The sequence below is a fragment of the Aquincola sp. J276 genome, from assembly GCF_024700035.1.
GTDB classification, from domain to species: domain Bacteria; phylum Pseudomonadota; class Gammaproteobacteria; order Burkholderiales; family Burkholderiaceae_C; genus Aquincola; species Aquincola tertiaricarbonis.
In genome coordinates this window covers 3,717,362-3,773,264 of the sequence record NZ_JAJONC010000001.1, presented here as the reverse complement: position 1 = coordinate 3,773,264, position 55,903 = coordinate 3,717,362, and the positions used below count along the sequence as shown (strand labels likewise).

At 66.8% G+C, this 55,903-nt stretch carries 55 protein-coding genes and 4 pseudogenes (2 of these 59 cut by a window edge); 21 read left to right on the top strand and 38 right to left on the bottom strand.

The genetic code is table 11. The annotated features are described in order from the left end of the window. The 16 genes from LRS14_RS17605 to LRS14_RS17530 all read right to left on the bottom strand — a co-directional run. Positions 1-49, bottom strand: partial view of a DUF4845 domain-containing protein gene (locus tag LRS14_RS17605; protein ID WP_046114663.1) — the 5' end (the start) only. It extends 320 nt beyond the left edge of the window; the window shows 49 of its 369 coding nt (coding positions 1-49); its start codon is at positions 47-49; its stop codon lies beyond the left edge, outside the window. Positions 50-51: 2 nt separating this feature from the next. Next, positions 52-1,017 (bottom strand): signal peptidase I, encoded by a 966-nt coding sequence (lepB, locus tag LRS14_RS17600; RefSeq protein WP_046114664.1) that lies wholly within the window; start codon positions 1,015-1,017, stop codon positions 52-54. Further along, positions 1,017-2,825 (bottom strand): translation elongation factor 4, encoded by a 1,809-nt coding sequence (gene lepA, locus LRS14_RS17595; RefSeq protein ID WP_046114665.1) that lies wholly within the window; start codon positions 2,823-2,825, stop codon positions 1,017-1,019. Before lepA ends, lepB begins: the two co-directional genes overlap by 1 nt. Positions 2,826-3,301: 476 nt before the next feature. After that, positions 3,302-4,759 carry a DegQ family serine endoprotease gene (locus LRS14_RS17590; RefSeq protein WP_404977564.1) on the bottom strand — a complete coding sequence of 486 codons (1,458 nt, stop codon included), beginning with the start codon at positions 4,757-4,759 and terminating at the stop codon, positions 3,302-3,304. Continuing rightward, positions 4,644-5,810, bottom strand: coding sequence for a MucB/RseB C-terminal domain-containing protein (locus tag LRS14_RS17585; protein WP_257800343.1), 1,167 nt, complete (start codon positions 5,808-5,810; stop codon positions 4,644-4,646). The genes LRS14_RS17590 and LRS14_RS17585 overlap by 116 nt, the downstream gene beginning before the upstream one ends. 2 nt (positions 5,811-5,812) lie before the next feature. After that, on the bottom strand, positions 5,813-6,508 hold the full coding sequence (locus tag LRS14_RS17580) for a sigma-E factor negative regulatory protein (protein ID WP_257800342.1): 696 nt from the start codon (positions 6,506-6,508) through the stop codon (positions 5,813-5,815). A gap of 33 nt (positions 6,509-6,541) precedes the next feature. Continuing rightward, complete coding sequence (gene rpoE / locus LRS14_RS17575) at positions 6,542-7,153, bottom strand: RNA polymerase sigma factor RpoE (protein ID WP_046114667.1); 612 nt, start codon at positions 7,151-7,153, stop codon at positions 6,542-6,544. Positions 7,154-7,170: 17 nt separating this feature from the next. After that, entirely contained in the window at positions 7,171-7,614 is a 444-nt protein-coding gene (locus LRS14_RS17570; protein WP_257800341.1) for a hypothetical protein, read from the bottom strand. Positions 7,615-7,643: 29 nt separating this feature from the next. After that, positions 7,644-8,888 carry a beta-ketoacyl-ACP synthase II gene (fabF, locus tag LRS14_RS17565; protein ID WP_257800340.1) on the bottom strand — a complete coding sequence of 415 codons (1,245 nt, stop codon included), beginning with the start codon at positions 8,886-8,888 and terminating at the stop codon, positions 7,644-7,646. A gap of 10 nt (positions 8,889-8,898) precedes the next feature. Continuing rightward, entirely contained in the window at positions 8,899-9,138 is a 240-nt protein-coding gene (gene acpP, locus LRS14_RS17560) for an acyl carrier protein (protein ID WP_046114670.1), read from the bottom strand. A gap of 95 nt (positions 9,139-9,233) precedes the next feature. Further along, positions 9,234-9,974, bottom strand: coding sequence for a 3-oxoacyl-ACP reductase FabG (fabG, locus tag LRS14_RS17555; RefSeq protein WP_257800339.1), 741 nt, complete (start codon positions 9,972-9,974; stop codon positions 9,234-9,236). Continuing rightward, entirely contained in the window at positions 9,971-10,909 is a 939-nt protein-coding gene (fabD, locus tag LRS14_RS17550; RefSeq protein WP_046114672.1) for an ACP S-malonyltransferase, read from the bottom strand. The genes fabG and fabD overlap by 4 nt, the downstream gene beginning before the upstream one ends. 32 nt (positions 10,910-10,941) lie before the next feature. Then, positions 10,942-11,931, bottom strand: a complete 990-nt coding sequence (locus LRS14_RS17545) for a beta-ketoacyl-ACP synthase III (RefSeq protein ID WP_046114673.1) — start codon at positions 11,929-11,931, stop codon at positions 10,942-10,944. Continuing rightward, positions 11,928-13,028: a phosphate acyltransferase PlsX gene (gene plsX, locus LRS14_RS17540; protein WP_257800338.1), complete on the bottom strand. Its 1,101-nt coding sequence runs from the start codon at positions 13,026-13,028 to the stop codon at positions 11,928-11,930. The genes LRS14_RS17545 and plsX overlap by 4 nt, the downstream gene beginning before the upstream one ends. Positions 13,029-13,164: 136 nt before the next feature. Further along, positions 13,165-13,347, bottom strand: a complete 183-nt coding sequence (gene rpmF, locus LRS14_RS17535) for a 50S ribosomal protein L32 (protein WP_046114675.1) — start codon at positions 13,345-13,347, stop codon at positions 13,165-13,167. 80 nt (positions 13,348-13,427) lie between these two features. Then, entirely contained in the window at positions 13,428-13,991 is a 564-nt protein-coding gene (locus LRS14_RS17530; protein ID WP_257800337.1) for a DUF177 domain-containing protein, read from the bottom strand. Between the two features lie 38 nt (positions 13,992-14,029). On the opposite strand from LRS14_RS17530, the gene LRS14_RS17525 reads away from it, so the two are divergent. Beyond that, complete coding sequence (locus tag LRS14_RS17525; RefSeq protein ID WP_257800336.1) at positions 14,030-14,626, top strand: nucleoside triphosphate pyrophosphatase; 597 nt, start codon at positions 14,030-14,032, stop codon at positions 14,624-14,626. Then, a pseudogene (locus tag LRS14_RS17520) lies at positions 14,623-15,386 on the top strand (SAM-dependent methyltransferase). The gene LRS14_RS17525 and the pseudogene LRS14_RS17520 overlap by 4 nt, the downstream one beginning before the upstream one ends. Positions 15,387-15,407: 21 nt before the next feature. Here LRS14_RS17520 and LRS14_RS17515 read toward each other — a convergent pair. Both LRS14_RS17515 and LRS14_RS17510 read right to left on the bottom strand, forming a co-directional pair. Then, complete coding sequence (locus tag LRS14_RS17515; RefSeq protein ID WP_046114679.1) at positions 15,408-16,868, bottom strand: DEAD/DEAH box helicase; 1,461 nt, start codon at positions 16,866-16,868, stop codon at positions 15,408-15,410. Between the two features lie 37 nt (positions 16,869-16,905). Further along, entirely contained in the window at positions 16,906-17,997 is a 1,092-nt protein-coding gene (locus LRS14_RS17510; protein WP_046114680.1) for a glycosyltransferase, read from the bottom strand. Between the two features lie 167 nt (positions 17,998-18,164). On the opposite strand from LRS14_RS17510, the gene LRS14_RS17505 reads away from it, so the two are divergent. The 19 genes and pseudogenes from LRS14_RS17505 to LRS14_RS17415 all read left to right on the top strand — a co-directional run bounded on the left by LRS14_RS17505 (position 18,165) and on the right by LRS14_RS17415 (position 37,702). Continuing rightward, positions 18,165-20,174, top strand: coding sequence for an SLBB domain-containing protein (locus LRS14_RS17505; protein WP_310740842.1), 2,010 nt, complete (start codon positions 18,165-18,167; stop codon positions 20,172-20,174). Beyond that, the gene (locus tag LRS14_RS17500) at positions 20,174-21,358 is read left to right on the top strand and encodes a Wzz/FepE/Etk N-terminal domain-containing protein (protein ID WP_257800335.1); all 1,185 of its coding nucleotides are present in this window, start codon (positions 20,174-20,176) and stop codon (positions 21,356-21,358) included. Before LRS14_RS17505 ends, LRS14_RS17500 begins: the two co-directional genes overlap by 1 nt. A 9-nt stretch (positions 21,359-21,367) precedes the next feature. Continuing rightward, positions 21,368-22,360 (top strand): FAD-binding oxidoreductase, encoded by a 993-nt coding sequence (locus LRS14_RS17495; RefSeq protein WP_257800334.1) that lies wholly within the window; start codon positions 21,368-21,370, stop codon positions 22,358-22,360. Between the two features lie 24 nt (positions 22,361-22,384). Further along, positions 22,385-23,158, top strand: coding sequence for a glucose-1-phosphate cytidylyltransferase (gene rfbF / locus LRS14_RS17490; protein WP_257800333.1), 774 nt, complete (start codon positions 22,385-22,387; stop codon positions 23,156-23,158). Between the two features lie 5 nt (positions 23,159-23,163). Continuing rightward, positions 23,164-24,240, top strand: a complete 1,077-nt coding sequence (gene rfbG / locus LRS14_RS17485) for a CDP-glucose 4,6-dehydratase (RefSeq protein ID WP_257800332.1) — start codon at positions 23,164-23,166, stop codon at positions 24,238-24,240. Then, positions 24,237-25,589 (top strand): lipopolysaccharide biosynthesis protein RfbH, encoded by a 1,353-nt coding sequence (rfbH, locus tag LRS14_RS17480; RefSeq protein ID WP_257800331.1) that lies wholly within the window; start codon positions 24,237-24,239, stop codon positions 25,587-25,589. Before rfbG ends, rfbH begins: the two co-directional genes overlap by 4 nt. Further along, entirely contained in the window at positions 25,589-26,443 is an 855-nt protein-coding gene (locus tag LRS14_RS17475; RefSeq protein ID WP_257800330.1) for a transketolase, read from the top strand. The genes rfbH and LRS14_RS17475 overlap by 1 nt, the downstream gene beginning before the upstream one ends. Continuing rightward, entirely contained in the window at positions 26,440-27,384 is a 945-nt protein-coding gene (locus tag LRS14_RS17470; protein WP_257800329.1) for a transketolase C-terminal domain-containing protein, read from the top strand. Before LRS14_RS17475 ends, LRS14_RS17470 begins: the two co-directional genes overlap by 4 nt. Beyond that, positions 27,381-28,463 carry an NAD(P)-dependent oxidoreductase gene (locus LRS14_RS17465; protein WP_257800328.1) on the top strand — a complete coding sequence of 361 codons (1,083 nt, stop codon included), beginning with the start codon at positions 27,381-27,383 and terminating at the stop codon, positions 28,461-28,463. Before LRS14_RS17470 ends, LRS14_RS17465 begins: the two co-directional genes overlap by 4 nt. After that, positions 28,460-29,827: a hypothetical protein gene (locus LRS14_RS17460; protein WP_257800327.1), complete on the top strand. Its 1,368-nt coding sequence runs from the start codon at positions 28,460-28,462 to the stop codon at positions 29,825-29,827. Before LRS14_RS17465 ends, LRS14_RS17460 begins: the two co-directional genes overlap by 4 nt. Continuing rightward, the gene (locus tag LRS14_RS17455; RefSeq protein ID WP_257800326.1) at positions 29,824-30,834 is read left to right on the top strand and encodes a glycosyltransferase family 2 protein; all 1,011 of its coding nucleotides are present in this window, start codon (positions 29,824-29,826) and stop codon (positions 30,832-30,834) included. The genes LRS14_RS17460 and LRS14_RS17455 overlap by 4 nt, the downstream gene beginning before the upstream one ends. Continuing rightward, positions 30,831-31,966 (top strand): annotated as a pseudogene (wecB, locus tag LRS14_RS17450) (non-hydrolyzing UDP-N-acetylglucosamine 2-epimerase). Before LRS14_RS17455 ends, wecB begins: the two are co-directional and overlap by 4 nt. Next, the gene (locus LRS14_RS17445) at positions 31,963-33,021 is read left to right on the top strand and encodes a glycosyltransferase (protein WP_257800325.1); all 1,059 of its coding nucleotides are present in this window, start codon (positions 31,963-31,965) and stop codon (positions 33,019-33,021) included. The pseudogene wecB and the gene LRS14_RS17445 overlap by 4 nt, the downstream one beginning before the upstream one ends. 31 nt (positions 33,022-33,052) lie before the next feature. After that, positions 33,053-33,865: a hypothetical protein gene (locus LRS14_RS17440; RefSeq protein WP_257800324.1), complete on the top strand. Its 813-nt coding sequence runs from the start codon at positions 33,053-33,055 to the stop codon at positions 33,863-33,865. 15 nt (positions 33,866-33,880) lie between these two features. Continuing rightward, positions 33,881-35,326: an O-antigen polymerase gene (locus LRS14_RS17435; protein ID WP_257800323.1), complete on the top strand. Its 1,446-nt coding sequence runs from the start codon at positions 33,881-33,883 to the stop codon at positions 35,324-35,326. A gap of 40 nt (positions 35,327-35,366) precedes the next feature. Continuing rightward, positions 35,367-36,302, top strand: coding sequence for a glycosyltransferase family 1 protein (locus tag LRS14_RS17430; RefSeq protein ID WP_257800322.1), 936 nt, complete (start codon positions 35,367-35,369; stop codon positions 36,300-36,302). Between the two features lie 17 nt (positions 36,303-36,319). Next, positions 36,320-36,475 carry a hypothetical protein gene (locus LRS14_RS17425; RefSeq protein ID WP_257800321.1) on the top strand — a complete coding sequence of 52 codons (156 nt, stop codon included), beginning with the start codon at positions 36,320-36,322 and terminating at the stop codon, positions 36,473-36,475. Between the two features lie 59 nt (positions 36,476-36,534). Beyond that, entirely contained in the window at positions 36,535-36,810 is a 276-nt protein-coding gene (locus LRS14_RS17420) for a hypothetical protein (protein ID WP_257800320.1), read from the top strand. Then, complete coding sequence (locus LRS14_RS17415; protein WP_257800319.1) at positions 36,770-37,702, top strand: glycosyltransferase family 4 protein; 933 nt, start codon at positions 36,770-36,772, stop codon at positions 37,700-37,702. Before LRS14_RS17420 ends, LRS14_RS17415 begins: the two co-directional genes overlap by 41 nt. Before the next feature lie 26 nt (positions 37,703-37,728). On the opposite strand, the gene LRS14_RS17410 is transcribed toward LRS14_RS17415, so the two are convergent. The 20 genes and pseudogenes from LRS14_RS17410 to rfbD form a co-directional block, all read right to left on the bottom strand. Then, positions 37,729-39,156, bottom strand: a complete 1,428-nt coding sequence (locus LRS14_RS17410) for a hypothetical protein (RefSeq protein WP_257800318.1) — start codon at positions 39,154-39,156, stop codon at positions 37,729-37,731. Beyond that, positions 39,153-40,046, bottom strand: a complete 894-nt coding sequence (locus LRS14_RS17405; RefSeq protein ID WP_257800317.1) for a hypothetical protein — start codon at positions 40,044-40,046, stop codon at positions 39,153-39,155. Before LRS14_RS17405 ends, LRS14_RS17410 begins: the two co-directional genes overlap by 4 nt. Continuing rightward, positions 40,043-40,600: pseudogene (locus LRS14_RS17400) on the bottom strand (polysaccharide biosynthesis protein); the annotation flags it as partial. The gene LRS14_RS17405 and the pseudogene LRS14_RS17400, both read right to left, overlap by 4 nt. 37 nt (positions 40,601-40,637) lie before the next feature. After that, positions 40,638-40,784, bottom strand: a pseudogene (locus LRS14_RS30715) (polysaccharide biosynthesis protein); the annotation flags it as partial. 80 nt (positions 40,785-40,864) lie between these two features. Then, complete coding sequence (locus LRS14_RS17395) at positions 40,865-41,854, bottom strand: GDP-L-fucose synthase (RefSeq protein WP_257800316.1); 990 nt, start codon at positions 41,852-41,854, stop codon at positions 40,865-40,867. Between the two features lie 8 nt (positions 41,855-41,862). After that, entirely contained in the window at positions 41,863-42,990 is a 1,128-nt protein-coding gene (gene gmd, locus LRS14_RS17390) for a GDP-mannose 4,6-dehydratase (protein ID WP_257800315.1), read from the bottom strand. A gap of 132 nt (positions 42,991-43,122) precedes the next feature. Further along, complete coding sequence (locus LRS14_RS17385) at positions 43,123-44,901, bottom strand: nucleoside-diphosphate sugar epimerase/dehydratase (protein ID WP_257800314.1); 1,779 nt, start codon at positions 44,899-44,901, stop codon at positions 43,123-43,125. A gap of 23 nt (positions 44,902-44,924) precedes the next feature. After that, positions 44,925-45,518 carry a sugar transferase gene (locus tag LRS14_RS17380; RefSeq protein ID WP_257800313.1) on the bottom strand — a complete coding sequence of 198 codons (594 nt, stop codon included), beginning with the start codon at positions 45,516-45,518 and terminating at the stop codon, positions 44,925-44,927. An 8-nt stretch (positions 45,519-45,526) separates the two neighbouring features. Further along, the gene (locus tag LRS14_RS17375; RefSeq protein ID WP_257800312.1) at positions 45,527-46,699 is read right to left on the bottom strand and encodes a DegT/DnrJ/EryC1/StrS aminotransferase family protein; all 1,173 of its coding nucleotides are present in this window, start codon (positions 46,697-46,699) and stop codon (positions 45,527-45,529) included. Next, positions 46,696-47,448: a class I SAM-dependent methyltransferase gene (locus tag LRS14_RS17370; protein ID WP_257800311.1), complete on the bottom strand. Its 753-nt coding sequence runs from the start codon at positions 47,446-47,448 to the stop codon at positions 46,696-46,698. Before LRS14_RS17370 ends, LRS14_RS17375 begins: the two co-directional genes overlap by 4 nt. Further along, positions 47,438-48,709 carry a glycosyltransferase family 4 protein gene (locus LRS14_RS17365; RefSeq protein ID WP_257800310.1) on the bottom strand — a complete coding sequence of 424 codons (1,272 nt, stop codon included), beginning with the start codon at positions 48,707-48,709 and terminating at the stop codon, positions 47,438-47,440. The genes LRS14_RS17370 and LRS14_RS17365 overlap by 11 nt, the downstream gene beginning before the upstream one ends. After that, positions 48,706-49,806, bottom strand: coding sequence for a glycosyltransferase (locus LRS14_RS17360; protein WP_257800309.1), 1,101 nt, complete (start codon positions 49,804-49,806; stop codon positions 48,706-48,708). Before LRS14_RS17360 ends, LRS14_RS17365 begins: the two co-directional genes overlap by 4 nt. Then, positions 49,803-50,384, bottom strand: coding sequence for an acyltransferase (locus LRS14_RS17355; RefSeq protein ID WP_257800308.1), 582 nt, complete (start codon positions 50,382-50,384; stop codon positions 49,803-49,805). The genes LRS14_RS17360 and LRS14_RS17355 overlap by 4 nt, the downstream gene beginning before the upstream one ends. Next, positions 50,381-51,607, bottom strand: a complete 1,227-nt coding sequence (locus LRS14_RS17350; protein ID WP_257800307.1) for a lipopolysaccharide biosynthesis protein — start codon at positions 51,605-51,607, stop codon at positions 50,381-50,383. Before LRS14_RS17350 ends, LRS14_RS17355 begins: the two co-directional genes overlap by 4 nt. Continuing rightward, entirely contained in the window at positions 51,604-52,713 is a 1,110-nt protein-coding gene (locus LRS14_RS17345; RefSeq protein WP_257800306.1) for a DegT/DnrJ/EryC1/StrS aminotransferase family protein, read from the bottom strand. Before LRS14_RS17345 ends, LRS14_RS17350 begins: the two co-directional genes overlap by 4 nt. Before the next feature lie 7 nt (positions 52,714-52,720). Then, on the bottom strand, positions 52,721-53,296 hold the full coding sequence (locus LRS14_RS17340) for an acyltransferase (RefSeq protein WP_257800305.1): 576 nt from the start codon (positions 53,294-53,296) through the stop codon (positions 52,721-52,723). 11 nt (positions 53,297-53,307) lie between these two features. Beyond that, positions 53,308-54,381, bottom strand: coding sequence for a Gfo/Idh/MocA family protein (locus LRS14_RS17335; RefSeq protein ID WP_257800304.1), 1,074 nt, complete (start codon positions 54,379-54,381; stop codon positions 53,308-53,310). Continuing rightward, positions 54,381-54,950: a dTDP-4-dehydrorhamnose 3,5-epimerase gene (rfbC, locus tag LRS14_RS17330; RefSeq protein WP_046114703.1), complete on the bottom strand. Its 570-nt coding sequence runs from the start codon at positions 54,948-54,950 to the stop codon at positions 54,381-54,383. The genes LRS14_RS17335 and rfbC overlap by 1 nt, the downstream gene beginning before the upstream one ends. Before the next feature lie 4 nt (positions 54,951-54,954). Continuing rightward, positions 54,955-55,845 (bottom strand): glucose-1-phosphate thymidylyltransferase RfbA, encoded by an 891-nt coding sequence (gene rfbA, locus LRS14_RS17325; RefSeq protein ID WP_257800303.1) that lies wholly within the window; start codon positions 55,843-55,845, stop codon positions 54,955-54,957. Positions 55,846-55,867: 22 nt separating this feature from the next. After that, positions 55,868-55,903, bottom strand: the 3' portion of a protein-coding gene (gene rfbD, locus LRS14_RS17320; RefSeq protein ID WP_257800301.1) for a dTDP-4-dehydrorhamnose reductase. It continues 858 nt past the right edge of the window; 36 of the gene's 894 nt are visible here — the last part of the coding sequence; its start codon lies beyond the right edge, outside the window; it ends in the stop codon at positions 55,868-55,870.

Below are 55,903 nucleotides of genomic sequence, written 5' to 3'. Positions count from 1 at the left end.
TCAGCGTGATGCCACGCTGGCCTGCACGGTGAGGGGTGGTGGTCGGCATGGTCAGTGGAACGCGCCGATGCGGCCCAGGTTCCCGAAGTTCATCCATACGAAGAAGGCGCGGCCGACGATGTTCTCGTCCGGCACGAAGCCCCAGTAGCGCGAGTCCTGCGAGTTGTCGCGGTTGTCGCCCATCATGAAGTAGTGGCCGGCGGGCACCTTGCAGGTGACGCCTTCGGCGGTGTAGCTGCACTGGTCGCTGTAGGGAAACGAGTGCGAGCCCGGGATGAACGCCGGCCGGTCCTTGTCGTTCAGCACCTGGTGCTCCACCTCGCCCAGCTTCTCGGAGAAGTGCTGCGCATAGCGGCGGCTGTCCTCGTCGTAGAAGTCGGGCAGCGGCGTCAGCGGCACCGGCTGGCCGTTGATCGTCAGCCGCTTGTTGATGTAGGCCACCTCGTCACCCGGCACGCCCACCACGCGCTTGATGTAGTCCACGCGGGTGTCCACCGGGTAGCGGAACACCACCACGTCGCCACGCTGCGGGTCGTTGATCGGCACGATCTTCTTGTTGATGACCGGCAGCCGGATGCCATAGTGAAACTTGTTCACCAGGATCAGGTCGCCCACCAGCAGCGTCGGGATCATCGAGCCCGAGGGGATCTTGAACGGCTCGAAGAGGAACGAGCGCAGCAGGAACACCGCCAGGATCACCGGGAACAGGCCGGCGGTCCAGTCGAGCCACCACGGCTGCATCAGCAGCTTGCGGCGGGCTTCGGAGACGTCGCCGTCCACCTTGTCGATGCCCATGCGCTTGAGCTCGGCGCGGCGGGTGGCGTCCTGCTCGGTCAGCGCGGCAGCGGCGGCCGCCCGCGCCGGCTGGAAGCGCAGGCGCTCGGCCAGCCAGTAGCCCAGCGTCACCACCGTCAGCACGAACAGCAGCAGCGCGAAGTTGCCGACCCAGAACCCAAGGAACCAGCCCCCGAGGTAGATCGCGAGCAAGCCGTACAACAAACCGGTCAGAGGTCCCATCAATCGTCCACTTGTAGGATGGCCAGAAACGCTTCCTGCGGCACCTCGACGGAGCCGATCTGCTTCATGCGCTTCTTGCCGGCCTTTTGTTTTTCGAGCAGCTTGCGCTTGCGGGAGATGTCCCCGCCATAACATTTTGCCAGCACGTTTTTGCGCAGCGCCTTGATGTTCTCGCGCGCGATGATGTTGGCGCCGATGGCCGCCTGGATCGCCACGTCGTACATCTGCCGCGGGATCTGCTCGCGCATCTTGGCGGCCACCGCACGGCCACGGTACTGGCTCTGCGCACGGTGCACGATGATGGACAGCGCATCCACCCGGTCGCCGTTGATCAGCAGGTCGACCTTCACCACGTCGGAGGCGCGGTACTCCTTGAACTCGTAGTCCATGGAGGCGTAGCCGCGCGACACGCTCTTCAGCTTGTCGAAGAAGTCCAGCACGATCTCCGCCAGGGGCAACTCATAGGTCAGCATCACCTGGCGGCCGTGGTAGGCCATGTTGAGCTGCACGCCGCGCTTCTGGTTGGCCAGCGTCATCACCGGGCCCACGTAGTCCTGCGGCATGTACAGGTGCACGGTGACGATGGGCTCGCGGATCTCCTGGATGCGGCCCGGGTCCGGCATCTTGGAGGGGTTCTCGACCTCGATGACCGAGCCGTCGCCCAGCTCCACCTGATAAATCACGCTGGGCGCGGTGGTGATCAGGTCCTGGTCGAACTCACGCTCCAGCCGCTCCTGCACGATTTCCATGTGCAGCAGCCCCAGGAAGCCGCAGCGGAAGCCGAAGCCCAGCGCCTGGCTCACCTCGGGCTCGTAGCGCAGCGAGGAATCGTTGAGCTTGAGCTTCTCCAGCGCGTCGCGCAGCTGGTCGTATTCGCTGGCCTCGGTCGGGTACAGGCCGGCGAACACCTGCGGCTGGATCTCCTTGAAGCCGGGCAGCGCCTCGCTGGCCGGGCCGGCGTTGTTCGGCAACTTCTTTTCCAGCGTGATGGTGTCGCCCACCTTCGCCGCCTGCAGCTCCTTGATGCCGCAGATGATGAAGCCCACCTCGCCGGCGTTCAGCGCCTCGCGCGGCAGCGACTTGGGCGTGAAGACGCCGATCTGCTCGATGTTGTAGACGGCGTTGGTGGCCATCATGCGGATGCGGTCGCCGCGGCGCAGCACGCCGTCCACCACGCGGGCCAGCATCACGACGCCCACGTAGTTGTCGAACCAGGCATCGATGATCATCGCGCGCGGTGCGGCCGTCGGGTTGCCGCGCGGCGCGGGCATGCGGGCGATCACCGCCTCGATGATGTCCTCGACGCCTTCGCCGGTCTTGGCCGAGCAGGGGATGGCGTCGGTGGCATCGATGCCGATGACGTCCTCGATCTCTTCCTTGGCGCGCTCCGGATCGGCCTGCGGCAGGTCCATCTTGTTGAGCACCGGCACCACTTCAACGCCCAGGTCGAGCGCGGTGTAGCAATTGGCCACCGTCTGCGCCTCGACACCCTGCGATGCATCGACCACCAGCAATGCACCTTCGCAGGCGGACAGCGAGCGGCTCACTTCGTACGAGAAGTCGACGTGGCCCGGCGTGTCGATCAGGTTCAGGTTGTAGACCTGCCCATTGCGCGCCTTGTATTGCAAAGCGGCGGTCTGCGCCTTGATGGTGATGCCGCGCTCACGCTCGATGTCCATCGAGTCGAGCACCTGCGCTTCCATCTCGCGGTCGCTCAGCCCCCCACAGCGCTGGATGATGCGATCGGCCAACGTGCTCTTGCCGTGGTCGATGTGGGCAATGATGGAGAAGTTCCGGATGTGGTCCATGGACACAAAGTTGGCGGCTGCTGGTCACGGCAAAGGCCTGCCATGCGGGCGCCGGGCGCCGAGCCGCACATAAAAAAAGGCACGTCCAAAGAGGAGACGCGCCTTCCAACAAAACGTATGGCAACTGCTTGTTGGGCCTTCATTGTAGCCAAAAGGACTTGGCTGGAAACCGCGCCGTTGCTGGATTTCTTCGTTGCACGTCGCCAACAGCGCAATTCCATTCACAGGTTATCCACAGATGGCTGTGGATGTGCTGGGGACAGTTTTCAGGGCAGTGACTCGTGCGCCGAACAGCCCACAAAGGGCGCCAACAACGCGGCATTGTAGCTTCCACGCAGAGCAATCCGGACCGGCGCAGCCATGGAAGTTAGCGAGTGCAAACTGAGCCTGCCTGTAACAGGGTAGAAGGTCGGGACGCCGGCCGCCGTGCGTCCCGCATCCCGAAAAGCCCCGCCGCGCAAGTCGGTTGCCGCAGCCTATTTGCTCGGCCGGATCACGGCGTAGTTCGTCCATTCGCCCCGGCGCACCAGCACGCTGATGGCCTTGGCACGATCCAGCTTGGCGACGGCGGCGTTGAACTGCTTGGCGTCCACCACCTCCACGTTGTCCACGGAGAGGATCACGTCGCCCTCGCGCAGGCCAGCGCGGGCCGCGGCGCCCTCCGCCAGTTCCACCCGCACGCCGCCGCGCACTTTCAGCTCCTTGCGCTGCGCCTCCGACAGATCGGCCACCGTCAGGCCGATGGCCGTCTTGGGCGCGGACGCCGGCGATTCCGCCTTGCTCACGCGGCGGACCTGGTCGGGCTCCAGCTCGGCCACCGTCACCACCAGGTCGCGCGTGGCGCCGCGGCGGAACACCTGCAGCGACGCCTTGGCGCCTGGCTTGGTATTGCCGATGATGCGCGGCAGGTCGCCCGACTTGTCGACGGCCCGCCCGTCCACCTTGGTGATGATGTCGCCCGCCTCTATCCCGGCCTTCTGCGCCGGGCCACCGTCTTCCACGCCCTGCACCAAGGCACCCGCAGGGCGGCCCAGGCCGATGGATTCGGCCACGTCCTTGGTTACCGGCGCGATGGTCACGCCGATGCGTCCCCGCACCACGCGGCCGGTGGCACGCAGCTGGTCAGACACGCGGATGGCCTCGTCGATCGGGATGGCGAACGAAATGCCGGCGAACATGCCCGAGCGGCTGTAGATCTGGGAGTTGATGCCCACCACCTCGCCGCGCAGGTTGAGCAACGGACCGCCCGAGTTGCCCGGGTTGATGGCCACGTCGGTCTGGATCAGCGGCAGGTAGTCGCCGGTGTCGCGCTGCTTGGCACTGACGATGCCGGCGGTGACGGTGTTCTCCAGCCCGAACGGCGAGCCGATGGCGATCACCCATTCGCCCACCCGCAGCCTGTTGGCATCGCCCACCTTCACGAAGGGAAAGCCGCTGCCGTCGATCTTCACCACGGCCACGTCGGTGCGCTTGTCGGCGCCGATGATCTTGGCCTTGAACTCGCGCTGGTCGGTCAGCGTGACGATCACCTCGTCGGCGCCCTCGACCACGTGGGCATTGGTCATCACATAGCCGTCGTTGCTCAGGATGAAGCCCGAGCCCACGCCGCGCTGCTGCGGTGCCGGTTCTTCCTCGGTGCCCGGCGGACCGTTGCGGCGCGGGGTGTTGGGCATCGGGATGCCGAAGCGGCGGAAGAACTCGCGCATCTGCTCGTCCATCTCGCCGCCGCCGCCGGGGGCGGTGCGCACCCGCTCGGTGGTGCGGATGTTCACCACCGTCGGGCTCATGCGTTCGGCCAGCTCGGTGAAGTCCGGCAGTTCACGCGCGGATTGCGCCTGCCCCGCCAACGGCATGCCGGCCAGCGACAGGGCGCACAGGCCCGCGGCCACCATCGAGCGCCACGCCGGCGCCCGGACTGCAATGTTCAATCCCATCGAAACTCCCGGTTCTTGATTGGCGGAGCGACCGCTCAGCGGCGCTCCAGGGCCTTGCCGAACTTCTTGAGCGTGGCCAGCGGCACGTCCCCATCGCGGTCACCCACCAGTCGCCGTGGCGCTGCATCAGCGTGTGGGTGGCTCCGATGGAGGTCTCGACCGCCTGGCGGTGCCGCTGGGCACTGTAAGGCTCGATGAACACCGACACATGCGTGAGGCCGTCGGAATACACGGCCTGCAGCATCTCGGCCCCGTTGCTGGCCGAATCGACCGCGCCCGCGCTGTCCAGGGAGCGCTTGATGCAGCGGATCTGGCGAAAGCCCTTGACCGGACTGGTCAGCGTCCAGCCCTCGGCCTCCAGCCGTGCCGGCGTGAGCACCGGCTTGAGCACGCGGTAGCCGTCGAGCTTCTTCATGGCCTTGAGCACCGCCTCCGGCTGCGGGCGCACGCCGATGGTCACGTCCGTGAAGGCGGCGCTCTCCAGCACACGATCCTCCGGCCCAATGACGTCGGTGCGCAACAGCAGGCCGGTGGCCTTGTCCGCCCACAGGCGTTGGGCGAAGCGCTCATGGTCCTTCGGGCGCAGCAGCAGCACCAGGGCATCGTGGCCCGCCACGCGGTCCTCGCCCTCGGTGATGAGCTCGTAGCGGTCGAAGATCTGCTCTTCGCTCGTCTTGAGCAGCGACGGGAACGGCGCCAGCGGATCACGCTGCTCGATCGCGGCCAGGCGGCTGCCGGGCCACATCGTCTGCACCACCTCGTTATGGCGCAAGACCTGGCGGCGCTCGCCGTCCAGGCCGTCGATCCGCTCATAGGTGTGCGCGCCGTCACCATAGTGGACGATGCGCGAGCTGCTCACTGCGCCGCCGGCCGTCACCACCATGGTGCCCTGGTAGTTGCGCTGGCTGGCGGCGGCATGGATGCGCGAGAGCCAGGCGCGTGCATCCACGGCCGGGGCCGGCGCCGCCTGGGAGGCGGACCACACGGGGCCGACCGAAACGGTCAGCAGGGCAAGGACGGCGTGAACGACTCGACGGCGAACCACGGACACGCTCAGCGATCAGGCGCCGCCGGAGCCGCGCTGCGCACCGATACCACCGGCATCGCCAGCACCGAGCCGCCGTACTGCTTGTGCGCGGCGAGGTATTGGTCGAGACGCGCGTCGCGGATCAGCTTGCCGTTGGCCACCGGCACGGCCACCGGCGCCGGCGACGCCGCCACCAGCGGCTGCGACACCGTGCTCACCGGCTGGATGCCCGGCGTGCCGACGCCCGGCACCGCGGTGCCGCCGGCAATGACGCTGGAAGACGGACTCACCGGCACCTCGGCCACGCGGGTCACCACCAGCACGCCGGCCACGGCCATGAAGCCCGCGGCGACGGCCGAGGGGGCGGCCCAGGCGCGGCGCCACAGGCTGCGGCGGCCGACCGAGGCGCCATTGGCGACGCGGCGCGGCGCTTCCTGCCGGGGGGCGGACGGCGGCGCCGGCTGCGGGGCCAGCACCACCGGCTCCGACGCCAGGCGGCTGCGCAACGAGGCCAGGAAAGCCTCGTCGCGCAGCGGCCGGTGCGCCAGGTCGTCCGATCGCAGCACGTCACCTATCAGGTGGTAGGCATACCAGTCGGCGCGCGAGGCGCCGTCCTCGCGCCAGGCGGCGCACGCCCGCGCCGCGCCGCCCGCGTCCACCGCACCATCCATCAGGTCCGACAGCGCTTGCCGCCGCGCTTGTTGATCCAGCCGATCCACCATTTCGAGCTCCAGATGATCTCTGTACAGGCGGCGCTACCAGCGCTCGCCCTCGCGGGTGCCCAACAGCGGGCGCAGACGCTCCGCGATCGCCTCGCGCGCACGGAAGATGCGTGAACGCACGGTGCCGATCGGGCAATTCATCACTTCAGCGATTTCCTCGTAGCTGAGGCCTTCGATCTCGCGCAGCGTGATCGCCTGCCGCAAGTCTTCAGACAAGGCTTCGATGGCACCGTTCACTGTCGCGGCGATTTCTTTTGTCGCCAGCACCGCTTCAGGCGTCTCGCCGTCGGTTAGTTCGTTCTCGACGCGTGAAGTTTCGTCATCGTCTTCCCGGCCGGAGAGGGCATTCTCCGAGACCAGCGGGTCGCGCTTCAGGTCGACCAGCGCCTTCTTGGCGGTATTGACGGCGATGCGGTAGAGCCAGGTGTAGAACGCGCTCTCGCCGCGGAACTGCGGGATGGCGCGGTAGGCCCGGATGAAGGTTTCCTGGGCGATGTCGGGAACCAGGTCCACGTCGCGCACCATGCGGCCGATCAGGCGCTCGATGCGCCGCTGGTACTTGACCACCAGCATCTCGAACGCCTTGACATCGCCGTTCTTCACACGGTCGATCAAGAGGGCGTCGGCGTCCGCTGCGTTGGTCATTCAGGCTCTTGGGTGGCCTACATCCGCGGCGCGGAAGGGGTCCGGGGTTCAGGGCGGCGGGAATATACCGCAGCGCGCAATCCGTGCCAGCCCGCACGGGCGGCAGCACGGGACAGGGGCAAATGGGCCGCCCGCCCCTGCCCGGCCGGCGAAAAACACATCAGCAGCCAGGGGCCGAGGTCGAACACGACCCGCAAGTCGCCGGGACGGCCGTCCCACAGCCACTGCTGGCCGTCCCAGCACAGCACGCCGGCCGGGGCCGGCAGCCAGAAACGCCCCAGGCAGGCGCCCGCACCGGCAGCCAGCAGCGCCGCAGCGGCGGTCCACCGGACAGGAAGCTCAGCCCAACCCGCCGCCCAGGCAGCCAGAGCCGCCAGCGCGGAACCGCAGCAGATCGCCACGGCCCCGCGCCACACCAGGTCGTCGCCCAGATCGACCTGCACCGCAGGTGCCGATCGCATGGTGCACGCCTTCCTGCGCGGCCGCGCCCTCAGGCGCGGCGGAACACCAGCGTGCCGTTCGTGCCGCCGAAGCCGAAGTTGTTCTTCACCGCGACGTCGATCTTCATCTCCCGCGCTTCATTCGGGCAGTAGTCGAGGTCGCACTCCGGATCCGGATCGACGAGGTTGATCGTCGGCGGCACCACCTGGTGATGCAGCGACAGCACGGTGAACACCGACTCGATGCCGCCGGCGCCGCCCAGGAGGTGGCCGGTCATCGACTTGGTGGAACTCACCACCAGGTCCTTCGCGTGGTCGCCGAAGGCCTTCTTGATCGCGTTGGTCTCGTTCACGTCGCCCAGCGGCGTGGAGGTGCCGTGCGCATTCAGGTACTGCACAGCGGACGGATCGAGCTTCGCATTGCGCAGCGCGGCCAGCATCGAGCGCTTGGGGCCGTCCACGTTCGGCGCGGTCATGTGGAAGGCATCGGCACCCATGCCGTAGCCGACCAGTTCGGCGTAGATCTTGGCGCCCCGGGCCTTGGCATGTTCGTACTCTTCCAGCACCAGCGCGCCGGCGCCTTCGCCCAGCACGAAGCCGTCGCGACCCTTGTCCCAGGGACGCGAGGCGGCGGCGGGATCGTCATTGCGGGTGGACAGCGCGCGTGCGGCCGCGAAGCCGCCGATGCCCAGCGGCGAGACGGTGGATTCGGCACCGCCGGCCACCATCACGTCCACGTCGCCGTACTCGATCATGCGGGCGGCCTCGCCGATGCAGTGCAGGCCGGTGGTGCAGGCGGTGACGATGGCCAGGTTCGGGCCGGTGAAGCCGTACTTGATGGACACATGGCCCGAGATCATGTTGATGATCGAGGCGGGCACGAAGAACGGGGAAATCCGGCGCGGACCGCGTTCGGTGTATTCCTTGTGGGTCTGCTCGATCATCGGCAGGCCGCCGATGCCCGACCCGACGAGCACACCGATGCGCTCGGCCGTCTGCTCGTCGAGCGCTTCCCCGGTGGGGATGCCCGAGTCCTGCACGGCCTGCATGGAAGCGGCCATCCCGTAATGGATGAACGTGTCCATGTGCCGGGCTTCCTTGCCGGGGATGTAATCCTCGATGTTGAAGCCCTTGACCTCACCCGCGAAGCGGCAGGCCATGGCCGACGCATCGAACTTGGTGATGTTGGCGATGCCCGAACGGCCGGCCACCAGGTTGGCCCACCCTTCGGCCACGCTGTTGCCCACCGGGCTGACCAGCCCCAGGCCCGTGACGACGACGCGACGACGAGTCATGGAAACCGACTCAGGCCTTCTGGTGATTGACCGCGTAGTCGATCGCCAGCTGCACCGTGGTGATCTTCTCGGCCTCTTCGTCCGGGATCTCGATGCCGAACTCGTCTTCGAGGGCCATCACCAGCTCCACCGTGTCGAGCGAATCGGCACCGAGGTCGGCCACGAAGGCCTTTTCGTTCGTGACGTCCGACTCGGGAACGCCGAGTTGTTCGGCGATGATTTTCTTGACACGGGCTTCGATATCGCTCATTCGCTCCTCCTGGAACAATACAAAAACGGCCCGGAGTTTACGCGCCCGCGCAGGCCGAGCCTGCAGGGCACATCCGGTCGGGCCGACCCGGTCCTTCAGTTCATGTACATGCCGCCGTTGACGTGCAGCTCGCTGCCGGTGACGTAGCCGGCCGCAGGCGAGGCAAGGAACACCACCGCGTCCGCCACTTCCTGCACTTCGCCCAGCCGGCCGAGCGGAATCTGCGACAGCAGCGCAGCCTTCTGCGCCTCGGGCAGCACTTCGGTCATGTCGGTGGCGATGAAACCAGGGGCGACGCAGTTCACGGTGATGCCGCGGCTGCCCAGCTCCCGGGCCAGGGCACGCGTCATGCCGGCCACGCCGGCCTTGGCCGCCGCGTAGTTGGCCTGCCCCGCATTGCCCGACGCGCCCACCACGGAGGTGATGTTGACGATGCGGCCGTAACGCTGCTTCATCATCGTGCGCATGACCGCTCGGCTGGTGCGGAATACCGCCTTCAGGTTGGTGTCCAGCACCGCGTCCCAGTCCTCGTCCTTCATGCGCATGGCCAGCGTGTCGCGGGTGATGCCGGCGTTGTTGACGAGGATGTGCAGGCCGCCGTGTGACTTCACCAGCGCGTCGATGGCCGCTTCCACGGCCGCGGCGTCGTTGACGTTGAGCGCCAGGCCCTGGCCGCCGGAAGCGGCCAAGGCCTCGCTGATGGCGGCGGCGCCGGCTTCGGTGGTGGCCGTGCCGATCACCTTCACGCCCTGCGCGGCCAGCGCCTGCGCGATGCCGCGGCCAATGCCGCGCGAAGCGCCGGTCACCAGCGCGACTTGTCCGTCAAAGGTATTCATGCCACCAGCCTCTTGGCTTCTTCCAGCGATGCAGGATCGAACACGGTGGTGGCCTGCACCTCGGGCTCGATGCGCTTGACCATGCCGGCCAGCACCTTGCCGGGCCCGCATTCGATGATCACGCCCGCGCCGTTCGCGCGCAGCGCCTGCACCACCTCCACCCAGCGCACCGGGCCGAAGGCCTGCTCGTACAGCGCCTGGCGGATGGCCTGAGGATCGGTTTCCACCGCCACACGGATGTTGTTGACCACCGGGATGCGCGGCGACAGCACCGTCGTGCCGGCCAGACGCTCCTTCAGCCGCTCGGCCGCCGGCTTCATCAGGCTGGAATGGAACGGCGCGGACACCGGCAGCAGCAGCGCCCGCTTGGCGCCTTTGGCCTTCAGCAGCTCGCAGCCCTTGTCCACGCCGGCCTTGCTGCCGGCAATCACGGTCTGCTTTGGGTCGTTGAAGTTGACGGCTTCGACCACTTCGCCACTGGCCTGGGCGGCCTCGGCACAACCTTCACGCACCGCGGCGGCGTCCAGCCCCAGGATGGCGGCCATCGCGCCGGTGCCCACGGGCACGGCATCCTGCATCGCCTGGGCACGGAAGCGCACCAGGGGCAGCGCATCGGCCAGCGTCAGCGCGCCGGCGGCCACCAAGGCGCTGTATTCGCCCAGCGAATGGCCGGCCACCCAGGCGGGCTGCAGGCCGGTCTCGGCCAGCCAGGCGCGGTGGCAGGCGATGCCAGCCGCCAGCATCACCGGCTGGGTGTTGGTGGTGAGGTCGAGCTGGTCCTTGGGACCGGCCTGGATCAGGCGGGCGATGTCCTCGCCCAGCGCATCGGACGCTTCCTGCAGCGTCTGGCGCACGGCCGGATGGTCGCCCCAGGCGTCGAGCATGCCGACGGCCTGCGAGCCCTGGCCAGGAAAGACGAACGCAAACGATGTCATCGCGTGACTCTTGAAAGGAATGGAAGCGGCGCTCAGAAGTCGAGCAGCACGGCGCCCCAGGTGAAGCCACCGCCAACGCCTTCCAGCATCAGCGTGTCGCCGCGGCGGATGCGGCCGGAGCGCACGGCGCTGTCCAGCGCCAGCGGGATCGACGCGGCGGAGGTGTTGCCGTGCTCGTCGACGGTGACGACCAGCTTGTCGGCCGAGAGCTTCAGCTTGCGCGCCGTGCTCTGCATGATGCGGATGTTGGCCTGATGCGGGATCAGGAAGTCGATGTCGGACGCCTCACGGCCGGCCTTGGCCAGCACCGAGCGCGCGACGTCCTCCAGCACGCCCACGGCCAGCTTGAAGACGGCCGGACCGTCCATCTTGAGCAGCGGATCGCCTAGGATGGCGCCGCCCGCCACGTGGCCCGGCGTGCAGAGGATGCCCACGTGGCGGCCATCGGCATGCAGCTCGCTGGCCAGCAGACCCGGCTCGTCGCTGCCTTCCAGCACCACGGCGCCGGCGCCGTCGCCAAACAGCACGCAGGTGGTGCGGTCGTTGAAGTCGAGGATGCGCGAGAACACTTCGGAGCCCACCACCAGCGCCTTGGTGGCCGCACCGGTGCGGATCATCGAATCCGCCACCGTCAGCGCATAGACGAAACCGGAGCACACCGCCTGCACGTCGAAGGCGGGGCAGCCATGCACGCCCAGCTTGTTCTGCAGGATGGTGGCGGTGGACGGGAAGACCATGTCCGGCGTGGACGTGGCGACGATGATCAGGTCGATGTCGGCGGCGGTGCAGCCGGCAGCTTGCAGCGCCGCCAGGCAGGCAGGCAGCGCCAGGTCGCTGGCACCCACCTCGGCTTCGGCGAAGTGGCGCGCGCGGATGCCGGTGCGCTCGACGATCCACGCGTCCGACGTTTCCAGTCCGCGTTGAGCGAGCTGGGCGGCCAGATCGTCGTTGGTCACGCGGCGCGGCGGCAGATGACTGCCGGTGCCGGCGATGCGGGAGTACCGGGGTGTGGAAAGATTCATGCGGCTTGGACCGTGTCGTCGGGACCGTCGGCCACGGGCTGGGCGTTCAGCGCCTGCAGCGTGTCGAGGATGCGGTCGTGGACCCTGTCCAGCAGTCGGTTGCGGGCGGCATCATACGCCCGGGTGAGGGCTTGCTCGAAACCGAAGGCATCGGCAGAGCCGTGGCTCTTGAACACCAGCCCGCGAAGGCCCAGCAGGGCCGCGCCGTTCAGGCGGCGGGGGTCGACGCGGGTCTTGAAGTGGCGCAGCACAGGCAAGGCGACCAGCGCGGCGAACTTGGCGAACGGCGTGCGGGTGAACTCCTGCCGGATCATGTCGCCCAGCATCGAGGCCAGCCCTTCGGCCGTCTTCAGCGCCACGTTGCCGACAAAACCGTCGCACACCACGATGTCGGTGGTGCCCTTGAAGATGTCGTCGCCTTCCACGTTGCCATGGAAGTTCAGGTGCCCCTGCGCCGCCGCCTCGCGCAGCAGTTCGCCGGCGCGCTTGATGGTGTCGCTGCCCTTGATGACTTCTTCGCCGATGTTGAGCAGCCCCACGCTCGGCTCCGCCTTGCCGCTGACCGCCGCGACCAGCGCACTGCCCATCACCGCGAACTGAAGCAGATGCTCGGCGCTGCAATCGACGTTGGCGCCCAGATCCAGCACAGTGGTGAACCCGTCCAGCCGGTTAGGCATGACGGTGGCGATGGCGGGACGGTCGATGCCGTCCAGCGTCTTCAGCACGTAGCGCGCCACGGCCATCAGGGCCCCGGTGTTGCCAGCCGAGACGCAGACGTGCGCCGGCTCGCCCTGCGGAGCCTTGAGCTGGTTGATCGCCACGCGCATGGAGGAGTCGCGCTTGCGGCGCAACGCCACCTCCACTGTGTCGTCCATCAGCACGGTTTCGCTGGCGTGCACGCAGGTGACACGCGCCCAGCCTGCCGCCTGCGCCAGTGCTTCCGGCGTGCCGACCAGCACCAGTTCCGCATCGGGATGCTTGGCCAGGAAGGCCTGGCAGGCCGGCAAGGTGACGGCCGGGCCGTGGTCGCCGCCCATGCAATCGACGGCAACGCGTACCCGCGGCAGCGGCGTCAAAGAAGAGTGGGTCAAAGACATCGCCGGCTGGGCTGCGGGCTCGCGGCGACACGGCGGCCCACGGGCCGATGCCTACCGCCAACCGGGCTCACAAGCGAGGCGCCGGCCGTTCGAGCCCTGCACCGGACAAGCTAGGCAAGCCCGGCGCCGCCATCGATCAGGTGTCCGACTTGGTGCGCAGCACCTTGCGGCCGCGGTAGAAGCCGGTCGGGCTGATGTGGTGACGCAGATGCGTTTCACCGGTGGTGGACTCGATCGCCACGCCCGGCACGGGCAGGGCGTTGTGCGAACGGTGCATGCCCCGCTTGGAGGGCGACTTCTTGTTTTGCTGGACGGCCATGGGGTTCTCCTGGTGGCGCCAGACAAGTTACGGGCGCCTTCGCGAAAAGCCGATGATCATAGCACGACGCCGGCAAGGCGTCAGCTCTGGTCGGGCCGGCGTTTGAGTTGGGCCAGTGCGGCGAAGGGGTTGGCCTTCTCAGGCTCCGGCATCTCGTCGGCGGAAGGCTCCGCCGCCATCGGCAAGGGCGCAGGGCATACGTCGTGGCGCGGCACCAACGGCAGGGCCAGCAGCAGCTCGTCCTCGACCAGCTCCTGCAGGTCGAGCCAACGCGGCAAGGCCAGCACGTCGTCCTCGCTGTCGGCGTCCAATGCGGCAGCCAGCTCCTCGTCCGGCACGAAGCGCAGCCAGCGGTCGATGGCCACAGGCAGCGCCACCGGCGCCAGGCAGCGCTGGCATTCGCGCGGCACATCGGCCGAGGCCTCCAGGTGCAGCCAAAGCTCCGGCTCACCTCCCTTGACCGGCCTGCGCTCGGCGTGTGCCGCCCAGCTCACATCGGACAGCGCGGGCGCGTCGTCGGTGGCCGGCGCATCCTCGGCCAGGCGAGGCAAGTCGGCCAGCGGCCAGCGGCCTTGCAGTTCACCGCCCTGCGTCGCGAACGTGGCGACATCGAGGCGGCGAGGATCTTGTTCTCCGGGCTTCATGCGGCCAGTGTATTCGGGGCCCGATGGGACAATGCCTCATGGACGAACCCCGCCCCACGCTGATCCTGGCCTCCACCTCGCCCTACCGGCGCGAGCTGCTGCAGCGCCTGCGCCTTCCCTTTGAGGTGCAGGCACCCGACGTCGATGAAACACCGGGCCCGCGGGAGGCGCCCGACGGGCTGGCGCAGCGGCTCTCGCAGGCCAAGGCCGCGGCAGTGGCCGACAGCCGGCGCGATGCCGATGTGGTGGTGATCGGCTCCGACCAGGTGGCCGACCTGCACGGCCAGCCGCTGGGCAAGCCCGGCAGCCACGCCCGGGCGTCCGAGCAATTGCGCGCCATGCGCGGCCAGCGCGTGCAGTTCCACACCGCGGTGACGGTGCTGCGGCCTCGTGCCGGCCATGCCCGCACGCTGCTGGCGTCGGTGACGGTGCAGTTCCGCAGACTGTCGGACGCGGAGATCGAACGCTACCTGGCGGCCGAGCAGCCCTATGACTGCGCCGGCAGCGCCAAGGCCGAGGCCCTGGGCATCACGCTGCTGGACGCCATCGAATCCGACGATCCCACCGCGCTGATCGGCCTGCCGCTGATACGCACCTGCCAGCTGCTGCGCGAAGCCGGGCTGCAGCTGCCATGACGGGCACGCTCTACCTCGTGCCCAACACGCTGGACCTGGGCACCGGCGACGCCAGTGCGCCGCCCGACATCGAGGACACCCTGCCAATGGGCGCGCTGCGGGTCGCTGCCGCCCTGCCCCATTGGTGGCGGAAAACGCCAAGACCACGCGCGCCTTTCTCAAGCGGGTGGACCAGCGGGTGCCGCTGGCCCGGCCGCTGCAGGAGATCGGCATCGTCGAGCTGCCGCGCCCGCCCAAGGGTGGCGCCGCCACGGCCTCGCCCGCGCTGGCGCCGCTGCTGGCACCCGCGCTGGCCGGGCAGGACATGGGGCTGATCTCCGAGGCGGGCTTGCCCGCGGTGGCCGATCCGGGTGCGCTGCTGGTGGCCGCGGCCCATGCGGCGGGCCTGGCGGTGCGGCCCTTGTCCGGGCCCAGTTCGCTGCTGCTGGCGCTCTCGGCCAGTGGGTTGAACGGCCAGAGCTTCGCCTTCGTGGGCTACCTGCCGGTAGAGGCTGCGGCACGCAGCGCACGGCTGAAGGAACTGGAAGCGCTGTCGCGTCGCCAGCAGCAGACGCAGCTGATGATCGAAACGCCTTATCGCAATGCCGCGTTGCTGTCGGCCATGCTGGCGGCGCTGGCACCCGCCACGCGGGTGTCGGTGAGCGTGGGGCTCACGCTGGCCGGTGGCTGGACCCGTACGCTGACGGTGGCGCAATGGCGGCGTGACACCCCTGCCCTGCCTGACCGCGTGCCCGCAGTGTTCTGCCTGCTGGCCAGCTGAGGCCGGCCGCGGCGCCGCGCCTCAGGCCTTCTGGCCGCCGCCGAGCAGGGCCGCCACCTTGCGCTTGCTGCGGATGTTGGGCGTGAGCCCCCGTGCCGCCGGAGCCGCGGCCACGCCCTTTTCCCAGGCCGGTGGCGACTCGGAGGCGGTGGCGCTGGGCTCGTACGGCCGGTCGAAGAACGGGTCCGCCGGCGGGGTGGCGCCATAGCGCCGCGGCGCGGGGGCGCTGCGCTCGTAGGCCGGACGCTCGCGCTCACGGGCCACCGGAGCGGCTTCCTCGGCCTCCCGCGGCCGGAAGCGGCGGGGGCGGTCGTCTTCCAGCTCGAAGGGCTCGAGCTCGATCTTCTTCTTGATCAGCTTCTCGATGTCGCCCACCAGGCGCGCGTCGTCGCGCGTCACCAGCGTGATGGCGATGCCCGATGCGCCGGCACGGCCGGTGCGGCCGATGCGGTGCACGTAGTCTTCCGCATTGAACGGCACGTCGAAGTTGAAGACGGCCGGCAGATCGGCGATGTCCAGGCCGCGTGCGGCCACGTCGGTGGCCACCAGCACATCCACTTCGCCCCGCTTGAAGGCTTCCAGCGACTTCAGGCGCTCATCCTGCGACTTGTCGCCGTGCAGTGCGGCGGTCTTGAGGTCGTCGCGCTCGAACGAGCGGGCCAGCCGGGCCGCACCCAGCTTGGAGTTGACGAACACGATGGCCTGCGAAAGCTGCCGGTCGCGCAGGATCTGGCGCACCACGCGGCGTTTGTCGTCGTCCGTCACGCTGTAGAAGCGCTGCTCCACGTTGGTGGCGGTCGCATTCGGCCGCGCCACCTCCACCAGCACCGGCTCCTGCAGGTAGCTTTGCGAGAGCTTCTTGATCTCGGGCGAGAAGGTGGCCGAGAAGAGCAGCGTCTGCCGCTGCTTGGGCAGGTAGCTGAGGATGCGCTGCAGGTCGGGCAGGAAGCCGATGTCTAGCATGCGGTCGGCTTCGTCGAGCACCACGTACTCGACTTGGTTGAGCACGCAGTTCTTGGCCTCGATGTGGTCAAGCAGCCGGCCAGGCGTGGCAATCAGGATTTCCACGCCCGCCTTGAGCTGCAGCGTCTGAGGCTTCATGTCGATGCCGCCGAACACCACTGCCGAACGCAGGTTGGTGTGTTGCGCATACGACTTGACGTTGGCCGCCACCTGGTCGGCCAGCTCCCGCGTGGGGGCCAGCACCAGCGCCCGCACCGGATGGCGGGCCGGCGACATGGAGGCGTTTTCGTGCCGCAGCATCTTCTGCAGCAGCGGGATGGAGAAGGCCGCCGTCTTGCCCGTGCCCGTCTGTGCCGCGCCCATCACGTCGCGGCCTTCCAGGACGATGGGAATCGCCTTGGCCTGGATGGGCGTCATCGTGGCGTAGCCCTGGTCGGCCACGGCACGCAAAAGCTTGGGGTCGAGCGGGAGAGTGTCGAAGCGCGCCGGGGCTTCGGTTACGGCGGGGGTGTCTGTCATCACTCAGCATTATCCCCGCTTGCCTCGAATTGCGTGCTTAACGTCGCAAAACCAGCCAACGTGGCGACCGGAAGCGCACGATCCGCCAGTACAGGCTGACGTAGCTGACCGCGAACAGCAGGATGAAGAAGCCCAGCACCGGCGTGCTGTTCCACCACAGCACGGAGGGCACCAGCGACATCATGCACAGCATCCACAGATAGGGCGAGGTCATCGAGTTGCGGCGGGTGATCTCCCGGGCGCTGCGGCTGCCGACGGCCCAGCGGATCACCCGGCGGTAGATCAGCGAATGCAGGTGGATGCCATCGGGCAGGCCGGGCGACACCTCCTTCAGGAAGCGGCGCCGGTAGATGGAGAAGAGCGTCTCGAACACCGGGTAGATGCAGATCAGCAGCGGGAACATGGGCGAGACGGTCGGGTTGCGGAAAAGCAACATGATCGCCAGCTCCGACACCATGAAACCCAGGAAATACGCGCCGCCGTCGCCCAGGAAGATCAAGCCGGCCGGGAAATTCCAGATGAAGAAGCCCAGCACCGCGCCCACCGTGGCCAGGGCCCAGAGCATCACGAAGCGGTCGCCCACCTGGAAGGCTACGTAGCCCACCGCCATCAGCATCATTACCACGCACATGGACGACAGGCCGTTGAAGCCGTCGATGATGTTGACCGAGTTGGCCACCCCGGCCACCACGAACACGGTGACCAGCGCCGCGCCCAGCGGAAAGCCGACGATCCAGTCCAGCCCCGGCAGGTCGGTGCGCACGATCACCGCATTGACGAAATACACCGCCAGCGCGGCCGAGATGGCCGTGGCGATGAGCCGGTTGCGCGGCGATACCCGCTTGGTGAGGTCTTCCACCAGGCCGGCGATGAAGGCCGGCAGGCCGCACGACACCAGCAACACGCTGAGCCAAAGGTACTCCGGCGCGGTGGCTGCCACGGTGGCCACGCCAGCCACCACGGCGGCGAAGATGCCGACGCCGCCAATGCGCGGCACCGACTTGGCATGGAATTTCTGGGGGCCCGACAGATCGGAGTCGGCGGTCAGGTGGGCATGCCGGTGAGCGGAGCGAATCACGAGCAGCGTCACGAGGCCCGAGACAGCAAAGCCCAAGAGCAGGATCAACATGGCGCGCGAGTGTAGCGAGGCCATGCACCGTTTCCTTGCGCGGACGCAAGGAGAAAATGCACCTCGCACCACCCCGGAGCTGCGGGAGGCCACCGTTAGAATTCCGCGCCGCAGCCGTCTGCAAGCGTGCTGCCGCCCTTTTGGGCACCGAGACACGAAGGCCTTTCATGACCGAATTGATCCCGCGCCGCCAGCCTGTTTGGCGTGCGCCGATGGGCGCCCTGGTGGCGGCCATCTCCCTGACGATGCCCTGGGTGGGCAGCCATGCGCAGGTGCAGACGGCGCAGATGCTGCAGAACTACCAAGGCGGCCAGGGCACGCTGCAGCAGCAACAACAGCAGCAGTCGCAACAGCAGCAGATCACCACCGGCGGCGACGCCTACGGCCAGGAAACGGGCGGCCCGGTGCGGCTGCGCCAGCAAGGCGCGTCGCAAAACAACAACACTCGCAACGGCGTGGGCCCCGATGCCAACGGCTACCTGCGCGAGCCGCGCCTGCCCTACCGGCCCGGCGAGTTCGAGCTGTTCGTCAACAAGCTGGCCGGCACGCTGCCGGTGCTGGCGCCGGACGGCAAGATCACGCTGGACGACACCTCGGTGCGACGATTCGGCGCCGAGCTGGTGACGCCCGAATTGGCCGGCGAGCAAGGCGCCGACTTCATGCCGCAGGTGCCGGCGGACTACCTCATCACGCCGGGCGATGAGATCGCGCTGACCATCTGGGGTTCGGTGGACGCCGACCTGCGCCTGGTGGTGGACCGTGCCGGCCGCCTGAACATCCCGCGCGTGGGCTCGGTGCTGGTGTCGGGCGTGCGGTATGGCGACCTGCCCTCGCTGCTGAACCAGCGCGTGGCGCAGGTGTTTCGCAACTTCCAGCTCAGCGTGTCGCTGGGGCAGCTGCGCAGCATCCGCATCTACGTCACCGGCTTCACCGCCAAGCCGGGCTCGTACACCGTCAGCAGCCTGTCGACCGTGGTCAACGGCCTGATGCGCGCTGGCGGCCCCTCGGCGGCCGGCACCTTCCGCAACATCGAGCTGCGCCGCGCCGGCAAGCTGGTGAGCCGGCTCGACCTGTACGACCTGCTGATCAAGGGCGACCGCAGCGGCGACCGCGTGCTGCAGCCCGAGGACGTCATCCACATCGGTGCCGTGGGCACGCAGACGGCCGTGATCGGCAGCGTCAACAAGCCGGCCATCTTCGAGCTGAAGAAGGGCGAGACGGTGGACGACGTGCTGCGCATGGCCGGCGGCCTGACGGCCGTGGCCGACCGCGGGCGCCTGTCGGTCGAGCGGCTGGACGAGCGCATCGGCGCCCGCGTGTCGCAGCTGCGCCTGCCCGAAGACCTGAACCAGACCCCCTCCAGCGGCGACGTGCTGCGCGCCTTCAGCGCGGTGGAAGCCACGCTGCCGCAGGACAAGCAGAACAAGCGGGTGCGCATCGAAGGCGAAGTGGCACGCCCGGGCGACTACATCCTGCCGCCCAACAGCTCCATTGGCGACGCCATCCGTGTGGCGGGCGGGCTGACGCCGAATGCGTATGTGTTCGGCACGGAGTTCTCGCGGGAAAGCGTGAGGATGACGCAGCAGGAGAACTACGAGCGGGCGCTGCGGGATCTGGAGACGGAGTTTGCGAAGAGGACGAGTACGCAGAGGGCGTTGACGGCGGACGAGGCGGCCATTCAGGCGAGTCAGGGGTCAGGCGCCACACGGCTGATCGAACGGCTGCGAGCCGTGCGGCCGACCGGGCGGATCGTTCTGCAGCTCGATCCAGTCGCCGCCCAGTTGCCTGACCTGGTGATCGAAAGCGGCGACCGGATCTACATCCCGTCCATCCCGACGTCCGTCGGTGTGTTCGGCAGCGTTTTCAACGGCGGCAGCTACCTGTACAGCAACGACCGGAAGGTGACCGACTACGTGCGGCTGGCGGGCGGTACGACCCGGGGCGCAGACGACGGCAGCGCCTTTGTGCTGCGCGCCAACGGCAGCGTGGTCAGCGCACGCCAGAGCAGCGGGTTCTTTTCAGGTGGCAATCTGGACGTGCCGGCGCTGCCCGGTGACACGGTGTTTGTACCTGAAGAGCTGAACAAGACGACGTTCCTTCAATCGGCGAAGGAATGGACGCAGATCCTTTACCAGTTCGGTTTGGGTGCGGCTGCGTTGCAGACGTTGAAGAACTGATGGGCGAAAAGATGCAATCACAAGACGCCCGCGCCGTGCCGCAGAGTGACGATCTTGACGACGACAGCGAAGGCATCGGCCTGCTTGAACTCGGCGTGATCCTGAAGTCGCGCTGGAAGATGTTGGTTGGTGTGCCCTTGCTGGCGGGTGTGCTGGCGTATGGCGCGGCTTTTCTGATCCCGCCCACCTTTACTGCGACCACTACCTTTCTGCCCCCGCAGCAGCAGCAGAGTTCGGCAGCTTCGGCCTTGGCGTCGTTGGGCGCGCTGGCGGGACTGGCTGGCGGCGCAGGGGTCAAGACACCAGCGGACCAGTACGTGGCGTTCATGCAGAGCGCAACGGTGTCTGATCGCATCATCGATCGCTTCGAGCTGATGAAGGTGTATGAGTCGAAGCTCCGGATGGACGCACGGAAGACTTTGGCTCAAAACGTGAACGTGAGCATTGGCAAGAAGGATGGCCTGATCTCTGTCACAGTCGATGACGAGGAGCCGAAACGAGCGGCCGAAATCGCAAACGCCTATATCGACGAGTTGCGGCGCCTGTCTTCCTCATTGGCGGTGACCGAAGCGCAGCAACGCCGGGTGTTTTTTGAGCAGCAGCTGACACAGACCAAAGAGCGTCTGACCACGGCGCAGAGAGCGCTGGAAGCCAGCGGATTTTCTGAAGGCGCCTTGCGTTCGGAGCCCAAGTCGGCGGCTGAAGCCTACGCACGCCTGCAAGCGGAAGTGACTGCAGCGGAAGTCCGGTTGCAGACGATGCGCGGCGCCTACAACGAGAACGCGCCTGAATTTCGTACCGCACAGGACAGGCTCGCTGCACTTCGGGGCCAACTGGCCCGTACCGAGAAAGTCCGCAGCAACGGTGACGACGGCGACTACGTCGGCAAGTACCGCGAATTCAAGTACCAGGAAACATTGTTCGAGCTGTTCGCGCGTCAGTACGAACTGGCTCGAGTGGATGAAAGTCGTGAAGGCGCTCTCGTGCAGGTGGTGGACACCGCAACACCACCCGAGCGTCGCAGCAAGCCCAAGCGCAGCATGATTGCCGCGAGCACCTTTGTGATCGTCGGCCTCTTGCTGGCCATGGCTTTGATCATTCGCCACATTTCGCGCCTGACCCCCATCTCGCCCCAACGGGCCGAACGTTTGGCTGCTCTCAAGGCGTCGCTGCGGTCCACCTGAGCCTGAATCGTGCCGATCATCACCCTGGCCAACAGCAAGCAGTACGAAGCCGCGCTTGGTACTTCGTTGCTTGACGCCGCCTTGTCCGCCGGCCTGGTGCTGGAGCACAGTTGCAAGACCGGCCGTTGCAGTTCCTGCAAGGCCCGCGTAGTCAGCGGACACACCGAGCGCCTGCGGCCTGAGGAAGTGCTTGGGACCGTTGACGCCGAGCAAGGGTGGATCCTCACCTGCGCCCGCGCCGCGCTCGACAATGTAACGCTCGACATCGAAGACCTGGGCGACCTCGCCGACTACCCTGCCCGCACCTGGCCCGCTCGCATCCAGCAGATCGAGCGCGTGCTTCACGACGTGGTGAAGGTCACCCTTCGCCTGCCGCCGACTGCCAAGCTGCGCTACCTGCCGGGCCAGTACATCAACGTGCTGGGCCCGGATGGCCTCAAGCGCGCCTACTCCATCGCTAACGCGACGCCTGGCACCGCGGGGCCGGTGGAACTGCACATCCGTGCGGTGGAAGGCGGCGCCATGAGCGCCTACTGGTTCGGCCGCGCCCAGGCCAACGACCTGCTGCGGCTGCATGGCCCGTTCGGCACCTTCTTTCTTCGTGAGGCAGTGGGTGATCACGTGGTGTTCCTCGCCACCGGCACCGGCATTGCGCCCGTGAAGGCGATGCTCGAACAGCTGGCTGCCACCCCTGAAGACAAACGCCCAGCTTCGGTCACTGTTTACTGGGGCTGCCGTCACCCCGAAGAACACTACTGGACGCCTACCGACGACCGGCTTTCCGTCCGGTTCGTCCCGGTGGCCTCACGTCCGCAGGAAAAGTGGCCCGGCGCTCGCGGCCATGTGCAGACCGTGTTCATGGCCGATGCGCCTGACCTTGCCCGCACCTGGGTCTACGCCTGCGGCTCCAACGACATGATCGAAAGCGCCCAGCACCAGTTGCTGGCCGCCGGGCTGCCTGCCCGCCGCTTCCACTCCGACGCGTTCGTCGTTTCCGGCTGACGCCCTCCCCTTCGAAAGCAAGCAATGAAAGCTGTCATCCTGGCCGGCGGCCTGGGTACTCGTTTGAGTGAAGAAACCGCGTTGCGGCCCAAGCCCATGGTGGAGATCGGTGGCAAGCCGATCCTGTGGCACATCATGAAGATGTATTCAGCGCATGGCGTCAACGACTTCATCATCTGCTGCGGCTACAAGGGCTATGTGATCAAAGAGTACTTCGCCAACTACTTCCTGCACATGTCGGACGTCACCTTCGACATGCGCGAAAACCGCATGCATGTGCATGAGCGTCGCGCCGAGCCTTGGCAGGTCACCCTCGTAGACACCGGCGACGAATCTATGACGGGCGGCCGCCTGAAGCGCGTGGCGGAGCATGTCAAGAACGAGACGGAGTTCTGCTTCACCTATGGTGACGGCGTGAGTGACGTCGACATCAGCGCCTCCATCGCCTTTCACCGCTCGCACGGCAAGCAGGCAACCCTGACCGCCGCCCTGCCCCCCGGCCGTTTCGGCGCGCTGGACATGCATGAAGGGCAAGTGCGCTCGTTCAAGGAAAAGCCCAAGGGCGACGGCGCCATGATCAACGGCGGCTTCTTCGTGCTCAATCCATCCGTGCTGAGCCACTTGAAGGACGACAGCACCGTCTGGGAACAAGAGCCGCTGATGCAGCTCGCCGCCGAAGGCCAGCTCATGGCCTTCCAGCACGAAGGTTTCTGGCAACCCATGGACACCCTGCGCGACAAGCACCACCTGGAAGAACTGTGGGCCAGCGGCAAGGCCCCCTGGAAGCGCTGGGACTGAGCACCATGAACGTCGACACCGCCTTCTGGCGCGGCAAGCGCGTGCTGCTCACCGGCCACACCGGCTTCAAGGGCAGCTGGCTGTCGCTGTGGCTGCAGAGCATGGGCGCCGAGCTGCAGGGCTTTGCCCTGCAACCGCCCACGCAACCTGCCCTGTTCGAAGAAGCACAGGTGGCCAACGGCATGGCGTCGACCATCGCCGACGTGCGTGACCGCGAGGCCGTGCTGGCCACGTTCAGGGCCTTCAAGCCCGAGATCGTCATCCACATGGCGGCCCAGCCGCTGGTGCGCCTGTCGTATGACCAGCCGGTGGAAACCTACGCCACCAACGTGATGGGCACGGTGCATGTGCTCGACGCCGCCCGGCAGACCGATAGCGTGCGCGCCATCGTCAACGTGACGACGGACAAGTGCTACGAGAACAAGGAATGGGTGTGGGGCTACCGTGAAGACGAGCCGATGGGCGGCCACGACCCCTACAGCAACAGCAAGGGCTGCTCCGAGTTGGTGACGGCCGCCTACCGCAAGTCTTTCTTCAGCAGCCGCGGCGTGGCGTTGGCCTCCGCCCGCGCCGGCAACGTGATCGGCGGCGGCGACTGGGCGCTCGACCGGCTGGTGCCCGACGTGCTGCGTGCCTTCGAGCGCGATGCGCCCGTGCGCATCCGCAATCCGCATTCGATCCGCCCCTGGCAGCATGTGCTGGAACCGCTGTCGGGCTACCTGGTGCTGGCGCAGACCCTGTACGCAAAAGGCACCACGGCCGCGGAAGCCTGGAACTTCGGCCCGCATGACGACGACGCCAAGCCGGTGCAGTGGATCGTGGAAAACCTCGTCAAGCGCTGGGGCCGCGGTGCCCGCTGGGCGGTGGACGAGGGCGACCACCCGCACGAGGCGCACTACCTCAAGCTGGACATATCCAAGGCCGGCAGCCGCCTGGGCTGGCAGCCCGGCTGGTCGCTGGACACGGCGCTCGCGAAGATCGTCGACTGGCACCAAAGTTGGCTAGACAAGCAGGACGTGCGCGATGTCTGCCTGCAGCAGATTGCGCAATACATGAACACGAAGACCAAGGAAATTGCATGAGCAGCGTCATCGCTCCCATCCTCACCCCGGCCGACGCGCTGCGCCGCCAGATCTCCGAGCTGGTGAAGCAGTACGCCGACCTGACGCTGGCACCCAAGCCCTTCGTGCCCGGTGAAACGCCGGTGCCTGTGTCGGGCAAGGTGATTGGCGCGAAGGAACTCCAGCTGATGGTCGAGGCCTCGCTGGACGGTTGGCTGACCACCGGCCGTTTCAACGCCATGTTCGAGCAGCGCCTGGCCAAGTTCCTGGGCGTGCAGTACCTGATCACGGTGAACTCGGGCTCGTCGGCCAACCTGGTGGCCTTCTCCACCCTCACCTCGCCGCGCCTGGGCGACCGTGCCATCAAGCAGGGCGATGAAGTGATCGGCGTGGCCGCGGGCTTCCCGACCACGGTCAACCCGATCCTGCAGTTCGGCGCCGTGCCGGTGTTCGTGGACGTTGACCTGGCCACGCACAACATCGACGCCAGCCTGATCGAAGCGGCCATCACGCCCAAGACCAAGGCCATCATGCTGGCGCACAGCCTGGGCAACCCGTTCAACCTGGATGTGGTGACGGCGCTGTGCAAGAAGCACAAGCTGTGGCTGGTGGAAGACTGCTGCGACGCCTTGGGTGCGACCTACAACGGCCAGCTGGTCGGCACCTTCGGTGACATCGGCACGCTGAGCTTCTACCCCGCCCACCACATCACCATGGGTGAAGGCGGCGCGGTGTTCACCAACAACCCCGAGCTGAAGCTGATCGCCGAGTCGTTCCGCGACTGGGGCCGCGACTGCTACTGCCCGCCCGGCAAGGACAACACCTGCAACAAGCGCTTCTGCTGGAACAAGAAGGAGCTGGGCGGCGACCTGCCTGACGGCTACGACCACAAGTACACCTACAGCCACCTGGGCTACAACCTGAAGATCAGCGACATGCAGGCCGCCTGCGCGCTGGCGCAGATGGACCGGGTGGACGAGTTCATCGCCAAGCGGCGCGCCAACTTCACTTACCTGAAGAACCGCCTGGCCAGCGTCGCCGAGTTCCTGCATCTGCCCGAAGCCACGCCCGACAGCGAACCGTCATGGTTCGGCTTTCCGCTGGTGCTGAAGGACACGGCCGGCGTGCAGCGCAGCGATCTGATCAACTTCCTGGACCAGAGCAAAATCGGCACGCGTCTGCTGTTTGCCGGCAACCTGACCAAGCAGCCGTACATGGCGGGGCGCAACTTCCGCGTGAGCGGTGAGCTGACCAACACCGACATCGTGATGAACCAGACGTTTTGGCTGGGCACGTTCCCGGCGCTGGGTGAGGAACAGCTTGACTACATCGCGGAGAAGCTTGAAGAGTTCTTTGGAGTGAATTTCTGATGAGCAGCCTTGCGACCCCTATCGCGGATGCCGACGCAGACGGAAGGTTTGCGCCGGCCCGCATGCGCCGCACTGTCTTGGAAATGGCTTACGCCGGCTCGACGGTGCACATTGCCTGTGCGTTCTCGATCATTGAGTTGCTGACGGTTTTGTACCGCAACCATCTTCGGTATCCAGGCAACGATCCGCGCGCCGAGGGTCGCGACTATCTCGTGCTGAGCAAAGGTCATGGCGTTATGGCGCAGTACGCCTGCATGCGGGAATTGGGCTGGCTGACCGACTCTCACGTCCAAGGCTACTTCGCGGATGGGAGCGAACTGAAGGGCTTGTCCGACTCACGGGTGCCGGGCCTAGAGGTGACCTCGGGTTCGCTGGGTCACGGGTTTTCCGTGGCGGTTGGCATCGCGATGGGCCTACAGCGCAAGGGCACCGACCAGAAGGTTTACGCCATCGTCGGCGACGGAGAGTTGAACGAGGGCCCGATCTGGGAAGGTGCGCTCGTTGCCGCCCATCATCGGATAGATAACTTGATGCTCATCGTCGACAAGAATGGTTTTCAGGCGATGGGCACCACCGACGACGTGCTGGCGTTGGGCGATCTAGCGGCGAAGTTCTCAAGCTTCGGTTTCGAGACTCTCGATGTTGATGGACACGATGAATCGGCAGTCGACGTCGCCATCCGCCGGCTGTGGGCCAGCGGTACAGGCAAACCTAAGGCGTTGATCGCGCTGACGGTCAAAGGCAAGGGCGTGCCGTTTATGGAGTCTGACAACCGTTGGCACTACATGCGCCTGAACCCGCAGACCTTCGCCCAGGCCATAGATGCGCTCTGCCTCCCGGGAGCATCGAAGTGAGAGAGGCCTTTTCCAACGCGCTGGTGCGCTTGGCGCTGGCGGACTCCAAGGTCCTGCTGCTGACCGGTGATCACGGGTACGCGCTGTTCGACGACTTCCGCAAGCGCTGCCCCGACCAGTACATCAACGCAGGCATAGCCGAGCAGAACATGGTCGGCATGGCGGCCGGGTTGGCGCGCGTAGGCTTCCGACCGTTTGTGTACGCCCTGGCGGCGTTCGTGCCGATTCGCACGGTGGAGCAGATCAAACTCGACATTGCGCACGACGACCTGCCAGTCGTGCTGCTGGGTGATGGCGCGGGCTTTGTGTACAGCCACCTAGGCACCAGCCACCAGTCCACCGAGGATATTGCCTGTACGCGGGCGATTCCGGGGCTGCAGGTGTTGTCGCCTGCAGACCGCTTCGAGATGACGGCCAGCATGGACTACGCCTATGCGGCGAATGGCCCGGTTTATCTGCGTATGGGTAAATCGGACCGCGGCGATGTGCATGCAGGGCCGGTAGATCAACTGCAGGCGGGCGGTTTGCTACCGGTACGCGCCGGCCGCGCCGACCGGCCGGGGCTGATCGCGACCGGCTCGATGGTCCGCACCGCCGCAGATGTCGCGCAGGCGCTAGACCTGACGGTGTGGAGTGCACCAGTGCTCAAACCTCTACGGGCCGAGGACGTATGCGCAGTGGCGCGTGCGACGTCGGGACTAGTTACGCTGGAGGAGCATTCGGTGCTAGGCGGCTTAGGCGCTGCGGTTGCGGAGATCACCAGCGAGCATGAACCAGTGCATGTGCTGCGCATTGGCGTACCTGACCGGTTCTCGGAGCACTGTGGCACGCATGCTTATCTGCTGCGCGAACATCGGTTGGATACGGAGTCGGCGTACGAGCGCATCTCGGCGTTCTGCAAGTCGTTGCAGCCGCGGGCGCTGCCTACTGCATCGTCATGAACGATGAGCTGCTGGAACGGCAATCGCCGCTGCATATCCCAGCGGAAGACCTAGAGCGCTGCCATGATCTGCTCAACCTTGCATCGTGGCACGCGCTCGCCGGTCGACGCCTCTTCGTGACCGGTGGCACCGGCTTCGTGGGCAAGTGGCTATTAGCAACACTGCTCAACGCTGACGAGAAGCTCGGACTGGATTGCCGCGTCACGGTGTTGAGCCGGGACCCTTCCGCGTTCCAACGCAGCTGGCCTGCCATAGCCGGCCGTGTCGATTGGGTGACTGGTGACGTGCGCGACTTCTCCATCGGCACCGACCGATTCGACGTGATCATCCATGCGGCCACGGATGTGATCGCGCACGCTTCGCCCGAAGATGTGTTCTCGACTTGCCTTGACGGCACTCGACGGGTGCTGACACTGGCTCGCCATTGCGGCGCGGGCCAACTGCTACTTGTGAGCTCGGGCGCGGTGTATGGCCCATTGCCCGTTGGCATGACACATGTGCCCGAAAGCCATTTAGGCGGACCTGATCCGCTGCTGAGCGGATCGGCCTATGGCGAGGGAAAGCGAGTTTCCGAATGGCTGGCTGCCCTGGCGGCCAACAATGGCCTAGCGGTAAAAATCGCCCGAATCTTCTCCCTCGTGGGCCCGCATCTCCCGCTGGACAAGCATTTCGCGATCGGCAACTTCCTGCGTGCTGCCATGGCGGGCGACGAGATCGTCATCCAGGGCGACGGCACGCCGCATCGAAGCTACCTCCATTCGGCCGACATGGCAGCTTGGCTCTGGGCCGTACTGCTGCGTGGACATTCGGGCCGAGCCTACAACGTGGGCGCCGACGAAAGCCTTTCGATCGCCGCCCTCGCAGATCGTGTATGTCGTGCTTTGGGGCGTTCGCCCCGAGTCGTCGTGCAGAAGCAGCCTCAGCCCGGCACGTTTCCGTCGCACTACGTGCCGGACATCACCCGGGCCCGGCATGAATTAGGGCTTGAGGCTCCCCTACCACTCGATCAGGCGATCATCCGCACCGCTCGGTGGCATGCTGCTCGCGGATTGTCCGAGGCCGGGAAGAGCCCAGCATGATGGCACTCAAAGAACCGACCGTGCTGGCACGCTTGTTAACCTTCGCGGGTCTCGACATCCATGTGCTGGCGACGGTGATCTTCCGCGGGTGGGGTATCGTCGCGGGCGCGGCGACCACCATCTTGCTGCCGCTCTTCCTCTCGCCGACCGAGCAAGGGTTTTACTACACCTTCGGCGGCGTGCTGGCCCTGCAAGTGTTCTTCGAGCTGGGCCTCAATCACGTGCTAACGCAGTTGGCTGGCCACTCGGCGGCGCACTTGCGGCGGGGACAAGGCGGTCGGCTCGAAGGCGACTTGAGGTGGCGTCGAGCCGTCGCGTCGCTGCTCGCGCTCTCGCAGAAGTGGAACGCCATCATGGCCACCCTCTTCGCTATCGCTCTGCTAACGGGGGGTGTTTACTTCTTCGATCGCCGCGGCACGCTGCCAGTCCAAGACTGGATCGGCCCGTGGATCACGCTCATTTCGGCGGCCGCCATCAATCTCGCGCTGAGCGCCCGTCTAGCCATCTGCGAAGGCATCGGTGAAGTCGCGGACGTCGCGAAGCTGCGGCTGCGCCAGTCCATGGTGGGATACCTGCTCCTCTGGGCGTTGCTGCTCTCGGGGCAGGGCCTATCGGCCGTGATTGCCGTGCCGCTGACTTCGGCCATTTCCACCGCTTGGTGGCTTTGGCACCACCCGAACCTGCGCGTGTTGTGCGCGGAGGTCGCACAGGAGCCCCGCGTCGGCACCGAGGAGTTTGAATGGCGGCGCGACATCTTCCCGTTGCAGTGGAAGATTGCGCTTAGCTGGGCCAGCGGCTATTTTATTTTCAGTTTCCTGACACCGGTCGTCTTCGCGTTGCAAGGGCCGGTCGCGGCGGGGCGGCTCGGTCTGGCGCTCACGATTTTCTCCGCCGTCTCCACGGTAGGAATCAGCTGGATCGCGGCGAAGATCCCGACCTTCGCCGCGCATATCGCCCGGCATGAGCGCTCGGCGCTGAACACTCTGTTTGATCATCAACTTCGACGCTCTGTCGGCGCTACGCTCGTGTGCTCGCTCGCCGTGACTGCTGGTGCATTCGTGGCAGGCAATTTCGCGCCGACGATTCTGGAACGTCTGCCTCCGCTGAGCATTCTGCTCATGCTCGCCATCGTCACAGTTGCGAACGCGGTGGTTTTCGCGATGGCCGCGTATATGCGCGCGCATAAGGAGGAGCCGCTGCTGCTTCAATCTATGGTTACCGCCGCGCTAATCGGGGTCGGCGTCTTCGCGGGAGCTCATCACAGTCTGCAGGCCACCGTCGCGGCTTACTCGGCGGCAACGCTGTTTGTTTCGCTACCGTGGTGCGCGCTGCTCTACGCAAAGTATCGTTCCAGGACCTCATGAACCCACGGCCCATCCTGTCCATATGCATTCCGACCTACAACCGGGCGGGATTTCTGCGCGAGTGTCTGTCGTCCCTTGATCCGGCAGAACTGGACGGCAGCGTCGAGGTCGTCGTCAGTGACAACGCGTCCACCGATACCACTTTGGCCGTGCTGGACGAATTCAAGGCTGCGCTGCCCCTGCGCTACTTCGTGCAGTCCGAGAACTTGGGGCCGGATCGCAATTTCGATGCAGTCGTCGCGTCGGCACAAGGCGAATACTGCTGGTTGCTGGGCAGCGACGACGTGGTCAAACCCGGCGGCATCCGGAAGCTGGTCGCGGCGCTGACGTCACTGCGCACGGACATCGTCCAGTTCGGCTACGTCCAGGGCGATCTGCATCTGCGCCCGCTGCACCGCGCTTTCCCCCCGCCAGGACGCGTCGGCGCAACATCGGAGGCGTTTTCTGCACATCTGGCCGCGCAACCGAACATGAGCCTGCTGTTCACGTTCATCTCAGCGTATGCCTTCCGTCGAACCGTCTGGATGGCCCGCCAGGAACTCGTTCGGACCTGGATCGGGACGTACTACATCCAGATGTTTGCGATGCATTCCGCGCTGGCGGCAGGCGCATCGCTGGCTACCATCGGGGATTGCCTTGTCGTGGCGCGGGGCGGCAACCCGAACGAATTCAACGTGATTCCGGGTCGATTCATCGCCCTCGACGCTCGCACCATGACGAGATTGATACGGGAGGTTTACGACGATCGCCCGGCGCTCTGGCAAGCAATCGGCAAGCCCTTCCGAAGGTCTTATCCTGCCAAGGCCCTAGTACACGTGGCGGCCAATGGTGGACTCAACTACTTAAAGGAGAGCCATGAAGCCCTGATTCGACTCGGCCACTCGAAGACACTGTTGCACGGGCTGGTGCTGCTAGAACGACTCAAGCTTCTCTCTACCGTCAAATGGCTGCTCGACTCGCGTCGTCGAGCGCTCAAGAAAATCAAATCGCAAGGTTCACCCGCATGAACAAGAGAGTACTGGTTGTCTTCGGCACCCGTCCCGAAGCGATCAAGATGGCGCCCGTGGTGCGCGCGCTGGCCAGCCACGATGCGTTCGAGACCCAGGTGTGCGTGACCGCGCAGCACCGGTCGATGCTGGACCAAGTGCTGTCGTTGTTCGAAATCGTTCCGAACTTCGACCTCAACCTGATGTCCACGTCGCAAACGCTGGAAGGCATATCCGCGCGCATCCTCGAATCGTTGTCGGCGGTATTGGACAGCTATCGTCCAGACCTCGTGCTGGTCCATGGCGACACGACCACGACCTCGATGGCGTCGCTTGCCTGCTTCTACAAGCGCATTCCGGTGGCTCACGTGGAAGCGGGCCTGCGGACTGGAAATCTATACTCGCCTTGGCCTGAAGAGCTCAACCGCCGTCTCACCGGCCTCGTGGCGCATCTGCATTTCGCGCCCACCGAGGCGTCGCGAGTCAACCTCCTAACCGAAAAGGTCGACGCAACAACCGTCGAAGTCACCGGCAACACGGTAATCGACGCCCTGCTGCAAGTTTCGGGGCGCTTGACGCAGGACGAGGCACTGCGGGCGCCGCTGGACCACCGTTTTGCGTTTTTGCACTGTGACAAGAAGCTCGTGCTGGTCACCGGTCATCGCCGCGAGAACTTTGGCGATGGCATGCGGGAGATTTGCGACGCACTGCTCCAACTTTCGAAGCGGGACGATGTGCAGATCGTCTACGCGGTGCATCTCAACCCGAACGTAAAGGGTCCCGTCGAGGCAAGCCTCGGCAACTTGCCCAACATCCACCTTATCCCCCCCAGGATTACCTCTCATTCGTCTATCTGATGATGCGCAGCCACATCATCCTCACCGATAGCGGCGGCATTCAGGAGGAGGCACCGTCGTTGGGCAAACCTGTGCTGGTGATGCGTGACACGACGGAGCGCCCAGAGGCCGTCGACGCGGGTACCGCCCGCCTGGTGGGCGCAGTTGCCGCCAACATCGTCGGTGGCATCGAGGAGCTGCTGGACGACAACACCGCCTACATGGCGATGTCCAACCGCGCAAATCCCTATGGGGACGGCTGCGCCTCGATGCGCATCGCGCGCCGTGTTGAAGCGTTCGTCGTACACAACGCATGATCGTCGTCGTCGCCCCGCATCCTTCGACCGAGAATCAAAAGGACGGCATGATCCAACGCGTAGCCCATATTGATGCGCTGATGGCGTCGTCGCCGCGCGTCTACCTGGATCTATCCTTTCGCCGCTTTGTCCGCAAGGAAGTGCTGACTGAAGGCTGCGTGTCCATTTATCGACTGAACCTGTTCAAACATATTTTCGTAATAGCACAATTACTCAAACAGGCCGATGTGGTGTACATCCATTCGGCCTACAACGCGCTCAAGGCAATGGTATTTCCGACGAGGGCCCACGTCGTCTTCGACGCTCATGGCATCGTGCCTGAGGAGCTTGCACAGGAGGGTCACACGCGCTCCGCGCGTGTCTTCGCTTTCGCCGAGCGATGTGTGCTCTACCGTTGCAACACGCTCGTCTGCGTGACGCGTTCCATGCTGGCGCACTTCAAAGCCAAGCACGGTGACCGCCCCGGCCGCGAAGAGATCGTCCTTCCAATCCTGCCGCGCCTTGGTCAGGAGGACGACGCAGTTCGGGCGCTGCAGGCGACGCGCGATTCACACGCGGTCATCTACGCGGGCGGCATGCAGGCGTGGCAGAACATCGACAAGATGCTCGATGCCGCACGGGCCCGGTCCAACCTGCGGTACACCTTCCTTACCGGCGATCTTCAGCGCTTCGAGGCTCGCCTGTCCGGACTCGGCCTGGCGGACGTCACATGCCGTTCGGTCGCGCCAGAAGCAGTGAAAGACTTCTACCTCACGCACGAATACGGCTTCATCCTGCGCGACGAAGTACTCGTGAACTCGGTCGCATGCCCGACCAAGTTAGTGGAATACCTGTACTGGGGCGTCCTGCCCGTTATCGTCACTCCGCGTATCGGCGACTTTACTGCCGAGACCCTCCGCGGCATCACCCTAGAGCAATTCAAGCGTGGCGAGTTCCCTGACGCGGCGACACGCGCAGCTATGCGTGCACACAACCAGCGGACGGTGATGACAATCTCCGCTTCGGCGCGAGCCAATCAGGATCGCCTGCAGCGACGTCTGGTTGATGCCGCCTGAATCGATGCCTTCGAACTGCGCCCTCGGCGCCATGATGGAAGACGAAGTTGTCATCGTCGCCTGCAGTTACCGCCTCACGCCAGAGGAAATGCGGAGCCGCCTCGAAGGGGTGATGAATGCAGATGCCGGCGTTAGGGGCTATGTGGTCTCGGCCTCCGCGTCGAGCGAGTGCGCAATGGACGACGGGTGGATACTCCTGCCGACTGACAACCTCGATTTCGACTTTTCCGCCTACCTTACTGGCGCCGAAAAGGTGAGCCGTGAGCATCCTGGAGCGAGAGCCGTCGTGTTCGTAAACGACACGCTGTTCACCAACCATGCCGCCGCCGCCAATTTCCGCGCACTGTGGCGTCAGATCGGATTGATGAAGGCACTGGAACTGCCGGCAATCGCCGGCAAGGCCGACCTGTACACAACGATCTGCCTGCGCAGTCCGTGGAGCGGGCTCGACCGATACGTAACGACGTTTTGTTTTGCGCTGAACCGCCAAGCCCTAGGGCTCATGCTGCAATTGCGCGAGATGGCCGAGAGGGACGGTGTGACCCAGAACCGCCGGGTCGATAGTCCAGCATGGGGAGCCGGCCTACCCTCGGCATTTCGGCAGTTTCTAAAAGCGAACCTGGCCTACGCTGCCTCCCCATACCTCTGGTATCGCTTGCGCGAAGCGACATTCACGCCGGAACAATTGTCGAGCAAAGCCCGAACTATTTACTTTGAACACAGGCTCTCGGGCGCGATTGGTGAGGTAGGTTGCGTGGTACCCACCAATGCGGGCCCTCGATGGACGACTTACTTGAACGCTCACGAATGGTGGAGTCGTGTTCGCCGGAAACTTGGCCTTTGACGTGAAGCCTGCCCAATGACTGGCGCCGCACTTCGCTCTGACGCTGCCCCACAGAGGCGGCAGCGGGCGCTGGCCGGGCGCGACCCGTTCTTTACTCGAATGCTCTGGCTGGCAGCGGCGCTGTTCACCGGCTGTGGCTACGCACTGCTCGACTTTGGCATCAACGGAGGTGACGACCGACTGACGGAGGCGCTGCTTTGGGCAATCGTAGGGCTCTTGAGTGTGATCGCATCGAACACCGGCAGTTCTCATCGCTTCCTGTTTTCATGTGCCTTCTGGGTAACGGTCGACTTTCTCTTCTACATCGTCTTGAAGGCGCTAGCCGTGTTCGATGAGGCTCCCGCACGGCCAATGCAAATGGCACTGCTCTCGTCGCTAGTATTCTTGCTTGGTTATGTCGCCGGACAGCTTCTGTGGCCTACACAAAGGCTGCTACATGTGACCCCTAGCCCAAAGTTACCGGGATCACGTGGGCTGTACATCTGGTTGGTAACGTCGTTCTTCGCGTTTAAGGCGCTCAATATTTTGCTGCTGATGGCAGTGGGGGGTGGCGAGACAGCGCTAGAGCTAGCCCAAACCACGCAGAACGCGGGCGCGTCATACCTCTTTAAAATCCCGACCCTGGCGACTGCCAGCTATTTTCTCGTGCTTCTGCTGGCCTACAAGCATCGTCTGTACCGACGCACGGCCACAACATTAACCTTGATCGTCATCCTCGAGGCCGTGGTGGGCGCGGCCCGCTTCACGCTGGTTTCCACTGCACTAATTCACCTTTTGCTGTGCCACTTATATGTGCGCCGGGTCCGCATGCTCTATCTTGTGCTATTGGGCCCGCTGCTCATCTTTATCGTAGCGTTCTTTGGGCTAGTGCGTGACATCCAGGTCGGCAGCCTCAATGTCTATAGTGAAACGTTGATCACCCTTGTAGAAGACCGAGAATTGATCTTCAAAGTTTTCATGGGCCGAATGGATATGCTGCCCCAGATGGCGGACGGCTTTGAACTGGCCCGCCTGGGACGTTTGAAGTTTGAGGGCGGCATGTCCTACGTCTATGCGTTTCTGCATGCCGTACCGCGGAACATTTGGCCGGATAAACCTCCGCTAACGGCCGCCTATGTGACCGAACTGGTCAAGCCGTATGCGTTCGCAGACGGCGTCAACGTCTACTCCTCCGCTATGTTAGAGGCCTATATGAATCTCCGTTGGGCCGGGGTATTCCTGATCGGCACGGCACTGGCCGGCCTTTCTCGACTGTATGAGCAGGCCTTGCTGCGCGGATCTCTACGCGCCCAAGCCCTTGCACTGATGGCGTTTACGTTTCCAATGCAACTTGTCAACGAGGGTATCCACAGCAACATCCTAGGCTCGCTGCTCTACGTCGCGGCGATCTTCGGACTCTGGCTACTAGCTAGCCGGGCCGTCATGGGGGCCGCGGTAGCTAAGCGCCTCGCCCGTCCCTAAGACATTGCACCGATCGACTACTAGAGCCATCCACCAGATTGTGTACATCAACGGCAAATTCCTCGCCCAATCCTTGACAGGCGTGCAACGCTACGCGATTGAACTGCTGCAGGCCTTCGATGCTTTGCTAGCAGACGGCTCCTGCGTTGTGCCCAGCCCAGTCGTCCTGCTCGTGCCGTCCCAGCGCATCCAGCCGCTGCCCACGCTGCGCCGAATCCGGATACGCGAGATTCCCTCGGGCAACCTGCATCTCTGGGAACAAGTTCACCTGCCCTGGGCCGCACGCGGTGCACTGCTGATCAACCTCGCCGGTAGTACCCCGCTGATCAAGTTCGGCCAGGTCTGCACCTTTCACGACACCGCCGTCTTCGACGTGCCGACTTCGTTCAGCGCCAACTTCGTTCGCTGGTACCGCCTGCTGTTCTATGCGCAGGGCCGCCTTAGCCGCCGCGTGCTCACGGTCTCACGGTTTTCAAAGGAACGGCTCGTTCACCACCTGGGCATCGACGCCGACAAGATCGACGTCGTCCATTGCGGAGCCGACCACATGCGCCGCCAGCCTGCCGATTCCACGGTGCTCGGCAAGCTCGGAGTCGAGTCCGGTCGGTACTTTCTGGCCGTCGGCAGCGCCAACCCCAACAAGAACTTCGCACGCCTCATCGAGGCCTTCGCCGGGTTGCAAGAGTCGGATGCAAGACTCGTCGTTGTGGGGGGTAGCAATGCCACTGTTTTCGCCGACAGCTCTGACGCAGCCCGTGAAGACCCCCGCATCGTGCGCGCTGGGCGTCTCACCGACGCCGAGATCAAGGCGCTGTATAGCAACGCGCGCGTCTATATCTTTCCGTCCATCTACGAGGGCTTTGGCTTGCCGCCCGTGGAGGCGATGTTTTGTGACTGCCCCGTCCTCGCTGCGCGCGCCGCGTCCATTCCAGAGATATGCGGCAGCGGTGCCGCCTTTTTGATCCGCACTCAGTAGCAGACATCCGCGCCTCCATGCAGCGTGCGCTGCATGACGACGCCTGGCTTGAGGACCTTCGCCGTGCCGGCGGCGTGCGCGCGGAGACTTTTACGTGGCACAACGCGGCGTTGAGCCTCGTCCGCGTATTGACCGAGGCCGGCGTGATGCTGCCACGGCCGACTCGCGCCTGAAACTGCCCGACCCTATGCCGGTCAACGGCCGCGACGCGCATTGCACTCGCATGCCTGCAATGAATACCTCCCTCATGACTGCTCGCAAAAAAATCGTCCATCTGCAATTGCTGCCTCTGATGAGTGGCGTGCAGAAGGTGTCGCTCGATGAACTGGCGCAGCTGGATCCGACGCGATATGACCGGGTTGCCGTTTGCAAGTGCGAGGGCGAGTTCACCGAGCGACTTCGCAAGATCGGCGTGCGCGTGCACCTGATCCCCGAGCTCGAACGCGCCATTTCCCCCCAAGCGCGACGTGCAAGCCTACGTCGCCCTGCGCGACTTCTTTCGCGCTGAACACCCCGACATAGTCCACACGCACTCGTCCAAGACCGGCATCTTGGGGCGCCTTGCCGCGAGCGCTGCGCGGGTTCCCATCATCGTCCACACCGTCCACGGCTACGCGTTTCCCGCCGAGCCTCGCCGGGCGATCAAAGCCATCTTTAAGTTCCTGGAAAGGCGCGCAGGGCGCGTCACAGACCGAATGATCGTGCTCAACGATGCTGACGCGGCCATCGCCCGGAACCTGCTTGGCGTGCCCGAGCATCGACTGGCGTTGCTTCCAAACGGCGTGGATGTCGACACCTACGCGCCGGCGACGCCCGAGCGACGCCAAGCATTGCGGCAATCGGCTTTTGGAATCCAAGCGCCGGAGCACGTCATTGTCGGCATGGTTGGCCGCCTGTGGCTCCAGAAGAATCCGCAATGCTTCGTCCGCGCCGCGATCCGCGTGACTGCGCAGCGGCGCAACGTCAGCTTCTTCATGGTCGGCGACGGCGAATTCCGCTCCGAACTGGTCGCATCGATCGAGGCCTCCGGCCACGCGGACCGCATCCGCATCCTCGGCTGGCGCAGCGACGTGCCCGAACTCCTGAAGGCGCTCGATGTGATGGTGCTGCCGTCGCGTTGGGAGGGAATGCCACTGGCGATCCTAGAGGCCATGTCGTCCGCCGTGCCCGTCGTCGCCAGCGACATTCCCGGCAATCAGCACCTTGTTGAGGACGGAAGCGACGGGCGGCTATTCGCGGTGGACGATGACGAGGCCCTAGCGGCGGCGCTGATCGATCTCGTCGACGACGCCGGCAAGCGCTCTCGCTTCTCTGTCAAGGCCCGGTCCAAGATACTGGCCAACTACACGCTGTCAGCCCGCATGAACAGGATCACGGCGATCTACGAATGCGATCGCTGAAGCGCTGGCGCTTAAAAGGCCTGCTTTCAACGAGGCGTTATTACGAACATCGGCACGCGGTGCGCGATAAAGGCCTCCCGGTTGGTCACCTCGCCGAATGGGGGCATGTGATCGCCAACGACGACCAGAAACGGCGTCGCGTCCGATGCGGCCAACGTGGACTCCAAGTGTGCCAGTAGGTCGCCCAGCTTATTCACTAGTTGGCAGGCCTGCTCCGGCGTCGCTGACACGGCGCACGCGCTGCGTAACGCCGGAGGCAACGGTGCCGCTGCGCGTAGATCCAGCGGCAGGTGCGTGTCGAGGGTCAATGCATAGACGAACCGCCCCGGCGTTTGCGCCTGCTTCACGGCCTGCTCCAGCACTTCACTGTCGCAAACGCCCGGAAAGGCCTGGTTGCAATTCATCGGCACCGTCGCGTCGCCAATGGGCCAATGCCAAGGTGTCAGCCCGATCTTGGGCCACCACTCAGCGCGATCAAACATCCGAAGCCCGAATCCGTGAATGCCGATGCCGATCACTCCCCGGGTCGCCAGTTGCCGCGGCAGGCATCCAGAGGCGGTTTCCTCATCCAGTCGTGTGTAGTGCCCCTGCAGCCCGCACAGCGTGCGCAGTTCGCCGGAGGTGGTCGATCCGACGAATTGCTCGTTCCTCAACTGGATGTCCCAGCGAGCCGTCATGCGCGGCGTCGCCAGCCGCTGCGTCAGCCATGCCTGCAGTCCCGGGGCGCGCGGCAGCCCCATCGATTCAACCAGCACCAGCATCGAGGTACGCCCCGGATGGGCCCCCTGCCAGTCCTGCAATGCGCGGAACGTCGCCGGGTCCTGCATCGCCGTAAGCGGCCCACCGGCCATCAGGCTCTGCCGCTCCGAACGCCACACGTTCCACACCGGGCTGCCGGCGAAATTCATGCTGACGATGCGGCTGTCCTTGTCCAGACCAAAGACATGGAAGGACCCATTGGCGATGTCGCACCCCGCAGCCAGCACCGACAGGCACAAGAGCGGCCAAGCCAGCCGCGTCGAGCGCCGCGCCAGCCGCAGTACCAGGCACACGCACGCTAGGAAACCGAGTACCAGTCCGAGCACCGATGCGGACAGGAATGTCTGCAGGTTCAGCATGTCGGCGAAGCGCGCCGCATCGACGAAGTCCAGCGCCGACATGAAGTGATAGTTCTTCGCCGCCAACCGGATGAAGTCTGCCGCCCAAGCCAGCAGCAGCGCGGCGCCGCCCGCCAGCGTCGACACGCAAGCCAGCGCCGCAGCTGCCAACAAGTCGAGATTGAACAGTGGCCGCTCCTCAGCGAACGGCGCGTGGAAGATCCATGCCGTGAGCCACGACGGCGCATGCAAAACCACGACGATGCACAAGAACCGGACGGCGAGCCATGATCGCGATGACATGCGCGCCGCGGGGTGTGCACTCGTCGCTCGGCGGGCCTGGAAACCGAAACTCATGGAGACCTGATCGAGGAAGGCAAGCCGCAATGCAGCGACGAAAGCGTGTAGGCACCGTCAGCACGGAGCAGCGCCTGCGCCCAGGTGGTGCAATTGTGAACTGGGTGCACAAGCACGACCCCGCTGGCCGCCTTTTGGGACAGCGCCGGCAGCCGGTCCAACGGCAAGGTGAACGCCTTCACGCCGATACGTGCCGCGTGCTTGGCGACATGATCGATGCGCCGATGCGCGAGGTATGCGGTCAGGATTGGACCCGGCAAAGGGGCTTGCGCACTCATCCGCGCCTGCCAGCGATTGAACAGCGCCACATCGTCGGGCCGGTATAGCTGGAACACGATCCGGCGGGCGTCACCGGTGGCCAACACGCGATCCACGATCTGCTGTCCGACAGTCGCGAAATCTGTCTTGATGTCCAGCACCAGCCAGGCGTCCGGCGGCACAGCCGCAATCAACGCGTCGAATGTGCAGCCGTCCTGGACGAGATCCCCCTGCGGCCCCGGATCGTGCTGGCAACGCAGTTCGCCGTTGTCGTCGACGAGATCGACTTCGAGCAGGCGAAAGCCAGCCGCGTATGCGCGGCTCGCGGCAGCCAACGTGTTGGCGGTGACTGAGCCCGACTCCCCGAGTGCATGTGCTACGCGCATCGGCGTGCCGCCGGCGCGCATCCAATCGTAGTCCTGGCCGGGCCGCAGCGCCTCGGCTGTGGACCAATCTTCGTTCGAGCGCAGACGTGCCATCGTGTCCATCGCGCGCTCGCCCAACACCGACGCATCGACGCGATGCAGCCATTGGCGCCCACCCGCGGTAGCAGCCAAACCGATCGTGGCGCTGACCACGCTGGCGGCCAGCGCGATCGACGCCGTCAGAGCGCTCCAGCGGACGGGACTCAAACGGCACTCCCTTGCGGCGCCGATTCTTCGCGGGGCCCGACGTTTGGCATCTCGTATTCGGCAATGCAGCGCTCGAAGCCGCTGACGACGCGCTTCCTTGCGGACAGCGTCTGACTCGCCGCACTGGTGACCCAGTCGATCAGTGCCCCATCAGCACCCGCCTGCCCCAGCCCAGCGATCCGAGGACGCTCGACGTGGGTCGGCAGCGTCTGGTCCGCATCAGCCATCAGCTCCTCAAACTCCTCCCCTGACCTCAACCCAGTGAACACGATCCCCACCGCTCCCTCACAGCGCCCTGTCAGCCGGATCATGTCCCGCGCCAGGATCGGCGATGTGCACCGGCTCGCCCTGTCCAGCACCCGCACCTGCCTGCTCTCGGCGATTGTCGCGGCCTGCAGCACCAGACACGCCGCCGCGCGGATCGTCATCAAGTAGCGGATGATATGTAGGTGGGTCACGGCGATAAGCCCGCACTTGGCGATCTGCTCCTGAGACTCCGGGATCTCGCTGCCGCCGGTGCGGAGCAGGTTGCCGAAGCGCATCGCCTTGCAGCAAGTTCCCCGGGTGTCCGGCGACTGTCGCGCTGATCACGCTCTCGGCGGCCCGCATCGGAGCACGCATTACGTTGGTCGGGTTCACTGCCTTGTCGGTGCTGACTAGCGCAAAGCGCTCCAACCTTTGATCCGCTACGGCCAACACACTGCGATAAGGCGCCACGTGTGCGGCACTTGAAGCCATGAACCCATCTGGATCGGCGCACCACCGTCCGATCTTGGCCACGGAGGTCCGGCCAATTATGGCGACAAGGCGGACGAACGCTAATTCCGGCGGCGGCCAAACTCGAGGGAGTCACTGTATGCGCGGCTGAGCCCCTCCATCAAGGACGTCCCCGCCTTCCACCCCGTCGAATCTAACACCCCCACATCCATCAACTTCCTCGGCGTCCCGTCCGGCTTGCTCGTGTCATACACGATGCGCCCTTCGAAGCCCACCGTCTGTCGCACCAGTTCCGCCAGCTCGGCGATGGTGACGTCCTCGCCCACGCCGATGTTTACCAGCGGCGGCTCGAAGCGGCCGGTCTTGCTCTCATCACTGCCCAGCAGCGCCTGGTACTTGTCGTCCGGCAGGTTCATCAGGAACACGCAGGCGTCGGCCATGTCGTCGGAGTACAGAAACTCACGCCGCGGCGTACCGGTGCCCCAGACGGTGACCTCCTGTGCGCCGGCCAGCTTGGCCTCATGGAACTTGCGCAGCAGCGCCGGGATGACGTGGCTGTTGGTCGGGTGGTAGTTGTCGCCTGGGCCGTACAGGTTGGTGGGCATGGCCGCCAGGTACTTCGTACCGTACTGGCGGTTGTAGCTCCAGCACATCTCGATGCCGGCGATCTTGGCCAGCGCGTAGGGCCGGTTGGTGGGCTCGAGTGGGCCCGTAAGCAGGTCCTTTTCCTTCATCGGCTGCGGCGCCAGCTTGGGGTAGATGCAGCTGGAGCCGAGGAACAGCAACCGCTCGACCTGGTTCAGGTAAGCCGCATGGATGACGTTGGTCTGGATGGCCAGGTTGTCGCGGATGAACTCGGCCGGGAAGCTGTTGTTGGCCACGATGCCACCCACCTTGGCCGCAGCCAGGAAGACGTACTCGGGCTTCTCCTGCTCGAAGAACTGGCGCACGGCGCGTTCGTCGGTCAAGTCCAGCTCCGCATGCGTGCGCTGGATGAGGTTGCCGTAGCCGGCGCGCTGCAGGTTGCGCACGATGGCCGAGCCGACGAGGCCGCGGTGGCCGGCCACGTAGATGCGGGCGTTGCGGTCCATCGTGATGCTCACTCGTTGTAGTCGTAGGCCTGGAAGCCGGCCAGCTTGACGAGGCTGTCGCGCCGCGCGGCGGTGTAGTCGGCCTCGACCATTTCCTTGACCAGCTCGGGCAGCGTGATCTTGGGCACCCAGCCGAGCTTTTGCTTGGCCTTGGTGGGGTCGCCCAGCAGCGTCTCCACCTCGGTGGGTCGGTAGTAGCGCGGGTCGACCTTGACGATGACGTCACCCACCTTGCACTTGGCCTTCAACTCACCGTTGACGGCTTCGACCTTGGTGACGGTGCCCAATTCCTGGTCGCCTTCGCCGCTGAAGGCCAGGGTGATGCCCAGTTCCTTGGCCGCGAACTCGACGAACTGGCGCACGCTGTACTGCACGCCGGTGGCGATGACGAAGTCTTCGGGCTGGTCTTGCTGCAGCATCATCCACTGCATCTCGACATAGTCTTTCGCGTGGCCCCAGTCGCGCAGCGCACTCATGTTGCCCAGGTACAGGCAGTCCTGCAGGCCCAGCGCAATGCGGGCGATGGCACGGGTGATCTTGCGGGTGACGAAGGTCTCGCCGCGCAGCGGGCTCTCGTGGTTGAAGAGCACGCCGTTGCAGGCGTAGATGCCGTAGGCCTCGCGGTAGTTGACCGTGATCCAGTAGCCGTACATCTTGGCCACCGCGTACGGGCTGCGCGGGTAGAAGGGCGTGGTTTCCTTCTGCGGGATCTCCTGCACCAGGCCATAGAGCTCGGAGGTGCTGGCCTGGTAGAAGCGGGTCTTCTTCTGCAGGCCCAGGATGCGGATGGCCTCCAGCAGGCGCAGGGTGCCGATGCCGTCAGCATTGGCGGTGTACTCGGGCTCTTCGAACGAAACGGCCACGTGGCTCATCGCGGCCAGGTTGTAAATCTCGTCGGGCTGCACCTGCTGGATGATGCGGATCAGGTTGGTCGAGTCGGTCAGGTCACCGTAGTGCAGCGTGAAGCGCTGGTTGTCGACGTGCGGATCCTGGTACAGGTGGTCGATGCGGTCAGTGTTGAACAGCGACGAGCGGCGCTTGATGCCGTGGACTTCGTAGCCTTTGTCGAGAAGAAACGCCGCGAGGTACGAGCCGTCCTGCCCCGTCACGCCGGTGATGAGTGCCACTCGGATCATTGCAGATCACTTTTGAAGTTTTGATCGATCAATTCTCCGATCTGGCGGTGTACTCGGGAACGAAACCATGCAGTTCTGCCCTGACCCGGCTGCGATCCCACCCGGGCGTGTCGCAGATTTGCCGAATCCAGCTCAACAGGCGACCATCGGCCGCCAACTCCCCAACGCCGCAATCCTCACCCGCGCAATCTTCGTCGGCAGCGTGTGGTCCGCGTCGGCGATCAGTTCCTCGTAGAGCTTCTCCCCCGGACGCAGGCCGGTGAAGGTGATGCCGATCTCCGCCTCACTGCGGCCGGCCAGGCGGATCATGTCCCGGGCCAGGTCGACGATCTTCACCGGCTCGCCCATGTCCAGCACCAGCACCTGGCCGCTCTCGCCGATGGCGGCGGCCTGCAGCACCAGGCGGGCGGCTTCGGGGATGGTCATGAAGTAGCGAATGATGTCGGGGTGGGTGACGGTGACGGGGCCGCCCTTGGCGATCTGCTCCTTGAACTTGGGAATCACGCTGCCGCTGCTGCCCAGCACGTTGCCGAAGCGCACGGCCATGAAGCGGGTGCCGGTGTGCTCGGCGGCCAGGCTGCTGATCACCATCTCGGCCGCGCGCTTGGTCGCACCCATCACGTTCGTCGGGTTCACCGCCTTGTCGGTGCTGATGAGCACAAAGCGCTCCACGCCGTGCTCGGCCGCAGCCAGCGCCGCGTGGTAGGTGCCCAGCGTGTTGTTGCGCAGCGCGGCCCAGGCGTTGTCTTCCTCCATCAGCGGCACGTGCTTGTAGGCCGCGGCATGGAACACCACCTGCGGCCGCCAGTGCGCGCAGGTGTGACGCAGGTGGGCCAGGTCCTTCACGTCGCCGATCAGGCGCACCAGCGGCAGGCCGGGGAAGGCTTCGGTGAGTTCCTGCTCCACCGTGTAGAGGTTGAACTCGCTCTGCTCGTACAGCACCAGCCGGGCCGGCTTGTAGCGGGCCACCTGCCTGCACAACTCGCTGCCGATGGAGCCGCCGGCGCCGGTGATCAGCACCGTCTTGCCGCGCAGCGTCTCGGCGATGCCGGCTTCGTCCAGCTGCACGGGCTCGCGGCCCAGCAGGTCTGCCGGCTCGATGTCGCGCACGCGCAGCGCGTCCGTGCGGCTGTCCAGCAGCTCCTGCGCCGAGGGCACGGTGAGCACCGGCAGGCCGGTGGCGGCCGCCAGGTCCAGCGCCCGCCGGCGCTGAGCGGGCGTGGCCGAAGGCATGGCGATGATCAGGTGCGTGGCGGCACTGCGCTTGGCGCGGTCGCGCACGGTGTCCAGCGTGCCCACCACCGGCAGGTTGCTGATGCGCGCACGCTGCTTGGCGGGGTCGTCGTCCAGCAGGCCCAGCACCGTCCAGCCCTGCTGGTGGATGCCGGCCAGCAGCCGGCGCGCGGCCTCGCCCGCGCCCAGCACCAGCGCGCGGCGGATCTCCCCCTCGCCACCGGTGATGTGGTTGCGCGCGTGCTCGTACAGCATGCGGTAGGCGATGCGCAGCAGGCACACGCCCATCAGCACCACCGCCGGGTGCAGCGCCAGCACCGCGCGCGGCACGCCGTACAGGCCCAGGCCGACCACCACCGCGGCCGACACGCCGCCGGCGGCAAAACAGGCCACGGTCAGCCGCTTGACCTCACCGAAGCCCGAGAAGCGCCAGATGCTCTGCGGCACCTTGGCCACGGTGAAGGCCACCAGGTAGGCCGCCACCACGCCCAGCATCACCAGGAAGTCGTAGTCGGGCCGGGCGCTGATCCAGCGCTCGAAGCCCAGGCGGAACAGGTAGGTGACGTTCCAGCACACGGCCACGGCCGCGCCGTCGATGGCCAGCGACAAGGCCTCGCGGCGCGGGCGCAGGCGGGCCAGGAAGTGGTCGAGGCGGTGCCAGACGGTGCGGGTGTCCATGGGTTCGGTCGGGCCTGGGCGCGTCAGGGCGCCAGCAGCACGCGCAGGCTGCGCACCAGCACGCCGATGTCGGTCCACAGCGTGGCGCGCTCGGCATAGGCCGCGGCACCCTGCAGCTTGGCCGGCAGGATGACGTCGACGTACTCGCGCTCGGGGTCGGCGGCGCGGGCCAGGCGCTCGCTTTCGTCGGCATGCGCCAGCGACACCGGATCGGTGATGCCGGGCCGCACGCTCAGCACGCGCTCACGCAGCGCCGCGGGGTACAGCGCCACGTAGCGCGGCACCTCGGGCCGCGGGCCCACCAGGCTCATGTGGCCCTGGATCACGTCGATCAGCTGCGGCAGCTCGTCGATGCGGTGCCGGCGCAGCCAGCGGCCGGCGCGGGTGATGCGCGGGTCGTCGCCCACCGTCAGCAACGGCCCGGCCGCATGGCTGAGGGCCATGGTGCGGAACTTGTGGATGTGGAACAGCCGCCCGTGCCGGCCCACGCGCTGCTGGCGGAAGAACACCGGCCCGCGGGAGTCGAGCTTGATCCACAGCGCCACGGCCAGGCCGGCCGGCGCCATCAGCAGCAGCAGCACGCTGGCCACGATCAGGTCGAACAAGCGCTTGGCCACGGCCGGCATCAGCCCAGCAGCCGGCGCAGCACCGCCACCACGCGGTGCACGTCGGCGTCGGTCATGCGGGTGTAGATCGGCAGGCTGAACAGCCGCTCATACGCCTTCTGGCTGTGCGGAAAGTGCTCGGGCCGCAGGCCATAACGCTCGCGCCAGTAGGGCTGCTGGTGCAGCGGGATGTAGTGCACGCTGCAACCGATGCCGGCTTCGAACAGCGCCTCCACCGCCTGGTCGCGGCTCACCCGCGTGTCATCGGCCAGGCGCACGGTGTAGAGATGCCAGGCATGTTCGTCGCCCGCCGGTGCGTCGGCCGGCAGCCGCAGCGGCAGGCCGGCCAGGCCGGCGTGGTACAGCGCGGCGATCTCGGCACGGCGTTGCTGGAAGCGCCGGGCCTTTTGCAGCTGGTGCAGGCCCAGCGATGCCGCGATGTCGGTCAGGTTGTACTTGAAGCCGGGCGCCACGATCTCGTAGTACCAGCTGGGCACGGTGGCGGTGAAGCGGTCGAAGGCATCACGGCTCATGCCGTGCAGGCGCATGGTCCTGGCACGCTTGGCCAGCGCCTCGTCGCGCGTGACCAGCATGCCGCCCTCGCCCGTCGTCATCGTCTTGTTGGCATAGAAGCTGAAGACGGTGGCGTCGCTGCGCAGCGTGCCGACGAGCTGGCCGCCCACCGTGGTGGGCAGTGCATGGGCGGCGTCTTCCACCACCTTCAGGCCGTGGCGGCGGGCGATGTCGAGGATGGCCGGCATGTCGGCCGCCAGGCCGCCGAAGTGCACCGGCATCACGGCCTTGGTGCGCGGCGTGATGGCGGCTTCCACCGCCCGCGGGTCGATGTTGAGGGTGGCCGGGTCCACGTCCACCAGCACCACGTCGGCACCCAGGTAGCGCACCACCTCGGCGGTGGCGGTGAAGGTGTGGGTGGTGGTGATCACCTCGTCGCCGGGGCCGATGCCCAGCGCTTCCAGCGCCAGGTGCAGGCCGGCGGTGGCCGAGTTCACCGCGATGCTGTGCAGGCCCGCGTCGCCCAGGAAGGCGCTGAACTCGCGCTCGAAGCGGGCCGTCTTGGGGCCGGTGGTCACCCAGCCGGACTTCAGCGTGTCCACCACCTCGGCGATTTCCTCGTCGCCGATCTCGGGCAGCGCAAAGGGCAGGAACGGGGGCTTGTCGGCGTCGGCGGTCATGGTTTGGCGATCCAGGCCAGCACATGCGTGCGCAGCAGCGGCACGGCATTGAAGGCGGTGTAGAGCGAGGTATGCAGCCGGCACAGCGGCCGCGCCAGCGGCGGCGCCAGCGTCACGCGGCGGTGGGTGATGCGGCCCTGCGGAAACAGCGCCTGCACTTCGTGCAGCGTCACGCCGCGCACGTCGGCATTGCGGGGATTGTCGACGGTGAAGTCGTACCAGAGCACCGCGCCGCCCGGCCGCAGCCAGCGCCACATGGCCGCGGCCAGGGCCTGGCGTGTGGCGGGCTGCAGCAGCGACGAGAAGACGGTGGAGGCCAGCACCATGTCGACGCTGGCCGGCGCCATGTCGGCCTGCGTGGCATCGCCCTGCAGCAGCGTGACGGCCGCGGGCAGCAGCCGCTGCGCCTGCGCATGCCGATCGTGCAGCAGCTCGATGCCGGTGAGCAGCTCGGGCGATGCGCCCAGGCGCAGCAGCTCCAGCAGGTTGCCGCCGGCACCGCTGCCCACTTCGACAATGCGGCGCGAGGCCAGCTCCTGCCAGCCCGCGGCGCGCCACAAGGCCAGCATCGCGCGCTGGCGTTCATGCAGCGTGCAGGCCACGTCGGGCTGCAGCGGGCTGTAGCGGTCCGCCCCGGTGCGGCGGGCATAGCGCTGCGCGATGCCGTCTGCTTCGGACGACGGCGCACCGCCCTGCTGCGCAGGATCGCTGCGCGGGGCGGGCGCGTCGCTGAGATCGTCAGGCGACATGCACATGCATCGCGATCGCGCCGTTGCGCGATACCGCGGCCAGGAAGCGACGCGCCAGCACCGGGTAGCAGTGCTCGGCCTCGACGAAGGCACGGCCGCGCCGGCCCATCGCCGCCCGTTCCTCGGCCGGCAGCGCAGCCAGCGTGCGCAGGCCATCGGCCACGGCCTGCGCATCTTCCGGCGGCACCGTCAGGCCGCAGCGGGCCTCGGCCACCGGGTCGTTGCCAGCCTCCACCGAATGCAGCACCACGCAGCCGGCCATCAGGTAGTCCATCAGCTTGTTGGGCGCGATGCCGAAGCGGTAGATGGGCACCCGCTGCCAGCCGATGTAGGCGATGTCCAGCGCCTGCAGAAAGCTGGGGATCTGCGCCTTGGGGATGGGCGGCAGCAGCGTGACGTTGGCCAGCGACTCGTCGGCGATGCGCCGGGCCAGCCGCGGGCGCTCATGGCCATCGCCCACCAGCACGAAGTGCAGCGCCGGGTCGGCCAGGCGGGCGGCGTCCAGCAACGTGTCCAGCGCGTTGGGGCGGCCCATGGAGCCGGCATAGCCCACCACCGTCTTGCCCGCGGCGCGCACGGCGGCCAGGGCCTGGGCCACGTCGTCGCGCAGCGCGGGGCCGGGCGTGCCAGGCGCGGGCCAGTCGTCGGGCGAGATGCCGTTGGGCACGATCACCAGCTTGCTCAGGTCCAGCCCATGCTCGGCCATGTGCTCGTGCACCCGCGGCAGCATCGACACCACCACGTCGGCATCGCGGTAGGCGGCGTCCTCGGCCGACTGGCACACCATCGCGAACGGATGCCAGGGCGACATGCCCGACAACTCGATGGGCGACAGCGGCCACAGGTCGTGCACCTCGTACACCAGCACCGCATTGGCCCGGCGCGCGATGTGGCGCGCCACCCAGATGTCCATCGGGTAGGTGCTGGAAGCGATCACCACGTCGGGCTGCAGCTGCGCCACCAGCCGCCGCGCATCGCGCCGCACCTGCCACAGGAAGCTGGCGATGTTGCGCACCCGGCCCAGGCCGTTGCCCTGGTAGGCCGGCGTGGGGTACCAGCGGTAGCGGATGCCGTCGATCTGCTCGTCCCGCGGCGTGTCGCCCACTTCCTGCGGCTGGCGGGCGCGCACATGCGAATGGCTGGCCGCCAGCATCTGCACCGCATGGCCGGCGCGCACCCACTCACGGGCCAGGTAGTAGGGCCGGTACTCCATGCCCAGCGCGGGGCTGCCGGCGTAGTGGTTGATGTAGAGGATGTTCATCGCGCTGCGCGGGCGGCGGCTGCATCGTCCAGCGCCTGCAGCCGCGCCAGGAAGCGCCGCACGCAAGGCGCGAACAAGGCATGTTCGGCCACCCAGGCGCGATTGTCGCTGGCGATGGCCCCGCCCCGCGCCAGCAGCGGCTGCAGGGTCTGCGCGGCCGGCAACGCGCCGTCGGCCAGCACCAGGCCGTTGCTGCCGCTGCGCACCAGTTCGTGGTTGGCCGGCAGGTCGGACAGCAGCGGGATGCAGCCGTGGGCCATCGCCTCCAGCACCGACACCGACACCGAGTCGCTGGCCGGCAGGCTCAGGTACCAGCGCGCCTGGCCATACAAGCGGGCCTGCTCGTCTGCATCCAGCCGGCCGGTGAAGCGCACCTGGTCGGCCAAGCCGGCGTTCTGCACCTGGCGCTCCAGCGCATGGCGCAGGCTGCCGTCGTTGGCCACCACCAGCCGCGCATCGGGCCAGTGGGCGGCGATGGCGGCAAAGGCCTCGACCACGCGCTGCGGCTGGTAGATCGGCTCCAGGCCGCGGTTGGCAAAGAAGAGGCGGTCGTCCTTGGCTTCGGACGGCGCGGGCAGTGCGTCCAGCCCAAACGGAAAGGTCATCACCTCCGCGGCGCCTAGGGCCTGCATGCGCGCGGCCATGTGCAGGCTGTCGCTGGTGGTCAGCGAACAGGCGCGCAGCACGCGGCTCGTCAGCCAGCGCAGGGCCGGGTGGCGGTCGGGCGTGACCAGGATGTCGGACCCCCAGGCCGAGCCCACCAGCCGGCCCGGCACGCCCAGGCCGGCCTGCGCCAGCCAGCCCAGGGTGCCGTGCGAGGTGAGGTAGTGGGCATGCAGCCAGTCGGGCCGCACCTCGCGCAGCCAGCGCGCCAGACGGGGCAGCGTGCGCAACACCTGCAGGTTGCCGCCGCCAAAGCGCGGCCGGGTGTGCATCGCCAACCGGTGCCCGGGCGGCAGCACCGCGTCGAAGCCGGGCAGGAAGCCACGGCTCGATGCCGCCCACAGGTCCACGCCCTCGGCCGCCAGCGCCCGCGCCCACTTCAGCAGGTGCGGGCTGTCGCCGTCGCCCAGCAAAACGATTCGCAAGGCACTCATTCGGCCCAATGTGCGCGGTGCGGGGCGGTTTCGGGGTACCGCTCGAGCAAGGCGGTATCGGCGTCGCGGGTGTCGCCCACCACCTGGGCGGGGCAGCCGGCCAGCACCGCGAAGTCGGGGAACACGCCGCGCACCGCGCTGCCGGCGCGCACCAGGGTGCCGCGGCCCAGGCGGGTGCCCGCCTCGATGACCGTGTGCGGGCCGATGAAGCTGTAGGGGCCGATGTGCACCTCGCCGCCCACCCAGCCGGGCCGCGGGCCCTGCCAGCTGACGAAGGCGCGGCCCAGCAGCCGCGCCGAGCGGTGCGAACTGTGGCTGACGATGCTCACGTGGCTGGTGATCTGCACGCCTTCGCCGATGGTCAGGCCGCTGCTGGCTTCCAGGTAGCAGAAGGGGCCGATGTAGACGTGGTCGCCCAGCGTCAGCCGGTCTTCGTGCTCGATGACCACGCTGGGCGCGATGCGGGTGAACGGCAGGTCGCGGCCCTGCGAGCGTTCGCCGAACACGATGCGGCCCAGCAGCTGGCGCAGCAGCCGGCGCCGCCAGCGGTTGAAGGCCGCGCGCATGCGGATGTTCATGCCGACACCACCGGCCAGGTGGCCAGCCGCCAGAAGTACCAGCCGAAGTACAGCGCCATGCCGGCCGACACCGCCCAGCCGGCGCCGCGCAGGCCGCCCCAGGCCAGGCCCGCCGCCAGCGACAGCACGAACACGCCCTGCCCGACCAGCGCCAGCTTTAAGGCCCAGGCCTGCGCGTTCCAGGCCATCGTGACCACCGCCAGCGGCGAGGCCACGAAATGCACGCCGATGTACACCGCCAGCGCCCGCGCCAGCTCGCCCGCGCCCTGCCACTGCGGCCCGAACACCCGCGCAAAAGCCCATGGTGCGGCCACCCACAGCGCCAGCACCAGCGGCGTGGCAACGACGGCCAGCGACAGCATCACGCGCCGCACGTCGGCCCGGCCGGCGGCGGTGGCCCGGCCCTCGCCAGCCGCAGCCAGCCGCGGGTACAGCGCCTGCGACACCGCACCGCCCACCAGCGTGGCCGGCGCCTTCAGGTAGCGCAGCGTCAGGCCCCAGAAGCCCGCCGCCGCCGGTCCGAGCGTGGCCGCCACCAGCGAGACGGCCAGCGTGTCCTGCAGCGCACCGGCGAAGGCGTGCGGCGTGTTGAGCAGCGGGAATTCCTTGTGCCGGCGCGCCGCATCGCGCAGCCGCGGGCGGCCGACCTCGAGCCAGCCGCGCAAGCGCAGCCGCAGCAGCGCGGCGGTGGCCAGCGCGGCCAGCAGCGGCGCGGCGATCAGGCCCGCGATGCCGAGTTGCGCCACGCCCGCGGCGGCCTGGGCGACCGCACCCCCGCCATGCTGCAGCACCCGGCCCGCGGCCAGTGCCTTGAAGCGCTGCTCGCGCGTGGCCAGCAGCGTCGCCAGCGACACCGCGCCCAGTGCGGCCACCGCCAGCGGCAGCCACAGCGGCCAGGGGTGGCCGATGCCCACCGCCCAGGCCACGCCACCCACGGTCGACAGCAGGGTGCAGCCGGCCAGCAGCCACAGGCACAGCGCGCGCAATGCGGTCGCTTCCTCGTCGTCGCGCGCCATCGGCAAGGCGAATTCATAGCGCGCGCAGGCCACCACCGCCAGGTTGGCGGCCACGGCGGCGAACAGGTGATAGAGGCCGAATTCGGCCGGCGTGTACAGCCGCGTGAGCCAGGGCCCCAGCGCCAGCGGAATGGCCTGGGCCGCCAGCCCGCCCGCCAGCAGCGTGAAGGTGGCGCGCTTCAGGCCCACGACGGCCGGTGCGGTCAACGCGTCGCAGCCACCGCGCTGCGCAGCGCGGCGACCACCGCCTGCTGGTCGGCCTCGGCCAGGTCGGCGCTCATCGGCAGGCTCAGCACGGTCGCGGCGGCGCGGTCGGCATGCGGGCAGCCGGCGGCGGGCGCCCAGGCCGCGTAGGCCGGCTGGCGGTGCAGCGGCCGTGGATAGTGCACGGCGGTGGGAAGGCCCTGTTCCTTCAGCGCCGCGGCCACCGCATCGCGGCCGTGATCGATGAAAACGGTGAACTGCGCCCACACGCAATCCCGGTCCGGGCGCACGCTGGTCAGGCCCAGGCCGGGCACGTCGGCCAGCGCCTGGCGGTAGGCGGCACCCAGGCGCGCGCGCTGCGCCAGTTCCCACTCGAAGCGTTCCAGCTTGGCCAGCACCACGGCGCACTGCAGCGTGTCCATGCGGCCGCCGACGCCCACGCGGGTGTGGGTGTAGCGCGCGCTCTGGCCGTGGATGCGGATCTCGCGCGCAGCCTGGGCCAGCGCATCGTCGTCGGTGAACAGCGCGCCGCCGTCGCCGTAGCAGCCCAGCGGCTTGCTGGGAAAGAAGCTGGTGGCACCGAAGCTCGACAGGCCGCAGGAGCGCTTGCTGCCGTAGCGCGCGCCGAAGCTCTGGGCCGCATCCTCGATCACGACCAGCCCGCCATGCCGCGCGGCGATGGCGTTGATCTCGTCCATGTCGGCCACTTGTCCATACAAGCTCACCGGCATGATGGCCCTGGTGCGTGGCGTGATGGCCGCTTCGATCAGCCGGGCGTCGATGTTGCAGGTGTCGGGCTCGATGTCGACGAACACCGGCACCGCGCCCAGCAGCACGATGGTCTCGGCCGTGGCCGCGAAAGTGAAAGGTGTGGTGACCACCTCATCGCCCGGGCCGATGCCCGCGGCCATCAGCGCAATCAGCAGCGCCTCGGTGCCGCTGGCCACGGTGATGCAGTGGCGTGTGCCGGCGAACGCCGCCAGCGCCGCTTCCAGCTCCGCCACCTCGGGCCCCATGATGTACTGGCCGTGGTCCAGCACCTGCTGGATGCGGGCGTCGATGCGGGGCTTCAGCGCCGCGTACTGCGCCTTCAGGTCGGTGAATTGCATGGCGCGATTACAGCAGCGTCAGCACGTCACCGTCGAGGCGGTAGCTTTCTCCCGTGGCCGGGCAGGCCGCCGTGCCCTGGCCGGACGCCGGCAGCGGCAGCCGCTCGCCGTGCCGGCTCATCCAGCCGATGCGCCGCGCCGGCACGCCCACCACCAGCGCATGGTCGGGCACGTCGGCCGTGACCACCGCGCCGGCGCCGACGAAGGCATGGGCCCCCACCGTGGCGCCGCAGACGATGGTGCAGTTGGCGCCCAGCGTGGCGCCCTGCTTGACCAAGGTGTGCCGGTACTCGGCCTTGCGGGAGACGGCCGCGCGCGGGTTGTAGACGTTGGTGAACACCATGCTCGGGCCGCAGAACACGTCGTCTTCCAGCGTCACCGCGTCGTACACCGACACGTTGTTCTGGATGCGCGCATTGGCGCCGATCACCACGTCGTTGCCCACGTACACGCCCTGCCCCAGCGAGCTGCCGGCGCCGATGCGGGCGCCGGCGCACACATGGCTGAAGTGCCACACCTTGCTGCCGTCGCCGATCTGCGCGCCGTCGTCGACGACCGCGCTGGGATGCGCCCAATACGCCATGGCCGCCTCCTTCAGAACACCAGGGGCAGGCCCACGCGGGTGCCGTCGCGCGCGCTGCGGTAGGCCGCGATGATCACTTCCAGCGAGCGCAGGCCTTCGTAGCCGTCGACCTCGGCGCTGGCCTGGCCGAGCAGCGTGTCGATCACGTTGGCGTAGTACAGCGGGTGGCCATGGCCATAGACCGAAGGCGGCGCGTAGTTGGCCGACTTCACCACCTCGTCCTCCGGCTGCACGTCTTCGAAGGCCCAGTGCTGGATCTCGTTGACCGCCACGCCGCCGATGCGCACGGTGCCCTTCTCGCCCAGCACGGTGATGCTGCCTTCGAAGTTCTTGCCGTGCGTCAGCATCGTCACGTTGATGGAGGCCAGGCCGCCGCGGCGCAGGCGCAGGCTCATCACGCCGGTGTCTTCCGCTTCGATGTCGCGGCCCAGCGTGGCGGTGTAGGCATGCACGTTGTCCACCGGGCCCACCAGCCAGTCGACCATGTCCACATAGTGGCTGGCCTGGTTCATGAAGGCGCCGCCGTCCATGTCCCAGCGGCCGCGCCAGGGGGCTTCGTCGTAGTAGCTCTGCGGGCGGGTCCAGAACACGTTGACGTTGACCATCGCGATGCGGCCGAAGCGCCCGCCGTCGATGGCCTTCTTCAGCAGTTGCAGCGTGGTGTTGAGCCGGTTCTGCTTGACCACGAACAGCTTGACGCCCGCCTCGCGGCAGGCGCGCACCATGGCCATGCCCTCGTCCCACTTGGTGGCCATGGGCTTTTCGCTGAGCACATGGCGGCCCGCATGCGCCACCTCGATGGCCTGGCGCGAATGCAGGCCGCTGGGCGTGGCCAGCACCACGATGTCGGGTTCGCTGCCGGCCAGCAGCGCGGCCAGGGTGTTGAAGCGCGGCACGCCGGCCAGGTGCGGCGCATGCGCCACCAGCGACTCGATCGCCTCGGGCCGCTTGTCGCACAGCGCCACCAGCTCGGCCCGTTCGGCATGGGCGGCTAGCGCCGCCACGTGGTTGCGGGCGATGCGGCCGCAGCCCACCAGGGCGAAGCGGATGCGGCGGCCGGCCACCGGGGTGAGCGTTGCGGCCATCAGTCCAGCCGAGCGTCCGCCAGCAGCGGCGCGGCCGCGTCCTTGGGCGCCAGGCGCGGCTGCACGCCGGCCGGCAGCGGCCACTCGATGCCGATGGCCGGATCGTTCCAGACGATGCTGCCTTCGCAGTCCTTGGCGTAGGTGTCGGTGGTCTTGTAGAGAAAGTGGGTGTCGTCCTCCATCGCCACGAAGGCATGCGCGAAGCCTTCGGGAACCCACAGCTGGCGCTTGTTGTCGGCCGACAGCAGCTCACCGACCCACTGGCCGAAGGTGGGCGAGCCGCGGCGGATGTCCACCGCCACATCGAAGGCCGAGCCCTTGACCACGCGCACCAGCTTGCCCTGGGCATGCGGCGCGCGCTGGTAGTGCAGGCCGCGCAGCACCCAGGCGGCGCTGACGGAATGGTTGTCCTGCACGAAGGGCCGCGGCGCGGGCAGGCCCAGCTCGGCCAGCTGCGCATGGAAGCGCGGCTCGTTGTAGCTCTCGGAGAACCAGCCGCGGTCGTCGCCGAACACGGCCGGCTCGACGATCACGACGCCCGGCAGGCGGGTGGGGATCAGCTTGCTCATGGCGTCAGAACACCTTGTCCTGCAGCACCTTCATCAGGTACTGGCCATAACCGTTCTTCAGCATGGGCGCGGCCAGCTTCTCGACGGCGGCGGCATCGATCCAGCCGCTGCGGTACGCGATTTCTTCCAGGCAGGCCACCTTCAGGCCCTGGCGCTTTTCCAGCGTGGCGATGAACTGGCCGGCTTCCAGCAGGCTGTCGTGCGTGCCGGTGTCCAGCCAGGCATAGCCGCGGCCCATGATCTCGACCTGCAGTTGGCCGCGCTCGAGGTAGGCGGCATTGACGTCGGTGATCTCCAGCTCGCCGCGCGGGCTCGGCTTGATGTTGGCGGCGATGTCGCACACCTGCTGGTCGTAGAAGTACAGGCCGGTGACCGCGTAGTTGCTCTTGGGCTGGGCGGGCTTTTCCGCGATGCTGATGGCGCGCTGGCCACCATCGAACTCGACCACGCCATAACGCTCGGGATCGTGCACGTGGTAGGCGAACACCGTGGCGCCCTGGTCGCGGCCGGCGGCGTTCTTCAGCAGGCCCTGGAAGTCATGGCCGTGGAAGATGTTGTCGCCCAGCACCAGCGCGCTGGGGCAGCTGCCCACGTGCTGCTTGCCCAGGATGAAGGCCTGCGCCAGGCCGTCGGGCTTCTCCTGCACGCAATACGTGAGGTTGACGCCCCAGCGGCTGCCGTCGCCCAGCAGCGATTCGAAGCGCGGCGTGTCCTGCGGCGTGCTGATGATCAGCACGTCGCGGATGCCGGCCAGCATCAGCGTGGACAGCGGGTAATAGACCATCGGCTTGTCGAACACCGGCAGCAGCTGCTTGCTCATGGCCAGCGTGGCCGGGTGCAGCCGGGTGCCGGAGCCGCCGGCCAGGATGATGCCCTTGCGGGTGGTATTGCTCATGGTGGGTACGGCAGTCGGTTGATCAGCGGAAGGCTTCGGTCAGCATGCGTTCGACACC

Excerpts from the sequence above, each read along its gene's own strand:
- LRS14_RS17435 (WP_257800323.1), top strand. The coding sequence starts at position 33,881 with ATGACTGGCGCCGCACTTCGCTCTGACGCTGCCCCACAGAGGCGGCAG.
- LRS14_RS17345 (WP_257800306.1), bottom strand. The coding sequence starts at position 52,713 with ATGCAATTCACCGACCTGAAGGCGCAGTACGCGGCGCTGAAGCCCCGC.
- LRS14_RS17530 (WP_257800337.1), bottom strand. The coding sequence starts at position 13,991 with ATGAAGCCCGGAGAACAAGATCCTCGCCGCCTCGATGTCGCCACGTTC.
- rfbC (WP_046114703.1), bottom strand. The coding sequence starts at position 54,950 with ATGAGCAAGCTGATCCCCACCCGCCTGCCGGGCGTCGTGATCGTCGAG.
- rfbF (WP_257800333.1), top strand. The coding sequence starts at position 22,385 with ATGAAAGCTGTCATCCTGGCCGGCGGCCTGGGTACTCGTTTGAGTGAA.
- lepA (WP_046114665.1), bottom strand. The coding sequence starts at position 2,825 with ATGGACCACATCCGGAACTTCTCCATCATTGCCCACATCGACCACGGC.
- plsX (WP_257800338.1), bottom strand. The coding sequence starts at position 13,028 with ATGTCTTTGACCCACTCTTCTTTGACGCCGCTGCCGCGGGTACGCGTT.
- LRS14_RS17545 (WP_046114673.1), bottom strand. The coding sequence starts at position 11,931 with ATGAATCTTTCCACACCCCGGTACTCCCGCATCGCCGGCACCGGCAGT.
- LRS14_RS17475 (WP_257800330.1), top strand. The coding sequence starts at position 25,589 with ATGAGCAGCCTTGCGACCCCTATCGCGGATGCCGACGCAGACGGAAGG.
- LRS14_RS17460 (WP_257800327.1), top strand. The coding sequence starts at position 28,460 with ATGATGGCACTCAAAGAACCGACCGTGCTGGCACGCTTGTTAACCTTC.
- LRS14_RS17525 (WP_257800336.1), top strand. The coding sequence starts at position 14,030 with ATGGACGAACCCCGCCCCACGCTGATCCTGGCCTCCACCTCGCCCTAC.
- rfbH (WP_257800331.1), top strand. The coding sequence starts at position 24,237 with ATGAGCAGCGTCATCGCTCCCATCCTCACCCCGGCCGACGCGCTGCGC.
- LRS14_RS17420 (WP_257800320.1), top strand. The coding sequence starts at position 36,535 with ATGAATACCTCCCTCATGACTGCTCGCAAAAAAATCGTCCATCTGCAA.
- LRS14_RS17500 (WP_257800335.1), top strand. The coding sequence starts at position 20,174 with ATGGGCGAAAAGATGCAATCACAAGACGCCCGCGCCGTGCCGCAGAGT.
- rpmF (WP_046114675.1), bottom strand. The coding sequence starts at position 13,347 with ATGGCCGTCCAGCAAAACAAGAAGTCGCCCTCCAAGCGGGGCATGCAC.
- LRS14_RS17515 (WP_046114679.1), bottom strand. The coding sequence starts at position 16,868 with ATGACAGACACCCCCGCCGTAACCGAAGCCCCGGCGCGCTTCGACACT.
- LRS14_RS17440 (WP_257800324.1), top strand. The coding sequence starts at position 33,053 with ATGATGGAAGACGAAGTTGTCATCGTCGCCTGCAGTTACCGCCTCACG.
- LRS14_RS17335 (WP_257800304.1), bottom strand. The coding sequence starts at position 54,381 with ATGGCCGCAACGCTCACCCCGGTGGCCGGCCGCCGCATCCGCTTCGCC.
- LRS14_RS17355 (WP_257800308.1), bottom strand. The coding sequence starts at position 50,384 with ATGAACATCCGCATGCGCGCGGCCTTCAACCGCTGGCGGCGCCGGCTG.
- LRS14_RS17375 (WP_257800312.1), bottom strand. The coding sequence starts at position 46,699 with ATGACCGCCGACGCCGACAAGCCCCCGTTCCTGCCCTTTGCGCTGCCC.
- LRS14_RS17365 (WP_257800310.1), bottom strand. The coding sequence starts at position 48,709 with ATGAACATCCTCTACATCAACCACTACGCCGGCAGCCCCGCGCTGGGC.
- LRS14_RS17455 (WP_257800326.1), top strand. The coding sequence starts at position 29,824 with ATGAACCCACGGCCCATCCTGTCCATATGCATTCCGACCTACAACCGG.
- LRS14_RS17570 (WP_257800341.1), bottom strand. The coding sequence starts at position 7,614 with ATGCGATCGGCACCTGCGGTGCAGGTCGATCTGGGCGACGACCTGGTG.
- LRS14_RS17395 (WP_257800316.1), bottom strand. The coding sequence starts at position 41,854 with ATGGACCGCAACGCCCGCATCTACGTGGCCGGCCACCGCGGCCTCGTC.
- gmd (WP_257800315.1), bottom strand. The coding sequence starts at position 42,990 with ATGATCCGAGTGGCACTCATCACCGGCGTGACGGGGCAGGACGGCTCG.
- rfbG (WP_257800332.1), top strand. The coding sequence starts at position 23,164 with ATGAACGTCGACACCGCCTTCTGGCGCGGCAAGCGCGTGCTGCTCACC.
- rfbA (WP_257800303.1), bottom strand. The coding sequence starts at position 55,845 with ATGAGCAATACCACCCGCAAGGGCATCATCCTGGCCGGCGGCTCCGGC.
- LRS14_RS17340 (WP_257800305.1), bottom strand. The coding sequence starts at position 53,296 with ATGGCGTATTGGGCGCATCCCAGCGCGGTCGTCGACGACGGCGCGCAG.
- rpoE (WP_046114667.1), bottom strand. The coding sequence starts at position 7,153 with ATGACCAACGCAGCGGACGCCGACGCCCTCTTGATCGACCGTGTGAAG.
- lepB (WP_046114664.1), bottom strand. The coding sequence starts at position 1,017 with ATGGGACCTCTGACCGGTTTGTTGTACGGCTTGCTCGCGATCTACCTC.
- LRS14_RS17580 (WP_257800342.1), bottom strand. The coding sequence starts at position 6,508 with ATGGTGGATCGGCTGGATCAACAAGCGCGGCGGCAAGCGCTGTCGGAC.
- LRS14_RS17445 (WP_257800325.1), top strand. The coding sequence starts at position 31,963 with ATGATCGTCGTCGTCGCCCCGCATCCTTCGACCGAGAATCAAAAGGAC.
- acpP (WP_046114670.1), bottom strand. The coding sequence starts at position 9,138 with ATGAGCGATATCGAAGCCCGTGTCAAGAAAATCATCGCCGAACAACTC.
- LRS14_RS17590 (WP_404977564.1), bottom strand. The coding sequence starts at position 4,759 with ATGGGATTGAACATTGCAGTCCGGGCGCCGGCGTGGCGCTCGATGGTG.
- LRS14_RS17510 (WP_046114680.1), bottom strand. The coding sequence starts at position 17,997 with ATGTTGATCCTGCTCTTGGGCTTTGCTGTCTCGGGCCTCGTGACGCTG.
- fabG (WP_257800339.1), bottom strand. The coding sequence starts at position 9,974 with ATGAATACCTTTGACGGACAAGTCGCGCTGGTGACCGGCGCTTCGCGC.
- LRS14_RS17505 (WP_310740842.1), top strand. The coding sequence starts at position 18,165 with ATGACCGAATTGATCCCGCGCCGCCAGCCTGTTTGGCGTGCGCCGATG.
- LRS14_RS17360 (WP_257800309.1), bottom strand. The coding sequence starts at position 49,806 with ATGAGTGCCTTGCGAATCGTTTTGCTGGGCGACGGCGACAGCCCGCAC.
- fabF (WP_257800340.1), bottom strand. The coding sequence starts at position 8,888 with ATGACTCGTCGTCGCGTCGTCGTCACGGGCCTGGGGCTGGTCAGCCCG.
- LRS14_RS17465 (WP_257800328.1), top strand. The coding sequence starts at position 27,381 with ATGAACGATGAGCTGCTGGAACGGCAATCGCCGCTGCATATCCCAGCG.
- LRS14_RS17425 (WP_257800321.1), top strand. The coding sequence starts at position 36,320 with ATGCAGCGTGCGCTGCATGACGACGCCTGGCTTGAGGACCTTCGCCGT.
- LRS14_RS17385 (WP_257800314.1), bottom strand. The coding sequence starts at position 44,901 with ATGGACACCCGCACCGTCTGGCACCGCCTCGACCACTTCCTGGCCCGC.
- LRS14_RS17370 (WP_257800311.1), bottom strand. The coding sequence starts at position 47,448 with ATGTCGCCTGACGATCTCAGCGACGCGCCCGCCCCGCGCAGCGATCCT.
- fabD (WP_046114672.1), bottom strand. The coding sequence starts at position 10,909 with ATGACATCGTTTGCGTTCGTCTTTCCTGGCCAGGGCTCGCAGGCCGTC.
- LRS14_RS17410 (WP_257800318.1), bottom strand. The coding sequence starts at position 39,156 with ATGAGTTTCGGTTTCCAGGCCCGCCGAGCGACGAGTGCACACCCCGCG.